This window comes from Marinomonas fungiae (assembly GCF_001418205.1).
Taxonomy (GTDB): Bacteria; Pseudomonadota; Gammaproteobacteria; order Pseudomonadales; family Marinomonadaceae; genus Marinomonas; species Marinomonas fungiae.
Genome location: NZ_LIQF01000002.1, coordinates 230,687 through 288,216, shown reverse-complemented (window position 1 = coordinate 288,216; position 57,530 = coordinate 230,687). Strand labels below are relative to the sequence as shown.

The 57,530-nt window shown below is 44.7% G+C and carries 59 protein-coding genes and 1 tRNA gene (2 of these 60 running past the window's edge); 22 read left to right on the top strand and 38 right to left on the bottom strand.

Features of this window, described 5'->3' with window-relative positions; translation table 11 throughout:
- From choW to betI, 3 genes are all read right to left on the bottom strand, one after another.
- Positions 1-758, bottom strand: partial view of a choline ABC transporter permease subunit gene (gene choW / locus ASC49_RS03805; RefSeq protein ID WP_055461890.1) — the 5' portion only. 88 nt of this gene lie to the left of the window's left edge; 758 of the gene's 846 nt are visible here — the first part of the coding sequence; its start codon is at positions 756-758; the stop codon falls past the left edge of the window.
- Positions 759-839: 81 nt separating this feature from the next.
- Positions 840-1,718 (bottom strand): choline ABC transporter substrate-binding protein, encoded by an 879-nt coding sequence (locus ASC49_RS03800; protein ID WP_245624639.1) that lies wholly within the window; start codon positions 1,716-1,718, stop codon positions 840-842.
- Between the two features lie 160 nt (positions 1,719-1,878).
- Positions 1,879-2,463, bottom strand: a complete 585-nt coding sequence (betI, locus tag ASC49_RS03795) for a transcriptional regulator BetI (protein ID WP_055461888.1) — start codon at positions 2,461-2,463, stop codon at positions 1,879-1,881.
- 327 nt (positions 2,464-2,790) lie between these two features.
- Here betI and ASC49_RS03790 point away from each other — a divergent pair, with 327 nt between their 5' ends.
- From ASC49_RS03790 to ASC49_RS03770, 5 genes are all read left to right on the top strand, one after another.
- Positions 2,791-3,936 carry a MalY/PatB family protein gene (locus tag ASC49_RS03790; RefSeq protein WP_055461887.1) on the top strand — a complete coding sequence of 382 codons (1,146 nt, stop codon included), beginning with the start codon at positions 2,791-2,793 and terminating at the stop codon, positions 3,934-3,936.
- Between the two features lie 68 nt (positions 3,937-4,004).
- A complete protein-coding gene (locus ASC49_RS03785; protein WP_055461886.1) occupies positions 4,005-4,388 on the top strand; it encodes a hypothetical protein in 384 nt (127 codons plus the stop codon).
- 46 nt (positions 4,389-4,434) lie between these two features.
- The gene (locus tag ASC49_RS03780) at positions 4,435-5,229 is read left to right on the top strand and encodes a sterol desaturase family protein (RefSeq protein WP_055461885.1); all 795 of its coding nucleotides are present in this window, start codon (positions 4,435-4,437) and stop codon (positions 5,227-5,229) included.
- A 9-nt stretch (positions 5,230-5,238) separates the two neighbouring features.
- Positions 5,239-5,892: a YceH family protein gene (locus ASC49_RS03775; protein ID WP_055461884.1), complete on the top strand. Its 654-nt coding sequence runs from the start codon at positions 5,239-5,241 to the stop codon at positions 5,890-5,892.
- A gap of 39 nt (positions 5,893-5,931) precedes the next feature.
- Positions 5,932-6,978 (top strand): Gfo/Idh/MocA family protein, encoded by a 1,047-nt coding sequence (locus ASC49_RS03770; protein WP_055461883.1) that lies wholly within the window; start codon positions 5,932-5,934, stop codon positions 6,976-6,978.
- A gap of 18 nt (positions 6,979-6,996) precedes the next feature.
- Here the strand turns inward: ASC49_RS03770 and ASC49_RS03765 are convergent, their stop codons facing one another.
- On the bottom strand, positions 6,997-7,923 hold the full coding sequence (locus ASC49_RS03765; protein ID WP_055461882.1) for an AEC family transporter: 927 nt from the start codon (positions 7,921-7,923) through the stop codon (positions 6,997-6,999).
- A gap of 164 nt (positions 7,924-8,087) precedes the next feature.
- Between ASC49_RS03765 and ASC49_RS03760 the strand changes: the two genes are divergently transcribed.
- The gene (locus ASC49_RS03760) at positions 8,088-8,783 is read left to right on the top strand and encodes a pirin family protein (protein WP_055461881.1); all 696 of its coding nucleotides are present in this window, start codon (positions 8,088-8,090) and stop codon (positions 8,781-8,783) included.
- A gap of 7 nt (positions 8,784-8,790) precedes the next feature.
- Here the strand turns inward: ASC49_RS03760 and ASC49_RS03755 are convergent, their stop codons facing one another.
- Positions 8,791-11,163, bottom strand: a complete 2,373-nt coding sequence (locus tag ASC49_RS03755) for an EAL domain-containing protein (RefSeq protein WP_055461880.1) — start codon at positions 11,161-11,163, stop codon at positions 8,791-8,793.
- Between the two features lie 337 nt (positions 11,164-11,500).
- Here ASC49_RS03755 and ASC49_RS03750 point away from each other — a divergent pair, with 337 nt between their 5' ends.
- Positions 11,501-12,184 carry an EAL domain-containing protein gene (locus tag ASC49_RS03750; RefSeq protein ID WP_245624625.1) on the top strand — a complete coding sequence of 228 codons (684 nt, stop codon included), beginning with the start codon at positions 11,501-11,503 and terminating at the stop codon, positions 12,182-12,184.
- A gap of 34 nt (positions 12,185-12,218) precedes the next feature.
- Here ASC49_RS03750 and trbK read toward each other — a convergent pair whose 3' ends face one another.
- Positions 12,219-12,413, bottom strand: a complete 195-nt coding sequence (trbK, locus tag ASC49_RS03745; RefSeq protein ID WP_055461878.1) for an entry exclusion lipoprotein TrbK — start codon at positions 12,411-12,413, stop codon at positions 12,219-12,221.
- A 177-nt stretch (positions 12,414-12,590) separates the two neighbouring features.
- A complete protein-coding gene (locus ASC49_RS03740; RefSeq protein ID WP_082443692.1) occupies positions 12,591-13,781 on the bottom strand; it encodes a methyltransferase in 1,191 nt (396 codons plus the stop codon).
- A gap of 140 nt (positions 13,782-13,921) precedes the next feature.
- Here ASC49_RS03740 and ASC49_RS03735 point away from each other — a divergent pair, with 140 nt between their 5' ends.
- A complete protein-coding gene (locus ASC49_RS03735) occupies positions 13,922-15,118 on the top strand; it encodes an amino acid aminotransferase (protein ID WP_055461877.1) in 1,197 nt (398 codons plus the stop codon).
- Positions 15,119-15,167: 49 nt separating this feature from the next.
- Here the strand turns inward: ASC49_RS03735 and ASC49_RS03730 are convergent, their stop codons facing one another.
- Both ASC49_RS03730 and ASC49_RS03725 read right to left on the bottom strand, forming a co-directional pair.
- On the bottom strand, positions 15,168-15,776 hold the full coding sequence (locus ASC49_RS03730) for a UPF0149 family protein (protein WP_055461876.1): 609 nt from the start codon (positions 15,774-15,776) through the stop codon (positions 15,168-15,170).
- A 143-nt stretch (positions 15,777-15,919) separates the two neighbouring features.
- Entirely contained in the window at positions 15,920-16,600 is a 681-nt protein-coding gene (locus ASC49_RS03725; RefSeq protein WP_055461875.1) for an OmpA family protein, read from the bottom strand.
- A 219-nt stretch (positions 16,601-16,819) separates the two neighbouring features.
- On the opposite strand from ASC49_RS03725, the gene ASC49_RS03720 reads away from it, so the two are divergent.
- Complete coding sequence (locus ASC49_RS03720; protein ID WP_055461874.1) at positions 16,820-16,999, top strand: DUF3012 domain-containing protein; 180 nt, start codon at positions 16,820-16,822, stop codon at positions 16,997-16,999.
- A 53-nt stretch (positions 17,000-17,052) separates the two neighbouring features.
- On the opposite strand, the gene parE is transcribed toward ASC49_RS03720, so the two are convergent.
- From parE to ASC49_RS03690, 6 genes are all read right to left on the bottom strand, one after another.
- Positions 17,053-18,951: a DNA topoisomerase IV subunit B gene (gene parE, locus ASC49_RS03715; RefSeq protein ID WP_055461873.1), complete on the bottom strand. Its 1,899-nt coding sequence runs from the start codon at positions 18,949-18,951 to the stop codon at positions 17,053-17,055.
- Positions 18,952-19,054: 103 nt separating this feature from the next.
- Entirely contained in the window at positions 19,055-19,645 is a 591-nt protein-coding gene (locus tag ASC49_RS03710) for a YqiA/YcfP family alpha/beta fold hydrolase (protein WP_055461872.1), read from the bottom strand.
- Positions 19,646-19,686: 41 nt separating this feature from the next.
- Entirely contained in the window at positions 19,687-20,139 is a 453-nt protein-coding gene (locus ASC49_RS03705; protein ID WP_055461871.1) for a DUF1249 domain-containing protein, read from the bottom strand.
- A 26-nt stretch (positions 20,140-20,165) separates the two neighbouring features.
- Complete coding sequence (locus ASC49_RS03700) at positions 20,166-21,119, bottom strand: acetyltransferase (protein WP_141656785.1); 954 nt, start codon at positions 21,117-21,119, stop codon at positions 20,166-20,168.
- A gap of 29 nt (positions 21,120-21,148) precedes the next feature.
- Positions 21,149-21,778 carry an NUDIX domain-containing protein gene (locus ASC49_RS03695; protein ID WP_055461869.1) on the bottom strand — a complete coding sequence of 210 codons (630 nt, stop codon included), beginning with the start codon at positions 21,776-21,778 and terminating at the stop codon, positions 21,149-21,151.
- Positions 21,775-22,578, bottom strand: a complete 804-nt coding sequence (locus ASC49_RS03690; protein ID WP_055461868.1) for an energy-coupling factor ABC transporter permease — start codon at positions 22,576-22,578, stop codon at positions 21,775-21,777. The genes ASC49_RS03695 and ASC49_RS03690 overlap by 4 nt, the downstream gene beginning before the upstream one ends.
- A 58-nt stretch (positions 22,579-22,636) precedes the next feature.
- On the opposite strand from ASC49_RS03690, the gene ASC49_RS03685 reads away from it, so the two are divergent.
- The 7 genes from ASC49_RS03685 to ASC49_RS03655 all read left to right on the top strand — a co-directional run bounded on the left by ASC49_RS03685 (position 22,637) and on the right by ASC49_RS03655 (position 29,285).
- Positions 22,637-23,191, top strand: a complete 555-nt coding sequence (locus tag ASC49_RS03685; protein ID WP_055461867.1) for a DNA-3-methyladenine glycosylase I — start codon at positions 22,637-22,639, stop codon at positions 23,189-23,191.
- 78 nt (positions 23,192-23,269) lie between these two features.
- Positions 23,270-24,262 (top strand): UDP-N-acetylglucosamine 4,6-dehydratase (inverting), encoded by a 993-nt coding sequence (pseB, locus tag ASC49_RS03680; RefSeq protein ID WP_055461866.1) that lies wholly within the window; start codon positions 23,270-23,272, stop codon positions 24,260-24,262.
- Positions 24,255-25,433, top strand: a complete 1,179-nt coding sequence (pseC, locus tag ASC49_RS03675; protein ID WP_055461865.1) for a UDP-4-amino-4,6-dideoxy-N-acetyl-beta-L-altrosamine transaminase — start codon at positions 24,255-24,257, stop codon at positions 25,431-25,433. Before pseB ends, pseC begins: the two co-directional genes overlap by 8 nt.
- Entirely contained in the window at positions 25,430-26,137 is a 708-nt protein-coding gene (pseF, locus tag ASC49_RS03670) for a pseudaminic acid cytidylyltransferase (protein WP_055461864.1), read from the top strand. Before pseC ends, pseF begins: the two co-directional genes overlap by 4 nt.
- Positions 26,121-27,608, top strand: a complete 1,488-nt coding sequence (pseG, locus tag ASC49_RS03665) for a UDP-2,4-diacetamido-2,4,6-trideoxy-beta-L-altropyranose hydrolase (protein WP_072242034.1) — start codon at positions 26,121-26,123, stop codon at positions 27,606-27,608. The genes pseF and pseG overlap by 17 nt, the downstream gene beginning before the upstream one ends.
- Entirely contained in the window at positions 27,605-28,660 is a 1,056-nt protein-coding gene (gene pseI, locus ASC49_RS03660) for a pseudaminic acid synthase (protein ID WP_055461862.1), read from the top strand. Before pseG ends, pseI begins: the two co-directional genes overlap by 4 nt.
- A 13-nt stretch (positions 28,661-28,673) precedes the next feature.
- A complete protein-coding gene (locus tag ASC49_RS03655; protein WP_055461861.1) occupies positions 28,674-29,285 on the top strand; it encodes a pseudaminic acid biosynthesis-associated methylase in 612 nt (203 codons plus the stop codon).
- Between the two features lie 42 nt (positions 29,286-29,327).
- Here the strand turns inward: ASC49_RS03655 and ASC49_RS03650 are convergent, their stop codons facing one another.
- The 6 genes from ASC49_RS03650 to ASC49_RS03625 form a co-directional block, all read right to left on the bottom strand.
- On the bottom strand, positions 29,328-32,231 hold the full coding sequence (locus ASC49_RS03650; RefSeq protein ID WP_055461860.1) for a 6-hydroxymethylpterin diphosphokinase MptE-like protein: 2,904 nt from the start codon (positions 32,229-32,231) through the stop codon (positions 29,328-29,330).
- 42 nt (positions 32,232-32,273) lie between these two features.
- On the bottom strand, positions 32,274-32,573 hold the full coding sequence (locus ASC49_RS03645; RefSeq protein WP_055461859.1) for a hypothetical protein: 300 nt from the start codon (positions 32,571-32,573) through the stop codon (positions 32,274-32,276).
- A gap of 21 nt (positions 32,574-32,594) precedes the next feature.
- Positions 32,595-34,055, bottom strand: coding sequence for a flagellar filament capping protein FliD (gene fliD / locus ASC49_RS03640; protein ID WP_055461858.1), 1,461 nt, complete (start codon positions 34,053-34,055; stop codon positions 32,595-32,597).
- A gap of 35 nt (positions 34,056-34,090) precedes the next feature.
- On the bottom strand, positions 34,091-34,498 hold the full coding sequence (locus ASC49_RS03635) for a flagellar protein FlaG (RefSeq protein WP_055461857.1): 408 nt from the start codon (positions 34,496-34,498) through the stop codon (positions 34,091-34,093).
- A gap of 78 nt (positions 34,499-34,576) precedes the next feature.
- Entirely contained in the window at positions 34,577-35,401 is an 825-nt protein-coding gene (locus ASC49_RS03630; RefSeq protein ID WP_055461856.1) for a flagellin domain-containing protein, read from the bottom strand.
- 421 nt (positions 35,402-35,822) lie between these two features.
- On the bottom strand, positions 35,823-36,650 hold the full coding sequence (locus tag ASC49_RS03625) for a flagellin domain-containing protein (protein ID WP_055461855.1): 828 nt from the start codon (positions 36,648-36,650) through the stop codon (positions 35,823-35,825).
- A 159-nt stretch (positions 36,651-36,809) separates the two neighbouring features.
- Here ASC49_RS03625 and ASC49_RS03620 point away from each other — a divergent pair, with 159 nt between their 5' ends.
- Positions 36,810-37,757 carry a hypothetical protein gene (locus tag ASC49_RS03620; protein ID WP_055461854.1) on the top strand — a complete coding sequence of 316 codons (948 nt, stop codon included), beginning with the start codon at positions 36,810-36,812 and terminating at the stop codon, positions 37,755-37,757.
- Here ASC49_RS03620 and fliS read toward each other — a convergent pair whose 3' ends face one another.
- The 15 genes from fliS to ASC49_RS03545 all read right to left on the bottom strand — a co-directional run bounded on the left by fliS (position 37,758) and on the right by ASC49_RS03545 (position 52,912).
- Entirely contained in the window at positions 37,758-38,195 is a 438-nt protein-coding gene (gene fliS, locus ASC49_RS03615; RefSeq protein ID WP_055461853.1) for a flagellar export chaperone FliS, read from the bottom strand.
- 74 nt (positions 38,196-38,269) lie between these two features.
- Complete coding sequence (locus tag ASC49_RS03610; protein WP_055461852.1) at positions 38,270-39,787, bottom strand: HD-GYP domain-containing protein; 1,518 nt, start codon at positions 39,785-39,787, stop codon at positions 38,270-38,272.
- A gap of 15 nt (positions 39,788-39,802) precedes the next feature.
- Positions 39,803-41,017: a flagellar hook-associated protein FlgL gene (gene flgL, locus ASC49_RS03605; RefSeq protein WP_055461851.1), complete on the bottom strand. Its 1,215-nt coding sequence runs from the start codon at positions 41,015-41,017 to the stop codon at positions 39,803-39,805.
- Positions 41,018-41,024: 7 nt separating this feature from the next.
- The gene (gene flgK / locus ASC49_RS03600) at positions 41,025-43,004 is read right to left on the bottom strand and encodes a flagellar hook-associated protein FlgK (protein ID WP_055461850.1); all 1,980 of its coding nucleotides are present in this window, start codon (positions 43,002-43,004) and stop codon (positions 41,025-41,027) included.
- 133 nt (positions 43,005-43,137) lie between these two features.
- Entirely contained in the window at positions 43,138-44,097 is a 960-nt protein-coding gene (flgJ, locus tag ASC49_RS03595; RefSeq protein ID WP_055461849.1) for a flagellar assembly peptidoglycan hydrolase FlgJ, read from the bottom strand.
- Between the two features lie 11 nt (positions 44,098-44,108).
- Positions 44,109-45,197, bottom strand: a complete 1,089-nt coding sequence (locus ASC49_RS03590) for a flagellar basal body P-ring protein FlgI (protein WP_055461848.1) — start codon at positions 45,195-45,197, stop codon at positions 44,109-44,111.
- Between the two features lie 19 nt (positions 45,198-45,216).
- Positions 45,217-45,876, bottom strand: coding sequence for a flagellar basal body L-ring protein FlgH (flgH, locus tag ASC49_RS03585; protein ID WP_055461847.1), 660 nt, complete (start codon positions 45,874-45,876; stop codon positions 45,217-45,219).
- 12 nt (positions 45,877-45,888) lie between these two features.
- Positions 45,889-46,674: a flagellar basal-body rod protein FlgG gene (gene flgG / locus ASC49_RS03580; RefSeq protein WP_055461846.1), complete on the bottom strand. Its 786-nt coding sequence runs from the start codon at positions 46,672-46,674 to the stop codon at positions 45,889-45,891.
- A gap of 34 nt (positions 46,675-46,708) precedes the next feature.
- A complete protein-coding gene (gene flgF, locus ASC49_RS03575) occupies positions 46,709-47,449 on the bottom strand; it encodes a flagellar basal-body rod protein FlgF (protein ID WP_055461845.1) in 741 nt (246 codons plus the stop codon).
- Positions 47,450-47,585: 136 nt separating this feature from the next.
- Entirely contained in the window at positions 47,586-49,328 is a 1,743-nt protein-coding gene (locus ASC49_RS03570) for a flagellar hook protein FlgE (protein ID WP_055461844.1), read from the bottom strand.
- A gap of 14 nt (positions 49,329-49,342) precedes the next feature.
- Positions 49,343-50,053, bottom strand: a complete 711-nt coding sequence (locus ASC49_RS03565) for a flagellar hook assembly protein FlgD (protein ID WP_055461843.1) — start codon at positions 50,051-50,053, stop codon at positions 49,343-49,345.
- Between the two features lie 11 nt (positions 50,054-50,064).
- On the bottom strand, positions 50,065-50,517 hold the full coding sequence (gene flgC / locus ASC49_RS03560; RefSeq protein WP_055461842.1) for a flagellar basal body rod protein FlgC: 453 nt from the start codon (positions 50,515-50,517) through the stop codon (positions 50,065-50,067).
- A 2-nt stretch (positions 50,518-50,519) separates the two neighbouring features.
- Positions 50,520-50,915, bottom strand: a complete 396-nt coding sequence (gene flgB / locus ASC49_RS03555; protein ID WP_055461841.1) for a flagellar basal body rod protein FlgB — start codon at positions 50,913-50,915, stop codon at positions 50,520-50,522.
- Between the two features lie 187 nt (positions 50,916-51,102).
- Complete coding sequence (locus ASC49_RS03550) at positions 51,103-51,936, bottom strand: CheR family methyltransferase (protein ID WP_055461840.1); 834 nt, start codon at positions 51,934-51,936, stop codon at positions 51,103-51,105.
- Between the two features lie 43 nt (positions 51,937-51,979).
- Positions 51,980-52,912 (bottom strand): chemotaxis protein CheV, encoded by a 933-nt coding sequence (locus ASC49_RS03545; protein ID WP_055461839.1) that lies wholly within the window; start codon positions 52,910-52,912, stop codon positions 51,980-51,982.
- A gap of 125 nt (positions 52,913-53,037) precedes the next feature.
- Between ASC49_RS03545 and flgA the strand changes: the two genes are divergently transcribed.
- From flgA to ASC49_RS03520, 5 genes are all read left to right on the top strand, one after another.
- Positions 53,038-53,727, top strand: coding sequence for a flagellar basal body P-ring formation chaperone FlgA (flgA, locus tag ASC49_RS03540; protein WP_055461838.1), 690 nt, complete (start codon positions 53,038-53,040; stop codon positions 53,725-53,727).
- A gap of 109 nt (positions 53,728-53,836) precedes the next feature.
- Positions 53,837-54,148: a flagellar biosynthesis anti-sigma factor FlgM gene (gene flgM / locus ASC49_RS03535; protein WP_055461837.1), complete on the top strand. Its 312-nt coding sequence runs from the start codon at positions 53,837-53,839 to the stop codon at positions 54,146-54,148.
- A 19-nt stretch (positions 54,149-54,167) separates the two neighbouring features.
- On the top strand, positions 54,168-54,644 hold the full coding sequence (locus ASC49_RS03530) for a flagella synthesis protein FlgN (RefSeq protein ID WP_055461836.1): 477 nt from the start codon (positions 54,168-54,170) through the stop codon (positions 54,642-54,644).
- An 89-nt stretch (positions 54,645-54,733) separates the two neighbouring features.
- Positions 54,734-54,809, top strand: a tRNA-Arg gene (locus ASC49_RS03525).
- A gap of 167 nt (positions 54,810-54,976) precedes the next feature.
- Positions 54,977-56,194 (top strand): TIGR03862 family flavoprotein, encoded by a 1,218-nt coding sequence (locus ASC49_RS03520; RefSeq protein WP_055461835.1) that lies wholly within the window; start codon positions 54,977-54,979, stop codon positions 56,192-56,194.
- A 5-nt stretch (positions 56,195-56,199) separates the two neighbouring features.
- Here ASC49_RS03520 and ASC49_RS03515 read toward each other — a convergent pair whose 3' ends face one another.
- Positions 56,200-57,123 (bottom strand): LysR family transcriptional regulator, encoded by a 924-nt coding sequence (locus ASC49_RS03515; protein WP_055461834.1) that lies wholly within the window; start codon positions 57,121-57,123, stop codon positions 56,200-56,202.
- On the bottom strand, positions 57,114-57,530 hold the 3' end of the coding sequence (locus tag ASC49_RS03510) for an ABC transporter ATP-binding protein (RefSeq protein ID WP_055461833.1). The gene runs 597 nt beyond the window's last position; 417 of the gene's 1,014 nt are visible here — the last part of the coding sequence; the start codon falls outside the window, past its right edge; the stop codon is at positions 57,114-57,116. Before ASC49_RS03510 ends, ASC49_RS03515 begins: the two co-directional genes overlap by 10 nt.

Genomic DNA, 57,530 nt, shown 5'->3' with positions numbered 1-57,530 from the left:
TGAGAGATGTTTACCGTGTTCAGTGCTCGTACCACAGGTTTACCTAGACCATCGGCGCCGACTAGGGCTGCAATAACCACCATGGATAGCGACAACATGATACATTGCGTGATACCCGCCATGATGCTTGGCATCGCTGCAGGTAACTCCACTTTGTAGAGCAGCTTGGCTTTGGTACAACCAAACGCTAGACCCGCTTCACGTAGCTCATTAGGTACTTTGCTAATACCTAAGTAAGTCAGACGAATCGGTGCGGCGATCGCGAAGATAATGGTCGAGATCAAACCTGGCACGTAACCTAGACCGAACAAAATCAATGTTGGGATCAGGTAAACGAAGGTTGGGATGGTTTGCATCAAGTCCAGAATAGGACGCAATATTGTGTAAAGCATTGGACGGTGCGCCGCGGCAATACCGATTGGCACGCCCACTAGGACACTGATCATGGTCGCCGTGATCACCAGTACCAGCGTTTGTACAGTTTCTTGCCAGTAACCCAAATTCATAATGAGCAAAAAGGCTGCAGCAACAAAAATCATCAGACCAAGGCTGCGGTGTAACCACCAAACCAGAGCAAGTACAACTGCCACGACGGCAAATGGGTTCATCCATTCTAAACCATCAACCATGGCAAAAATCAGAGTTTCTAAGGTGACAGAAATAAAATCGAAAAAGAATGAGGCAACATCAATCAACCAATTTACAAAGGTTTCCATGGTATCGCCGAGTGGAAGTTTGTGCTCTGTTAGCCAATTCATATACGGGTCTCCAAACAACTTACATCAAGCTATAAGTGCCGCCGCGCGGCACTTATTTTCATTTTCTAACGTGTAACTTGGTTACAGACCCAAAGAAGATTTCACAGCAGCAAGACCATTTTCGCCAGACGCTGCTTGAACGCCGTCTAACCATTTGTCTAGTACAGCAGGGTTAGCTTTTAACCACTTCTGCGCCGCAACTTCTGGTTTTTCACCGTCATCAAGGATAGAACCCATGACTTCGTTCTCCATTTGTAGAGAGAAGTTTAAGTTCGTTAGAAGCTTGCCCACGTTTGGACATTCTTGAATGTAGCCTTTACGTACGTTGGTATGAACGTTTGCACCACCGTAGTTTGGACCAAAGAAATCATCACCGCCTTCTAGGTACGCCATGTCAAAGTTGGCGTTCATTGGGTGTGGTTCCCAGCCTAGGAAAACGATCCACTTGTCACGGCGCGCGTTACGGCTTACCTGAGACAACATACCCGCTTCACTTGATTCCACTAATTGGAACTCGCCTAGACCGAAAGCGTTTTGATCGATCATGTCTTGGATAAGACGGTTACCGTCGTTACCCGGCTCGATACCGTAGATACGGCCGTTTAGCTCGCGTGCGTACTTGGCGATATCGGCAAAGCTTTTCAAACCACCATCAAAGGCGGCTTTGCTTACCGCTAAGGTGTATTTTGCACCCGTTAGGTTTGGACCAAGGTCTTCAACCGTACCCGCTTTTAAGTAAGGAGCGATGTCCGCTTCCATAGTTGGCATCCAGTTGCCTAAGAACACATCGATATCATTGTTAGCTAACGATGTGTAGGTCACAGGAACCGAGAGCAATTGCGTTTTTGTACTGTAGCCAAGCCCCTCTAGGACAGTAGACGTAATCGCTGTCGTAGCGGTAATGTCGGTCCAACCTACGTCAGAGAAACGAACCGTAGAGCAGTCTGCTGCAGCGGCCATTGAAGAGGCACCAGCAACGCATAAAGCAAGTGTAGCGTGTTTCAATTTCAACATAATCTATTCTCCTAATGGATGTATGGCTAGAGCGCGATGGCTCGTCTCTAAATTTCAAATCGGTTTTCACGCCCAACAAAGCCCCCCTTCCTTGGGGACTCACTCATTACGGTTTGTCTAACACTAACGAGATGTACTCGTTGATCATGTTAGCTGCATGTTGATTGTCGATGCCTCCGGCTAGGGATCCGCGAAGCCACATACCATCAATCATTGCTGCCACCGTGAAGGCAATCTCTCGTGCGCGCTCTTTACTAAAACGCTCACGAAACACAACCACTAAGCAACTTTGCAATCGGCGTGAATAAACTTTTTGTAACCGAAAAAGTGATGGTTTATGCATTGCCGAAGCCCAGAATCCCATCCACGTTTTCACGACTTGAGGTCGTGTCTGAGATTGGCTAATCGAAGCTCGTACAATCGCCATCGCTCTTTCATAAATGTCACCTTCACGAGCTAGATACAGCTCGCTGTGCAACACTTCAAAAAACTCTTTAATTAGGCTGCGCATGGTTTCTTCTAATAGGCCATCTTTGCCACCAAAATAGTGGTTGATAATGGCCGGAGAAACACCAGCTTTTTTGCTGATTACGCTTACCGTTGCGCCAGGAAAACCTAGTTCATCAATTGCTGAAATGGTTGCTTCAATCAGTTGAGGTTTTCGAATTTCTGGCATTCCAACTTTTGGCATTTGGATTCCTTTTTGTTAAACAACCATTTAATAAAAACTATAGTAGACACAACGTCTGGGAATGGTCAACCCTTAATAACTCTAAATAGTTAGCCTAAAACTTCTAAAAATTCGCGAAGTCTTGAAACATAAGGGATTGCGCAAGAAAAAATATTTTTAATTTTTTCCTTGATCCTAATCATAGGATTTGCAGCACTTGTACAATAACAACACAATTTATCTAAAAGCGTCATTGCGCTAAATATTCAGGTCTCTACCGAATCGAGCGTATGGCAGTATCAATTTTTCAAGGTGATTATCTGATCACCCGCCACACAAGGAGATTATATGAGTCAGGCGTCTTATTTCGACGAGATAATTGATCGTATCGACCATAATAGTGACAAATGGGGTAAATATTCGAGTGATGTCATACCAATGTGGATCGCTGACATGGATTTTGATGCACCTAAGTGTGTCAAAGAGGCATTGAGTGAACGGGTCAACGAAGGCGTTTATGGCTACAGCTACGCGCCAAAATCCCTTGTTCAAGCCATTCAAGAGCATTGCCTTCAGCGTTACCAGTGGTCGCCTTCAAGTGCTCACTTTATTCACCTGCCCGGCTTGGTCTGCGCACTACATTTGTGCGTGAGAGCACTCTCAGAGCCCAATGATCGTATCCTGGTACCCAGCCCCGTTTACTATCACTTAACCAAAGCACCCGAGATGTCTGATCGAAAGCTAGACAGAATTCCTTTCGTACTCAAAGGAAACCGTTGGTCAGTGGACTTAGACAGTTTGGAAGAATCATGCAAGAAAGCAGACGCCTCGATGCTACTTTTGTGCAATCCTCACAACCCAGGCGCGACGGTATATACACGAGAAGAATTGCTTGCTATTCATGAGCTTGCACAGCGTTATGATTTGCGTGTGGTATCAGATGAAATCCACTGTGACTTGATTCTATCGGCAGCACAACACATTCCTTTTGCTAGTTTGAATGACGATGCGGCGCAACGAACCGTGACCTTAATGGCCCCATCAAAGACCTTCAATATCGCAGGTTTAGGCTATGCCTTTGCCATCATCGCCAACAGCCAGTTGCGTCAACGCTTCAATCATGCGCGGGCAGGGTTGATCCCTGCACCAAACTTGTTCGCCCTCGTGGCGGCCGAAGCAGCTTATCGACATGGTCAAATCTGGCACCAAGAGTTACTACAATACTTGCGCGCTAACTGCGCCTACCTTCGCCAACGTATTTCAGGAACTCGGATTCACATGGCTGAGCATGAAGCCACTTATTTAGCGTGGCTAGATATTCGTGAATACCACCTCGAGAATCCCCATGATTTCTTCCTCGAAGCAGGTGTAGGCATTTCGGATGGGGCGGGATTTGGCGCACCGGGCTTTATTCGCCTAAACTTTGGTTGCCCGCGTTCACAATTAGAACAAGCCATGAACCGTATTTTGATTGCTTTGGATTCTCAGTCGTAGCCCTAAGTTTTAATCTGCTATACGAAAGTCGTCAACATACGTCATGTCTACCACCCTAGGAGGTGAGTATGTTGACGACCATTAAAGCGCTCGCGCTGAATAATCAAGACCCAACCCAAGATGTCACGACCGACATCGACACCTTGAGTGAGTTAATTTTCTCAATCGCCCCAAGTGCTCGACTAATTCGTGAAAAAGGCATCGATGTATTTTACCTACTGGAAGACTGGGCCTTTGCTCTGGTCCCACACAAACAAAACCTCAGCCTGTATCACGCCAGTGACATGGATATCTCTGGCTTTTACGAACGTCTACATCACGTGCATATGGGGGACCATTGCCTGTTGATTGATAGCTTAGACCATGTGAATCTTAACGTCTTAGTGGAACTTCTTGCCTTGTTAAAAGTCGATATGATGAGAAAATACCAGCTAGATCAATCACTCCATTGAAAAAAGTAGTGTAGACTAGCCCTATCTACCGCTAATACGGATAGGCATGATCGACTATCACTTGCGCATTTTATTGTTTCTGCTTTTTGTCTCAGTTCTCTTGAGCTGGCAGTATCTTTTGCCGCGCAAGCCACTTCAGCAGTGGCGCATCAGATGGCGGCACAATGTAAGTTTATTGGTGATAGATGCGTTACTGGTTCGCCTACTTCAGCCTTTATTGCTCACAGGCGTGGCATTACTGCCCTCCCCTTTTACTCCTCTTGCATCACTGCCGAACTTACTGGCGATCGCGTTCTCCCTAATACTGCTCGATTTCATCATCTACTGGCAGCATCGACTGTTTCATAAAATTCCTTGGTTGTGGCGTTTACATCGGGTTCACCACAGTGATCCTGAACTTGATACTACCTCAGCCGTTCGCTTTCATCCGATCGAAATATTGCTCTCGCTGGTGATTAAAGCCGTGGCAATTTGGCTATTCGGAATTACCGCCGCTGCGGTACTGATCTTTGATATCTTGCTTAATAGCCTAGCGATGTTTAATCACACCAACATTAATTTACCGAAGAGCATTGAACGACCATTGCGCTGGCTCATCGTCACCCCAGCTATGCATCGCATTCACCATTCCAGAATCCAAGAAGAAGCCAATCGCAATTTCGGCTTCTGCTTAAGCCTTTGGGATCGCTGCTGCAAAAGTTATTTGGCCGATAGCCAACACGGGGACAAGCAACTCAATATAGGTTTGCCTCAAACGACCGCATACGCACCGAAAAGTTTACTAGAACTGCTTAATATGCCCTTCTCATTACATATTAAGGGAAAGGGCCGCTCGTCATAGGAGAGAAACATGTCGTACTACACGTTAACTGCAATGGAAGCTCGCGTTATTGGCAGCTTGATAGAGAAATCAATCGTTACTCCAGATCATTATCCAATGAGCATCAATGCATTAACCAACGCCTGCAATCAGAAATCGAGTCGTGATCCTGTGGTGAGTTATACTGAGTTCGAAGTACAAGACACCATTGACGCACTCGTCGCTCGTAGTTTAGTGACCGAAGAGTTTTACTCTGGCAGCCGTGTTGCTAAGTACCAGCATCGCTTCTGCAATACAGAGTTCTCCGACCTACAGTTCAACGAAGGGGAAACGGCGGTGCTTTGTATGCTCTTGCTACGAGGCCCTCAAACGCCTGGAGAGCTTCGCTCACGCAGCGGCCGTTTATACGCATTCACGAGCATTCAAGAGGTGGAACAGGCGCTCACCAATCTAAAAGAAAAAACCGGTGGCCCATTTGTCGAGCAACTGCCACGCGAACCCGGCAAGCGTGAAGCCCGCTTCCAAGAGTTGTTTTGCAGTGAAAGCAATATTGATGTCAACGCAGAAGAATTGGTTCAGGAGTCCAGCCAAGAAGATTTATTGACGCGCATCGATAGTCTTGAGCAAACTGTAGCAGACTTAAGCGCACGCCTAGCTGCGCTAGAAGCCAACACTGGGCTATAATTGACATGTCTCTCACCTTCTTCCACCTAGGAGCCTCCCATGAATGAAGTACGCTGGGGAATCATCGGCACAGGAACCATTGCACAAGCGTTTGCGGCAGATTTCAAATATGCCAAGACAGGCGTTTTGCGTGCCGTCGCATCACGCAGTAAAGAATCCGCAGATGCTTTTGCAGAGCGGTTCGATATTGAGCTTGCGATGATGGACTATTTCTCGCTGATTAACAGTCACGAAGTGGATGTCATCTACATTGGTGTGCCTAATTCGCTGCACTTTGAACTCGCGAAAGCTTGTATTCAGGCTGGTAAACACGTGCTTTGTGAAAAGCCATTTACCCTGAACGAACAGCAAGCCGAAGAGCTTTTCGAATTGGCGAAAAAATACGAAGTCTTCGTTATGGAAGCCATGTGGACACGCTTTAATCCAGCTGTTGAGCAAGCTTTAGAGTGGGTTGAAGAAGGTGAAATTGGCCTGCTTCAAAGCATTCAAGCCAGCTTTTGTATTAATGGATCCCAAGACCCTGAGGGTCGCCTGCTAAGTAAAGAGCTGGGGGGCGGAGCCTTGTTAGATGTGGGTATTTATCCGATTTTCTTGGCGCAACTGTTCCTAGGCAAGCCTGACTTCATCCAGAACCAAGCAGTGGTTGGCGATACGGACGTAGATGTATTTGAACAGCTGCTACTAGGCTGGGACGCTGGGCAATTGGCAGCATTAGAGTCCTCGATTATCAGCCAACAGCCAAACCGAGCGGTGCTATCAGGCAGCGAAGGCTATATCGAGTTCGGTCAAAATTGGTACCAAAGCAAATCCCTTACGTTAGTGAAGGCTGATGGTGCAGAGCATTCTATCGAATTTGATGTACCGGGCGTCGGTTACCAATTTGAGATCGAAGAAGTGAACCGTTGCATTCAAGAAGGCCTACTACAAAGCCCAAACCACTCTTGGCAGAATACCTTAGACATCCTGTCTACGATGGATGAAGTTCGCCGAGATATTGGCGTCTTTTACCCGGGTGAACCCGAACCGTGTGACCATGACTGTGATATTGAGCACCATCATCACGAGCACGGTCATCACAAGCACTAAACCAGCAAGCTCCACGCACTAGCCCAGCCAACTATGGGCTAGTGTGATGCTTAATGGCACAGTCACCAATGACATGGCCGTCTGCAAGGTAATAAACGCTGCCATTCTATCTGCATCCCCACCTAATTGTTTGGCCAAGGCATAGGCGGATGTGGCCGTTGGCACTATGCCAAATAACAGTGCTACATAGGCAGCTAAACCTTGTATCCCGAGCAGGTAACAAGCCACTAGCACAACACTTGGAAAGATTACAAAGCGCCCGGTGGCCGAGAGCCAGAAAGTCGCCCCAACGGCTCTAATCGTGGTCCAGCGCACACCGGCACCAACCGCGAGCAGCACCAATGGCAGAGTTGCTTGCGACAACATTTGGGTCATATCAGATAGAATCGGAATCGGCGTCCACCCCAATGCATTCAAACCTAGACCCAGAGCAATCGCGACGATCAAAGGGTTTTTTAATAACTCTTTTGAAATCAGCTTAGTCAGTGGCTGCTGTGTTTGGCCATGCATAGATACCATGGTCACTACCAAAAAAATGTTCACTGAGGGGATCAATACCGCAGCTCCCAAAGCGGCAAACACTAATCCTTCAGCACCGTAAAGACGATCCGCTAACGCCAAAGTAATAAAGGTATTAAAACGTACCGCCGCTTGTAGCATAGACGTTGCGGTTGGATTTGATACGCTCAACAACCGCGCCATGAGCAACACCATAGCGGCCGTGACAGCTAAAGCACTGATTAATACCACGCCGTAACGCATCAGCATGGGATTGGAGAAATCAATCACACTGGTTTTCGTAAATAAGAGCGCTGGAAATAGGCACCAATACACTAACCTGTCGACACCTTGCCAAAAACCGTCAAAGGGAAAGCGCCAACGCTGCAGCAAACTGCCGACAATGATCAATAAAAACACTGGTAGTATTGCGATAAATAATGCCATTTTGTTTTTCCAGATTCCTTTTTTAGACAAGCGATGGGAGCATCGCAAAAAAAACATCAGAAAAGCTGATCCAAACCCTTCAAATATTGCGTTTTAAATTTACTTTTTCGATATATAAACTGAAATCATCTACTCATATCGAGTTCACTTACTTGGAGTACAGTATGATCACTTTACGACTTGCCACTGAACGGGGCCACGCAAATTTTGGCTGGCTAAACAGCTACCACACTTTTTCCTTTGGTCATTACTACGACCCTAAGCACATGGGATTTTCCGCCTTACGTGTTATCAACGATGATAGCGTGCATCCCCAAATGGGGTTTGAAACCCACGGTCATAAAGACATGGAAATCATTAGTTTAGTGACACAAGGAACCATTGCCCACAAAGACAGCGCCGGCAACATTCGTGAACTTCCTGCTGGAGAATACCAATTAATGTCCGCTGGTTCAGGTATTTTCCATAGCGAGTTTAATGCCTCTGATACCGAACACTTAAAATTTTTACAGATTTGGATTCAACCAAACAGTTTAGGTGGCGCACCTGGTTATCAGCAAAAGAGCTTTGGCGAAGCCGAGGGCTTTACCACCGTCATCACCCCAGACGGACGCGATGGGACATTGCAGATTAAACAAGATGCAGCGCTGATCCAGCTCGTCCTAGATCAGGAAAAAAGTGCCACTTGGACAGCCGATTCCAAGCGTCGTTACTATATTCATGTTGTAGCGGGCACATTGTTACTTGAAGATGAAATTGTGATGCAACAAGGGGATGGAGCAAAGATAGAGCATCTTAGTAGCATTCACTTTGAGAAGCAGTCAGATCACCTTAAAGTGATCCTTTTTGATCTGCCATAAGGACTATTTAAACCTGTTGAGCCATTAGTAAGGCCTCAGCATCTTGAGCCAGTAACGGTTTAGAATAAAGATACCCTTGCCCTAGATCGCAACCAAATTTTATCAAAATAGCGGCTTGGGCTTGGGTTTCGATTCCCTCCGCAACCACCTTCAGTTTCAGCTTATGAGCCATGCTAATGATGGCTTCACAGAGGTCTTTCTCCATGTGTTCTTCTGTCAACTCACTTACAAAAGAACGATCAATTTTAATGTAATCAATGTCTAAGCGGTTCAAATATGATAGGGCTGAATACCCAGTACCAAAATCGTCTAAAGCCACATTGATGCCTTCGTCACGAAAAGCCAATAGCTGCTTAGAAACGGCCTCAGTATGATGCATCAACATATTCTCGGTGATTTCTAAACTGACAGCATACCCCGGCACATGCTGATCATGAAGAAACTCAAACCAATCGGACATATACTTTTCAGGATTAGACAACTGATAAGGCGATATATTAATGCTCATCATGAGATCCATCGCAAACCGTCGACGCCAATCAGCCAGTTGACGGATAGACTCCTTAAACACATAGTCACCGATCTCGGCAATCAAACCAGACTCTTCCGCGATAGGTATAAATGCCTCAGGAGGAATCAGCCCACGATTTGGATGCTGCCAACGCAACAGGGTTTCAAATTTACGAATATGGCCAGTCTGCATATCAACAATCGGTTGGAATACCAAAAAGAGCTCATTATTTGATAACGCTTGACGCAAATCGTTGCTAATACTTTGGCGCTCAATGGCTTGTTGATGTAACTCGAAGCTAAAAAAGCACCATCGGCTACGTCCTGCGGATTTAGCCGCATACATGGCCTCATCTGCATATTGTAATAGCGCCGATGGCTCAGTGCTGTCTAATGGTGCCTGAGTAATACCAATGCTAGCTGAAATAAATATTTCATTCTGATACAGGCTATAAGGCTGTTCGAGTTCCGCTAAAATTGTTTTCGCAAGCTCAGCCAGCTTGCATTGACCATACTTGTAAGGCACCAAAATGGTAAATTCATCGCCCCCTATTCGCGCTAATTCAGCACCTTTAGGAATGCATTTTTGCAGCCGTTTAGCCACTTCACGGAGCAAATAATCGCCCCATTGATGACCATAAAGGTCATTCACTTCTTTAAAGCGGTCCAAATCTAAATACAGCAACGCAAAGGCCTTCCCTTCCTGCTCAGCAAACAATGCGAGTGTGTTCAGCTGCTGCTTAAAAAAACGTCGATTATGTAACTCTGTTAAAGGGTCTTGATTGGCTTGCTTTGCGACCAAATGACGCGCTTGATGACTTTCTTTTAAAGCCGCATCAAGGCGTTTATTCGTACGGACTACAAACAGAATAATCGACACCAGTAGCAATACGGCACAGCCTGCAATTACCAGCAAGATAATCACTTCACGCCAGTCTTTCACGACTACCGGGTGATACAACACAGCACCCACATCGAAGCCAGCATTAAGCTTGCCATTTTTTTGATAAGCCTTAGCAACTTCCAACCAGCGCGACTCATTAAGGTAACCCACCTCAATCAGACTGGGTTGAATCAGATCGTAAGTTTCTTTTGCTTCAAACTCTAGATAATCTCGATCATGAGAGCTTCTATAAACCGATAAAATCCAATCAATCACGATATCAGGATGCTTCAGAGCATAATCCCATCCTTTCAAGCTGGCATCACGAAAAGCGGCAACACGATCAGGATGATATTTAATTTCTTCTTCTGAGGTGAAGAGATTGTCACCGGAGAAATCAATTCCAGCAGATCTAGGAGAAAACACGCGATAAGGGAAATTTTGCTGCGCTAGAAAGTACGGCTCCACAGTACTGTTTGCGCTCATCACATCAACACGCTTATTAACTAAGTCCTTTGGATCAAAGCTATGACGAAGGAATTCAAGGTCGTACAGTTTGACCCCTTCTTGCTCTAAATACAGGATCAGTTCATCAGAGGAGCCCTCTAACATTACACGTTTGCCAAGCCAGTCATTGAAGCTAAGTAGTGTATCCTGCGTGACAAATATCATTGGAGAATGCTGAAATACCACAGCAAGAATAACAAACGGACGCCCGCGGCTGCGCTCAACAAGTAAGGAGCTGTTACCGACCCCATAATCAGCTTTTCCAGTGGCCACTTCGCTGTAAACATTAGTATTCGGCGCCCCTTCAATTAGCTCAACATCCAATCCAGCATCACGGTAATAACCAAGTTGCTCGGCCGCATAGTAACCAGCAAATGCAAAGCTATGTTGCCACTTAAGTTGCAAGCGAACTTTATCATCAGTGGCTAGCACCGATTGGCTGAATAGCAAAATGAAAAAGTAAACGTACGTCCGAATCACAATAGCCCTCTATCACTCTCAATGGGAAAGCTGCCATATTGAGTTGGGTATAAGCTGACACAACTGCGTTACAAAAATCCATTTCTCATGGTATTAGACTAAACCTTAATGTCGCTTATCTCTAGAACTTGAAGGTTATCATTATGTTAACGAAGCGAATCGTGATGACACACTCAAGGAAAATACGAAAACTGTTGTAGGTCACTTGTTTTATCACGTAAGCAAGATATGCTAAATGCATAAACAAGCTCAAAGGATTAAAATGCAACCTGTTGATTTTAGAGAGTTTAGCTGTAAAGAATGCGCTCAAGCTTGCGACCTAGGATTTGATTTTAGTATGGCTTTCCAGCCTATTGTCGATATTTCAAGTCGAACGGTTTTTGCAGTGGAAGCCTTGGTTCGCGGCACCAATGGCGAAGGGGCTGCTGATGTTTTTAAACACGTCAATGAGAGTAATCGCTATCGCTTTGATCAGAGCTGTCGAGTGAAAGCCATTCGCCTTGCGGCCTCGTTGGGAGTGCAATCCTTTCTCTGTATCAACTTTCTTCCTAATGCCATTTACAAACCAGAGCTGTGTATCCGCACAACCTTGGCCGCCGCTCAAACTTATGGTTTTGATCAGACTAAAATCATTTTTGAATTTACTGAAAACGAGCGCATATTCGATCAAGCTCACTTGCTTAATATCATCAATCATTATCAAGAAATTGGCTTTCAAACGGCGATTGACGATTTTGGATCGGGTTATAACGGCTTGGCTCAGCTAGCGGATTTGAAGACAAATTTTACTAAGATCGATATGGAGCTGATTCGCCATATTGATCAAGACTCCGCCCGCCAAACAATAGTACGTCACATGACTCGCATGTTAGAAGCATTAGGTCAGACTGTGATTGCAGAAGGGATCGAAACGGCAGCGGAATATGAAATGTTAAAAAGCATGGGGATCACGCTTTTTCAAGGCTATTTGTTTGCCAAACCAGCTTTTGAGAGCATTCCTGAAATCCATTGGCAAGACTGAAAGCCCGTTATCCTAACGGGCTTTGAGGAGCATATCAGCTATTTAGTTCGTAAATGCCTTCGCGTTGGCACTCACCGGACAGTTTCCACATCATGTGCTCGTCCGTGATTTGACGTAGATTTTCAGATTTGCAGTTTTCCACGTTGGCTTCAAAAGCATTCTCTGAATCAGGAGATAGGATAACAAACAGTGCGACAGCCAATACGCCTGCCATGTAAACGTATTTCATAACGAAAGTTCCTTACTAACAGCTTATTATCAAACGGTACATCTTTTAGATAACGGTTGAAATTATTACCTAAATCGTTGCTGCTTCTAAAGATTTATAATCCACCCTTTATAGATCAAAATCAACAAATGAAAACCACTTTTATTTAAATAAACTGTCAACACTCTTACTTAACGCTTAACGTTGCGCTCGAATTAGAAAATTCCGCGGTGTTAGCGTTTTATCGCAGAATTCTTCTACGCTTACATGGTAGTCCGCTTCCTGCAAGCGCAAAGCTCTATCCAAAACCAGCCACAATTCAAGGGGTCTACGAAAGTACTGACAAATGGCTTCGACCTTTGCAACCTGTAGGCTGCGTTGTCTTCCCATTTCTTCGAAGCCTTCTAGGCTATGAGACGTGATGTAGTTGGATAAGTTTTTCTGCTCTGCTGCCCATTCAGCAAACGCAACAAAGCCTTTCGCCAATAATGTTTTGGGGCAAGACGGCACCGTTAAATAGCCATCACTCCCCGTTACCATTCTCTGCCAAGCATCAAATCCCAAACGATAGATCAGCTCCAATTGCTTTAGGCGCTGCTCACGCAGCCCTGCCGTCGCGACTTCTTTCACCGCAAGCTTTAAGTTCTCTTGAGTTAAAGTCGTTCTAGCTTGCCTCCCCACTTGCGATAAGGGCTGATAATGTTTCGCGTGAGTAAGATGATAACAACAGGGAGACAGCGCAATATATTGCAACTGTGCCGCAATGCCTTGTTCAATCAGAGTCGTATGCAAATCACCACAAGCATGCAGCGCCAACGCGCTGTTCGCCTGTTGCAAAGGTGCCATGCCCTCACCTTTTAAAACATCAGCATGTATAAAGCGCTGCGCTAATTTGCGTTGATCCGAAGCCAATTGTCCTGCCTCGCAAAGACTCGCCTGCCACTCAATACTGACAACCTTAACTTGATGCTGAAATGCCACCAGCTTGCCAAGATGACCTTTACCTGCACACCATTCCAACACCGGAGAGGCAGGGGAAACCGCTTGTGAAAAAGCTTGGATTTGCTGCCATTTACGCCCTTTAATGCCCGCCGAAAAGTGACTGGAAGGCGCTGCTAAGGCTTTTTGCACAGACGTTTCCCAAGCCCATTTGAACACTTGAAAACCCGGTACAAACCGTGTGAGCGCGTGCTCTACTTGCACAGCATTCGGCTCGTTCTCACAGTTTTGTAACCACTCGCATAAAGCAGGTAAAGACTCGTGCCAAGGCCATTCTAAAGAATGAAAGGTTTGTACATCCCACAAAAGCTTATGCTGAGCCAGCCATTGATCTAAGCTGGTAAATAACTCTTTAAAAGAAAGGCAAGTCAGTCGCTTTGAAGTGTTCAATTTTTTGTACGATTTTTAGATGGTTAGTGAATATTAACGCTTGAATGAATTGTATTTTAGCGTCAAACGGGCAGAATATGGGAACCTTTTCAGTCCCTACCGACGGGAACTTTACGCAACCAGTTAGGAAAACACCTATTATGTTCAAGCACCTGAAAGCCGTTCCAGGCGATCCTTTGTTAGCGCTTATCGTTGCTCACCAACAAGACCCAAACCCGAAGAAAATCGACTTAGGCGTAGGTGTGTATAAAGATGATTTAGGCCGCACCCCCATTCTAGAGTCTGTTAAAAAAGCAGAAGCTCTAATGGTTGCCAACGAAGAAACTAAAGCATATTTAGGTGTTTACGGCGCAGCAGATTTTGCTCCGCTGATCCAAAACCTTTTGTTAGGTAAAGACAGCGATATCATCAAACAAGGTCGTATTCAATCTACTCAGACACCAGGTGGTACTGGCGCCCTGAAAGTAGCTGCGGACTTTATCAGCGCGAATCTAAAAGGCGCACGCCTGTTTGTGAGCGACCCGACTTGGGGTAACCATGTGTCGATCTTTAACTCAGCGGGCGTTGAAGTAATCGAATACCCTTACTACGACGCTGTCACCAACGATGTGCGCTTTGACGACATGATGGCATTCCTTGAAGCGGAAATGAAAGCAGGCGACGTGCTATTGCTTCACGCTTGCTGCCATAACCCAACTGGTGTGGATCTAAAAATTGAACACTGGCACACTCTCACCGACTTCGTTAATGCACGTAACGTACTACCATTAGTCGATGCAGCTTACCAAGGCTTTGGTGACGGTTTGGACGAAGATATGGCTGGTTTGCGCTACATGGCCGCCCACACGCCAAATATGTTGATCGCCAATTCTTTCTCGAAAAACTTTGGTATTTACCGTGATCGTTGCGGTGGTCTAAGTGTGATTGCCGAAACAGCAGAAGAAGCGAAAAATGCCTTCTCAATCATTGGTCAAGCCATTCGTGCTAACTACTCAATGCCACCAGCACATGGTGCAACCGTTGTGCACACCATTATGACGAATCCTGAGCTGTACGCGATGTGGCAGAACGAAGTAACGGAAATGCGTAATCGCATCAATGGTCTGCGTAACCAGCTGGTTCAAAAGCTTGCGGCCTCTGGCGTGAGCAAAGACTTTAGCTTCATCGAAAAACAACGTGGCATGTTCTCTTACTCTGGCTTAACCCTTGAGCAAGTACGTAAGCTACGCTCTGATTACTCTATTTACATTGCTGATACGGGTCGTATGAGCGTTGCCGGGGTGAGTGATAGCAACATTGACTACCTATGTGAGTCAATTGCCAAAGTAGTGGGCTAATCCTACTGATTCTTGAAAGGGCCATCTGGCCCTTTTTTATTGTCTATCGCTAATGCAGGATCGGCATGGAGCCGTCATTATCTTGGCTGATCTGAATCTCAGGGTGATTATGCTGTGCTAATCGTATTATCGATGGTTCTAAACTTTCCTGCCAAAAAGTCACTTCGGCATCGCTCATCGCATCCAGTTTTTCCCAACCAGCAGGTGTACCAAATAACCTGACACTGGCCAGCACATCATCGAGAAAATCACGCTCACCGGATTGGTTTAGCCCTGTGAGCCGCGCACCACGCATAAAACCCGCACACCAGTCTTCGATGATTACCGTCACATGACCTTTTTGGTCATCATGCTCTAAATAAATAGGGTTTAAAGCACCGTTAATCAAACCGTCCACGGCTTCTAAATGAAGCAACATGACCAGACCATAAAATTCGTCTTCTTCATCCTGCTCATTCCATTTTGGTTGATCATCTTGTACACCCCAAATGGCTGGTAACCATTCATTAGGTGCCAACAGATCTTTACTGCAGCCCACCGCCGTCACAAAACCATCGAGTTCAGATACCGTCATGATTGAACGCTCTGAGCCGTAATTTTGTAGGTAGTAATCTAAGCGTTCGTACATTGCCTCAATCGGCAAAGAGTCGTCTTGCATAGTACATCTCTACTTTTTAGGTTGTGCCTGTAAGTGTAATCGTTTTTGGCAAATTTCGCAGGTCAGAACACGAAGGAGAGGAAGGGAAGTATAACGCTGTTGGAGATCCCAACAGCGTTTGTTTAACAAAAATACGCGAGTGCTTAGTTACCTTTTGGGTAAATATTGATTTCAACGCGGCGGTTACAAGTGCGACCTTGACTGGTTGAGTTGTCACAAATAGGAGAGCTTTCCCCCATCCCCATTGTCGATAAACGGTTACCCGCTACACGTTGTCCTGCTAGGTAAGTTCGTACCGAATCGGCACGTTTTAGTGACAGCGTTTGGTTGTAGGATTCGCTACCAGTGCTGTCAGTGTGACCCGTGATCATCAAGACTGTATCTGGGTATTCCACCAAAATACGCGCCACACCGTTTAGGGTGTTGTAGATAGAAGACTCTAGCATGTAGGAGTCAGACGCAAAGCCAATACCGTTTTGCATCACCAGCACCAGTTGATCTTCGCCAACACGACGTACTTGGACACCTGAGTTTAGAAGCTCTTCACGCAACGCCGCTTCTTGACGGTCGAAGTAGTTACCGACCCCAGCACCGACTGCACCACCCGCTACCGCACCCGCTAGCGCACGGTTACGACGCTCTTTGGCATTATCCCCTGTCGCCAAGCCTACTAAAGCTCCAGAGACCGCGCCAACAATCGCACCGGTTGTGGTTGAATTGGTTTCTGTCTCACCTGTGGTGGCATTTTGACGCTGCATCGACTGACAGCCCCCTAGTAATGCTGCGATCGAGACAATTGCAATGGTGCTTTTAAGTTTAAACATGATAATTCCTACCCTATTTGTTGTGATCGTCCACAGAGGCAATAACCGAATATAACCTTAGTATAAATTGACTAGATTTGAACTAAAGCCTAAGCGTACATCTTTACCGCTTCTTTTTATATTCTAGGAAATCCTTTACAAAGAATTCTGCTCCGTTCCTTTACACTTTGGATTCCCTTAAGCTTACCTAAAAAGTATTGTTATATTTAGGAAATTAACATGAATAGCACGTTAAAAAAGATCTCTATAAGCCTGTCTGCCGTTATGACTATGCTGGTACTGCAAGGCTGCTCACCAGAAGTTGGTAGCCCCGAATGGTGCGTTGATATGAAGGAAAAACCTAAAGGTGACTGGACTGCAAACGAAGCCACAGAGTACGCCAAAAACTGTATTCTTTAACACTCCGAGGCTGACCCCAAAAGCGCTACACGGCGCTTTTGGAGTATCTTAAATCAATCCACTACCGCAAGGTTACCGTAGGTTTCTAGCCAAGTCTTACGGTCATTTGCTCGTTTCTTAGATAGTAATTTATCCAATACTTCGTCCGTCGACAGTGGGTCTTCCATGGTCAACTGAATTAATCGGCGCGTATCCGGCGCCATGGTCGTTTCCCGTAACTGCGCCGGGTTCATCTCACCCAAGCCTTTAAAGCGTTGCACGTTTGGTGTACCACGTTTATTTTCCGCTTGCAGCTTATGCAAGATGATGTCTTTTTCCTCATCGTCGAGTGCGTAATGCACCTCTTTTCCCATATCAATACGGTACAAAGGCGGCATCGCCACATAGACATGGCCATTCTTCACAAGGGCTGGGAAATGACGAACAAACAAAGCACACAAAAGCGTTGCGATATGCAAACCATCTGAGTCGGCATCGGCCAAAATACAGACCTTGCCATAACGTAGTCCAGATAAATCATCGTCCGCAGGATCAACCCCAAGAGCGACGGAGATATCGTGAATCTCTTGAGATCCAAGCACCTGTGTCGAGTCCACTTCCCAAGAATTTAGGATTTTCCCGCGCAGAGGCATAATAGCTTGGAAGTCTTTATCGCGGGCTTGTTTCGCAGAGCCCCCTGCTGAGTCCCCCTCGACCAAGAACAACTCACTGGTACGGCCATCTTGGCCAGCACAATCGGCTAATTTTCCGGGTAAGGCAGGACCTTGAGTCACTTTCTTACGAACCACTTTCTTGCTAGCACGTAGCCGTTTTTGCGCACTGCTGATAATCAGCTCGGCGATTTTCTTACCGTCTTCCACATGCTTATTGAGCCATAAGCTGAAAGCATCTTTTACCGTTGCAGAAATAAACGCCACGATCTGACGCGAAGACAAACGCTCTTTCGTCTGACCGGAGAATTGCGGCTCTTGTAGCTTGGCTGATAGCACATAACTACAGCGGTCCCAAACATCTTCTGCTGTCAACTTTACGCCACGTGGCAATAAGCTATGGAAGTCACAAAACTCACGAATGCCTTCTAGCAAGCCGGTGCGCAAGCCATTCACATGAGTGCCGCCTTGTGCGGTTGGGATCAGGTTAACATAGCTTTCGGTAACCAGTTCGCCGCCTTCTGGCAGCCATTGCACCGCCCAGTCAACACCTTGAGTGATTTCTGTCAGACCACCAATAAACGGTTCTTCTGGCATCAATTCAAAGCCTTCATTGGCTTTGAGCAAGTAATCTTTTAAGCCGTCTTCATAAAACCACTCTTCGCGTTCTTCTGCTGCGCCACTTTGGTCAATAAAAATCACATGTAAGCCGGAACACAGAACGGCTTTCGCTTTGAGCAAATGCTTAAGACGAGAAAGAGAGTACTTGGCACTGTCAAAGTATTTTGGGTCGGCCTTAAATTTCACCGTCGTGCCGGTATTTTTCTTGCCAACTGTTCCCACTTCTTTCAGTTCAGAAACCTTGTGTCCATCCGCGAAACCAATGTGGTATTGCACACCATCACGCTTGACCCACACCTCTAGAGAAGTCGATAAAGCGTTCACTACGCTAACTCCAACCCCGTGTAAACCGCCGGAGAACTGATAGTTATCACCCGAGAACTTACCACCGGCATGTAGTTTGGTTAGGATCAACTCAACCCCAGATACGCCTTCCTCAGGATGAATGTCGACTGGCATACCGCGGCCATTATCCTCGACACTTAAAGAGCTATCTTTATGCAAGGTCACAATAATACGATCGGCATGACCCGCTAAGGCTTCGTCAACCGAGTTATCAATAACTTCTTGCGCTAGGTGGTTGGGACGTGTGGTTTCCGTATACATCCCTGGACGTTTCTGTACAGGCTCTAGCCCGCTGAGAACTTCAATGGATCCAGCATTATATTCTTTTGCAGACATGGGTACTTCCAAGATTCGGGGCGCTAATGCGCCAAATAAAGCCATTTGGACAAGAGTCTATAACGCGGATGAAAGCTAGGCAAATCCGCATAAATACAATGGGTTATAAATCTACCTTAAACCCTACAAAGCGCAAGATGTCATCAATAAAGCGTTCAAAATCTATAAAGCTGTGATCACCACCCGGCTCACAAGTTAAGCGCGCCACTTCTGGAAAGCGCTCAAGGGCAGCTCGATAGTTTAGAACTTCATCTTCTTCCTGCAACATGAGCCAAAGATTTTTCGCAGCACAGACTGGCCGGTCTAAAGCTTCAAGTTCCCACATGTGCTCTTCAGCAAGCTCATACTGCTCAAACGTATAGGGATTGGTCTGAATACCAAGATAATCCCTTAACAGGGTTGGCGCTTCTACAGCGGGATTCACCAGCACGGCTTTAAGATCGTACTTAGCGCTCAAATAGGCTGAGTAAAAACCGCCCAGCGAGCTACCAATTAAGGCGACTGTTTGCTTAAGCGCCAACAGCTCTTCTATTTTCTGTTCCAATAGAATCACCGCTTTGTGCGGCTGCCATGGAAGTCGAGGGCAACTAAATTGTTCAGATTTTCCTAAGGCTTCTAGGCGAGCCTTGATCTGCTGAGACTTAAAAGAAAATTCTGAGCTATTGAAGCCATGAACATAAATAATATGGGGCATAGGAAAAAAGAGTCGATTCGATAATTCTATATCACCGCACTTTAAGCGAATTGGAAGTCAGGTAGATCATACATTCTGTGGCCGTGTTTCAAACACAGTTCCAGTAAATCAGCGAGCTGCTGGTTAAGGCGAAATTTTTCATCACGGTGATGCATGTCATCATTTGGATAAGGGTAAGCACCTTGATAATGGCGGTGACCATCGGTAATTTCAGCAATACCGACATCATGATACAAGCGCACCGTCATGGTTAACTCGCTGTTGAACGGCAGCTTAATGGTGATTTCTGGGGCAAACGTTAGTTTCACCTGAGCAGTAAAACGGCTTTCTTCCATCAGTTCTAGGGATAGACGACTCTGCTGCCCCATTGTATGAATGGTAAAATGCCAAGCAACATCGTCTTCGTAGCCACGCACAAGCTTCCCTAATCGACGATAATTTAATTCGCCGAGCAATTGTAGCTCTACTAAATTGGGCACATATGGGTGTGGCATGATGACATTCTCGATCGTTCAATTCGCTAATTTTGTAAACTATTTCCCTCGTTTATTGGTCCATTTCGCTTAATTTCAAGCTTAGAGCAGTATTGCAAGTCTGTCTCCATTGCTCTGTCTTTCATTTGCCAGTAAGCGTTGACCCAACAATAAAAAGCCTGTTTGTCCGTTTGCTCCGTCATACATTGGAACTCAGTTGGGATGCTCACCTGCCGTGTGATGACATAAGCATTCTGCACTCTACCGCAAAGCAAATCCCAAAATGAAGGGACTTTATCAGGGTAGACAACATTGAAGTCCGTTATCTCCTGAAACCGCCTAGGCATGGCTTGCAACACCATCCACAGACCACCCGCTTTAGGACGTAATAAATGCTGATAAGGTGAGTCCTGCTGCGCATGCTTTTTGCGGCTAAAACGTGTGCCCTCAGCAAAGGTCATGATACTACTGGGCGCGTCCATCAAAGGCTTACAGGCCTCTACGGTCGTACGCCGATCTTTTTGGGCAAGCTCAGGACGTTTCGTCAATTTGGCTTTGCTATAGCGTTTTACCTGAGGAAAATTCATCAGCTTAGTAGCACTTCCCACTAACGGCAACCAAAACAAGGTATCTTTCATAAAAATACGCGGTGGCGGCGTACGCCCTTGCACTTGTAGCAACACCACAAAAACATCCACCCAAGACTGATGGTTTGCCACCAATAGATGCCAGCGCTCAGGCTGCTGTTTCAAACCGTCATCCAATTGCCAGTTCATACCTAATACATAGCGAAACCAAACGCTACACATCACTACCCAAAGGCGGTAACACTTATCGCATGTTTTTCTTTGCCATGCTTGAGAACGATTCATCAACTTGGCAATTAGCGCAAGCAAATGAATTGCCACGCCACACAATAGGATGTTGGCACACAGGAATAAAAACGATAGCAGCCCAATCAAGGGCTGCATAAATGTCCAAGGGAATAACTTAAGTAACACGAATTTTGCTTCCGCTGATTAACGAGAACCTAGTTGTTAGTGGCTAACCATTTTTGCTTGAGCTTGGCGCCATGCAACGCAAACCACTGTAACGCCATGATAGCACTGGCATTGACGATTTCTTGTTCTAATAAGGACATGACATCACTGGTATCAAAAAGATGCAGTTTAATGTCTTCATGCTCTTCATCAAGCCCAAGCGTCGCCTCAAGATCCACGGCGCTCGCGTCAATTTCCCCTGCATACATACGCAGATGCTCCACTAATCCCCCAGGGGATGGCACAAAACGGAACATGTATTCTAAGCGTTTGATCTCCACCCCTGCTTCTTCAAAAGCTTCTCGACGAGCAACGTCCTCATCCGCCTCCCCTTCTTCGACCATGCCCGCCACGACTTCCAGCAGCCAAGGCGATTCATGCTCTGGTAAACAAGGTCGAAATTGCTCGATCATCAAAAGCTTGTCGAGCACAGGGTCAAACAAGAGCACGCAAATCGCGTCTGAACGCACCATCATTTCGCGGGTCATATACTCAGACCACTCACCATTGAACTTACGGTGTCTAAGCTCTCGCTTATGCATTTTAAAAAAGCCATCATAAACGACTTCGTCTTTTGTTACTTCCACATCGGAGTGGTGATAAGTTGGCTTATACTTCACGAATCTTTGTCCTTGTCATACCAGTCTTTTGGTGGTCGATAGCGGCTGTCGTCTTGCTCATCTTCTTCAGGCGCTTCGGTCTGCTCTAAATCTAAAGCCGGTTCAATGTATTCATCGAGGATCATTTCACGCTCAGATTGCTTGAAATAACGCGCCTCATTAAAAGCAACCACGGCATAAGGATGCAATATGGTGGTTGCGGAGATAAACATACCATTCACCACCGCTTCCGGAAAAACAAAAATCGGCAGATAACCAAGATAATCGGCCACACTCAATTTTAACTCGACCACTCCAAACAGCTTGAGAGAACCTAGCGCTGCCAAGGTAGTTAACGAGGTGCTGAACACACAGCCGAAAAAACCTGAACCTAGAATAAAGACAAAAGGATTTGTGGGCTTAAAGTGTTCAATTCGAATATGCACCCACCAAGAAGCCAATACAGGAATGACAACATTGAATAGCAGATTACAACCCACTACCGACCACGCTTGGCCATTCCATAAGGTATCTACCAGCTGAGCAATCACACCTGCTAAGATAGCCAAAGGCCAACCGAAAAATAACGTCAGCGTTGTCATCCCCATAAAATGGATGATCACACCGATGTTTAAATTGACGTTCATCTGCCACACAAATGCGATAACAACAAGGCAACCTAGAAAGCGATTTTGCAGTGAGGAGTCGTTATAAATCGTCACCCAAGGTGCTTTCCTCAACGCAAACAGACATACCAACATCGTGATGATCCAGCTAATCCACTCAAACCCTGCGCTAAATAGGCCTCCAGCGAAGTTCATTTGCACTCCCCCTCATTTGGTAATAGAGTCATATCAATTAAAAAAGGTGAATAAAATCATGGCTGAACAGCGTTGCGACTGGTGTTTAGGATCGTCCGAATACATTGCTTACCACGACAATGAATGGGGCAAACCAGTGACGGATGACCAAACCTTGTTTGAATTCATTGTACTGGAAAGCGCACAAGCGGGATTAAGCTGGATCACGATTTTGCGAAAACGTGAGGGTTATCGCCAAGCGTTTCACAATTTTGACCCCACTAAAGTTGCAGCAATGAGTGCCGATGATGTAGAGAGACTGACTCAGAATGCCGAAATTGTGCGTCACCGAGGGAAAATTGCGGCCACTATTAGCAATGCACAATGCTTTTTACGCATTGTTGAAGAGTTTGGTTCATTTTCAAATTATTACTGGGCCTTCAGTGATGGCAAAGTCATTAGCAATGCTCCGAAAACCATGGCGGATGTCCCAGCGGTAACACCGTTAGCTGAAACCATTGCCAAGGATATGAAAAAGCGCGGTTTTAAGTTTTTCGGGCCAACAATTTGTTATGCCTTTATGCAAGCAACCGGCATGGTGGATGATCACTTAGTTGACTGTGTGACGAAATAATTCATTGATAACTTAGGTTTTTTTAGCAATAACCGATAAACTAATTTGTCATTAGCTCTTTGAATAGTAAGGTAACGTATGTTCAACAACACAAGCATTTTGATCACCGGTGGCACAGGCTCTTTCGGCAAAAAGTATGTTGAAACCTTGCTTAAACGCTACCAGCCTGCCCGATTGATTATTTACTCACGCGATGAGCTTAAACAATATGAAATGCAGCAAGAGTTTGATGCGCCTTGCATGCGTTACTTTATTGGCGATGTACGTGACAAAGACCGCTTAACTCAAGCCATGCGTGATGTGGATTATGTCATTCATGCAGCCGCCTTAAAACAGGTGCCGGCCGCAGAATACAACCCGATGGAATGCATTAAAACCAACATCCACGGTGCAGAAAATGTTATTTCGGCCGCCATCGCTAACAATGTTAAGAAAGTCATCGCCCTGTCTACAGACAAAGCCGCGGCGCCAATCAATTTATACGGTGCCACCAAGCTTGCTTCTGACAAGTTATTCGTTGCCGCCAATAATACGGTCGGCAAGGGTGACACCCGCTTTGCTGTGGTGCGTTACGGCAATGTAGTTGGTTCACGCGGATCCGTCGTACCTTTATTCAAGAAGAAAGTGGCCGAGGGCGCAACAAGCATACCGATCACTCACCCAGATATGACACGATTTTGGATCACTTTACAGATGGGTGTTGATTTTGTTCTGAAGAATTTTGCTCGTATGCAAGGCGGTGAAATTTTTATCCCCAAGATCCCTTCTGTGCGTATCACAGATTTGGCTGCTGCTTATGCACCAGGAATTCCAGTAGAAGATATTGGCATTCGACCAGGGGAGAAACTGCATGAGGTGATGTGTCCTGCCGACGACTCGTATCATACCTTTGAATTCCACGACCACTTTGTGATTGCACCAAGCATTAAATTTTTTCATCAATCTTTAAGTTTTGATCAAAACGCGTTGCAAGAGAAAGGTGAGCTGGTTGAACCAGGATTTGAGTACCAATCGGGAAATAACCCTGAGTTCCTTTCTATCGATGGCATTTTGGCGTTTGAAAATGAGTAATCATTTCATTCCTTATGGTCGTCAATCCATCACCGCCTCTGATGTTGAAGCCGTATGTGAAGCCCTGACGTCTGACTTTTTGACACAGGGCCCGATAGTCACTCAGTTTGAGCAGGCGATTTCGGAACTAAGTGGCTGTAAATTTGGCATCGCTGCCAACAGTGCGACCTCTGCGCTACATGTGGCCTGCTTAGCTCTGGGTGTCACTAAGGGTGATCGGGTATGGACTACGCCCAACACGTTTATCGCCAGTGCGAATTGCGCTCGCTACTGTGATGCGCAAGTCGACTTCGTCGATATTGATCCGCAAACTTATAATTTGTGCCCAATTAAGTTAGCTGAAAAACTGGCTACTGCAGCACAGAACAATTGTCTTCCCAAAATAGTTATTCCAGTACACTTTGGCGGCCATCCCTGCGATATGCGGGCTATCTACGAGTTGTCTCAACAATATGGCTTTGCCATTATTGAAGATGCCTCTCACGCAATTGGTGCAAAATACAAAGGCACTCCTGTCGGCAACCGTTACTCTGATGTCTGTATCTTTAGTTTCCATCCCGTTAAAGTCATGACCTCCGCAGAAGGTGGTATGGCCGTTACCAATAATGAAGGTTTAGCAGAAACTATGCGCTTATTGGTTAACCAAGGAGTAACAAAAAACAAACGAGAATTTGACACGCGCTCACCAGGGGATTGGTACTACGAACAGCAAGTCTTAGGTTTTAATTATCGTATGACCGAGCTACAAGCGGCATTAGGGTTATCACAACTTAAGCGTCTAGGTCATTTTATAGAACGTCGACGAGAATTAGTGCAACGCTACTATCAGTTATTGCGTGGCTTACCTATTCAACTTCCAGGCGAGGCAGATTACGCCTATTCCAGCTGGCATTTATTTCCAATTGTCTTAAATGAAGCACTCACCGAGCAAAGAGCAGAGATATTTAAAAGTCTACGTGATCACAATATTGGAACTCAGGTGCATTATATTCCGGTTCATACGCAGCCGTATTATCAAGAACTAGGCTTTAGTTGGGGGCAGTTCCCTATCGCTGAAGACTATTATGCCAGAACCCTAAGCCTGCCTTTATTTCCGGATCTGACATATGAAGATCAAGAGTTCGTGGTCAAAACATTGAGCCAAGCCATCGATAAGGCCTTCATCCTATGAACGTAGCTATCATTCCTGCACGCGGCGGCTCCAAGCGCATTCCGCGTAAAAACATCAAGCCATTTCATGGCAAGCCGATTATTGCCTACGCCATAGAATGTGCTTTGGATTCAGGTTGCTTCGATCGTGTGGTGGTGTCGACGGATGATAGAGAAATAGCAGACATTGCGCAGCAGTATGGGGCGGAAGTGCCATTCTATAGACCCGATGAGTTAGCCGATGATTATGCGCCGACTATCGTCGTCATTAAGCACGCCATCACTGAACTCGAAAAGTCAGGGAAGCCAATCAATGCAGTCTGCTGTATTTACCCAGCGACGCCTTTATTAGATAGCCAGGACATAAAAACAGGGCTTTCTGCTCTTACTCAGCAAGAAGATGTCAGATATGTATTCAGTGCTGTTCAGTATGAATCACCAATACAACGGGCATTGAAACTAAACAGTCACGGTGAAGTCGCCATGTTTTCACCAGAATATGAAATGACTCGTTCGCAAGATTTAGAGAAAGCATACCACGATGCAGGGCAATTCTATTGGGGACGCAAAGAAGCCTTTCTCAATGAAGAGAAGATCTACGCAGCCCACTCACGCATTATGGAAATCCCCTATATTCGGGCTATAGATATTGATACCCCTGAAGATTGGCAATTGGCAGAAGGCTTGTACAGCTTTCAAAAGCAACACCATGAAGATAGTTTTTAGAGTAGACGCATCACTGCAGATAGGCAGTGGCCATGTCATGCGTTGCCTCTCAATTGCCAACGTTCTCAAAGCAAAAAAGCACACCATCCATTTCTTATGTTTGGACCTACCGGGCAACTTCATCGCATTTATAAAGGAGTCCGGATACCCTGTAACCTCTCTCCCCTACATCGAGTCGCATACTGGCTCACAAGAATACTCCCGTTGGCTTACTCGACCTGAAGAGATTGATGCTCAGCAATTCTTGTTGCATTGCGATGAAGCCAGTTTGGTTATTGTGGATCACTATGGAATCGGCAGCCGCTGGGAGAGCCTTGTTAGAGAAACATTACAATGCCCGATAATCGCCATTGACGATTTAGTTCGTGATCATGAGGCAGATCTGATTATTGATCAAACACTCGCACGTCAGCCGGAGGAATATACCTCACGCGCGCAGATCCTTAGCGGTCAAGAATACGCGATCCTAGCGCCGACATTTTGTTTGCACCGTGAACAAGCCTTGGAAAGGTCAGGCTATACTATGCCCCCTAGGATTCTAGTGTCATTTGGTGGGATCGATGAACACAACATGACGCTTAAGGCTCTTGAGCAGCTTTCTCAGCACTCGTTCCAAGTTACCGTGTTGCTGTCAGAACGCTCTCCTCACTACCAAACCATTAGCCGTTTCGCTGAACGATATGAGCACATTACACATATCACTTTTTGCTCAAAGATGGCTGAGCTGATGTTACAACATGACATTGCGATCGGAGCACCTGGAACCACCTCATGGGAAAGAGCGTGCTTAGGATTGCCTAGCATTATCGTCCCCATCGCTAACAATCAGCAGACTATGTGCCAAAAGCTCGCACAGCACGGCATTGCTTTAGCCATCGAGCCAAACGATATAGATCGGCTGACTGACCACATCGAGCAACTACTGCATCAATGGCACACACTCCATCGAAATAGCTTGGCTGTATGCGATGGACTAGGAGCCTTCAGGGTGGCAAGCGCTATTAATCAATTCGCCATTCCAGAAAAGCGCATTTCACTGCGTCGAGCTACGTTAAGTGATGCACAGCTAACCTTTCAATGGCAGCAGCACCCAGATACTCGACGCTATGCACTCACGAAGAAGACTCCTTCTTGGGAAGAGCATTTAGCTTGGTTTACCAATAAACTAAAGAGCTATACCGATTATTTTTACCTGATAGTGAAAGATGGGGTAAATGTTGGCGTGGTTCGTCTGGATCGACAAAAGGCCCATCATTACCTTGTTTCAATCTACATCGATCCGAACTGCTATGGCCAAGGGTTAGCCATAGCAGCACTCTCTAACCTCGATACAATTCATCCCCATATACACATTCATGCTACGGTATTGGTTGAAAATGTTGCGTCTCAAGCATTATTTAAGCGTGCTAATTATCAGCAAGTTTCAGCAACTAGCTTTATTCGCTCACCTATTTTGGAAGAAGCCCTATGAATAGTTTTATCACTATTAATGGTCGACGAATCGGACCAGATTACCCGCCCTATATCATTGCAGAACTGTCGGCGAACCATAATGGGAAATTGGAAAATGCATTAGAGCTTATCGAAATTGCCAAAGCTTCTGGGGCAGATGCTGTAAAACTACAAACCTATACGCCTGACACTATTACTATAGACTGCGACAATGAGGATTTTCAGATCCATGGAGGCCTCTGGGCAGGCAACTCACTCTATAAGCTATATCAACAAGCCTATACGCCATGGGAATGGCACAAAGCGCTGTTTCAAAAAGCAAAAGACCTAGATATCACCATCTTTAGCTCACCATTTGATACAACCGCCATTGATCTACTTGAAGAGTTAGATGCTCCAGCCTACAAAATCGCCTCCTTTGAGGCCATCGACTTACCGCTTATTGAAGCCGCTGCTCGAACAGGAAAGCCTTTGATTATTTCAACTGGCATGGCCAATGAAGAAGAGATTCAAGAAGCGATCGATACAGCTCGTAAAGTGGGTTGTAACGAGTTAGCAATTTTGCATTGTGTTAGTGGTTACCCAACGCCTGCCGAGCAATATAATTTACGTACAGTAAAGGACATGCAAACACGCTTTGATTGCATCGTTGGCCTATCTGATCATACCATTGACAATGTCACTGCAATAACATCTGTGGCGATGGGAGCCGCCATTATTGAAAAGCATTTTACTCTAGACCGTGATGGCGGAGGCCCTGACGACTCATTTTCATTGGAGCCCGATGAGTTAACGGCCTTATGCCGTGATAGTGAAATTGCTTGGCAAGCACTAGGCCAAGTGAATTACAGTCTAACTGAAGCAGAAAAGCCTAATATCAAGTTTCGACGTTCACTGTATATTGTAAAAGATATTAAAGCCGGAGAAACGATCACATCAGAGCATGTTAGAAGCATTCGTCCTGGGTATGGGTTGGCCCCAAAACATCTTTATCAAATACTCGGTACTACTGCACTTTGCGATATTAAGAGGGGAACTGCTCTAGATTGGAACCTTATTACTCAAGATTAGAAGGGGAATAAACATGAATAGGAAAACAGAACAAGAAGAGTTTTGGTCTGGCGAGTTCGGAGATGAGTACGTTGATAGAAATAAATCTGACGCATTGCTTACTTCTAAAATTTGCATGTTCTCAACCATGCTGCGCTCAACAAACAAATTAAGCTCTGTGAGAGAGCTAGGATGCAACATAGGTCTTAACTTGGTCGCCTTGAACAAATTAAAACCTAGCTTTGAATTAAGTGGTTACGAAATTAACAAAAAGGCAGCAGATAAAGCTGCAAGTTTGAATATCGCCGACATATTCAACACATCAATCCTAGAAGACATCAGTGGAACTCCTGTTGATCTTACTTTTACCTGTGGTGTACTGATCCATATAGACCCAGATCATCTGGACAAAGTTTATCAAAACCTAGTGAATTCTAGTAAACGATACGTACTCGTCGCAGAGTATTACAACCCAAGCCCTGTAAGCATTAGCTACCGAGGGCATCAAAACAAGCTATTCAAAAGAGACTTTGCAGGAGAGTTGATCGATAAATATGGGCTAAAGCTTGTAGATTATGGTTTCTTTTATCATAGAGATGAGCTAAAACCACAAGACGATATTAGCTGGTTCTTATTAGAGAAGTAAGCAAACTCCTAGCTAACTTTCTAGCTAGGAGCTTCTAACAGATTAGTTGAAGTTTTTATTTTCAACGCCAGTTTGGTCTAAAGCATCAGGATTATTGTAGTAATCATAAAATACTTCTTCTACATGCTCAACCCAGTAACTCCAAGCCTTTGATAATCGCTCTTCGTATCCGGAGTCTTTCTCTGTATAAGCAAGTTTAAGTATAAGCGCAGAGTAATAGTTCATACTCCCCCAAAATAAATAAAAGAATACAGAAGAGTTTCCGGTCACTGATTCATAGAAGAAATCCCTTTGATCAGTAAGAACCTTCTCCATTTCTTTTTCATTTTTAGGATTAATATCCCTAATCCATTTCAGGAAGCGTTCAACATCACCTTTCAGAACATCAAGATCTAATCCACTATTGAAGTCCCTCGACAAACGAACAACTTCATCGGTGGAAAGACATAGCTCTTCAATCAAAGCCTCTTGGAAATCACTCGGTAGATATTTGCTTTCTCTTAACTCAATATCTTCTACTAGCAAAGGTATTGAGCCGTTTATCTTGGCGCCATCACTACAGTTAAAGCAAGAGGTCTCTTTATAGACTTCTAGTACCCTTTCAATGATCTGGGCTGACATTTTAAATTCACGCTTTGTGAAGACATTTTTTTCAAAATTTCCTGGCACTGTCATCACGCCATTCATTTGGGCATAATTATAGCCTAAAGAAGAGGCCTTATCTAAATCGGGCTCAGATTCATCATTTCTTTTATAATAATCTGATTTTTTGGAATGATGGTACTCTAAATCTTTATAACCTAAATCAACACCAAAAAGATAAATCTCCTTCATACCTAAGAAACACATCATAGATATAACTAAGTTTGAAACTGTTGGATATGAGTACTCTAATTCCGGATAGTCTCTCAATCTTTCAACAATTGTTGAATAAACCCTAACTGCCGCCTCCCCGGATTTAAAAATAAGAACCGTTTTCTTGAATAAGGAAGCGGTATCTGGGTGCACACCATGTACACTCAGCAAACTGATATCTTTTAAAAATTCCTTGTCTGCTGCATTACTTACCCAATGATAATTTGATCTATTCTGCTCCACTTCAGCATGGAAATCTGGTTTAATTCCGTAATTATATAATGCTCTGAGTGCTGTACCACATGATATTAAGATAACTTTTTTTCTATTTTCTTTTATATACGTATAAGAGTTATCAATTGATGGACCATTGCCCACAATAAATACAGGAAGATCAAGCAGGTCTTTATTAGGCATTTCTACATGATGAACTAAATGAGAATTTCCTGATGCAAAAACCGAATTCATATGAGATACGCCATAACGCACATGCTCAAAGTATTCACCTAACGATACAACACACTCTAGTTCTTGCTTAAGCTCATATACAGACTGCTGAATTTTAGAGTGGTGGTATAGAGGGTAAATATAAGTTGATACGACATTATAGTTACCTACTGTATTAAATATCCTAGGTATATCTTGTGCAGCATGAGAGCCATCGTCACCTAAATTGAGATGCAATCGTCCCTTTTGTCTATCCATTTTCTCTAAGATAAAAGCCCAATCTAGAACATATAAAGAGGCGTAGAAGTAATCAAAGTTTGGCTCATAAACAAACAGATTGTTTATCATTTTATCTTCCAGCAACTCACCTAACTGGAAGCCCAAACCTAGACCAAAAAATATCAACCCATTAATTTCAGAAGAAAAGCCTCCAATGTCAAAACTGGACTCTTTGAAAAGGTCCTTAATAATGGCCGACTTTGAATAGTGCTGATAGTATGCAAGCTTTCCGCCATTAACATTAAGCATAGGGTCATCTTTTAGTGGATTCTTTTCAAATCTTTTAAGATCTGACAAAGCCTCCGCTTTTGATTCTTCACCATAGAAGAAAGCCCCTCTCTCCAAATGTAGCAAATTCCACTGACCACTTTCAGAAAGAACAAGATGCCACTTTTCTGGCGTAAAATCTAAAAAAATACTAGCTATATCAGGATAGTACTGCTGAAAAATCTTAATATTATATAAATATCGATGTTTCGCTTCAGACCAATATAACTTAGAGGACTCTGACTCCATTAATTCTACTTTTGGACGGATAGGTAAAACTTCATCACAAAAATCAGTAAAAGGCATCAAGGTGACCTGATCCCCCAATAGATCTTGCCATGAAAACAATGCCGACGTTAAATACTGATATAAAGAGTCCATCTCAGGATGGTGGTAGTGACGATATAAGTACGCTTCAGAAAGATCTGTTTCTGATTTTATAAACTCAATATCTTCAACAATCGTCGATGCATTATTTCCAATCTGCAAATAGACCTGCTGATCATTTTTCACTCGCCCCTCTAGCCAAGAGGCCCAATCGAAAGCATCAACACTAGCCTTAAAAACTTCTATTGATGGCTCGTAGACCAACCAATTATCTATTTCAACTAAATTTGAAACTTCTTTTAATACGCTACCAACTCCAAGCCCAAACTGAATCCATAGTGGAATTTTTGAGTTTTTGACATCAGCTTTGACACCTTGCGTGGAAACTAAGGACTCAGGTGAAATGAAAGGAGTACCCTCGACATAATGAATAGGAGGTAAAGAATTATCCCCGCCAGCCGTCAATGAAAGCTTAGAAATTTGAGAGATCTCTTTATGAAGCGCCTCTTTTATTTGTACTTCAGGGTCATCTCCATACCAACATTGTCCTGTTGAATAATCAACAATATTGGCTTTACCTTTACTAGTACAAAATATTGAAAGAGTATCATCCCCATTAATCTCCAAAAACTCTAATAAATATGGGGCGTATAAGTGAAAGGCTTGAATGTTTTTTTGCTTCGTTAACTTAACAGTTTCAGCTAAATTTTTCTCAAGCTTCTGCTGTTCTATTTCGTCAGATAGAGTGAGCTGGCTTATATTGTTATTCATAAGAAATTTCCATGACTGGAGATGGGATACATCATGCGTAACCTAACGCCGATATTTTTGAATTGCTTTTTGATTTCTTGTTGAGGAGAGAAGGTCTTTACCAAGTTTATCACTGTAAGTTCTAATCTTAGCTAACCAATCATTGGTGAGCGATAATTCATCGCTTAGAATAGTGCTGTGCTCAATTAATGAGTCTCTATCCTTGCATAAAGTTCTAAGTAGCTGGTCACGTTCAGACCAAAGATCCAGTAACGATTCGATTTCTGAGACTTCTTCACCTGATAAGAGATGATCAACCTCATCTCTTATCGTTAATAGCCTATCAACAATTATCTGATTCATTTAACTCCTAGACTTTTATAATTACGAGCCGCTTGAGCCAAAACCTGGTAAAGATGAAAGCTGGCTCATTAAATAGGATGATGTTTGATACATCTGCGCTACAACGGAGTCTAATGCTGCATATCGCTTTCTTAAGGTTTCTTCATATCCAGAAATATATTGATCCAAATCCTCTCGTCTTTGAGTGATAGACTCTAGCTGAGATTTAAGCACCTCCTCCTGAGAGTCAAAAAGACCTTTAGACTGAGTGTAATACTCTAAAGAAGACTCCATTCTTGTCGCTATACCACTATCCCCTGAGAATAGTGAAGATATCTTATCAAAAGAGCCATCTAATGCGGCGTTTAAGCGATCTTCACCAGTTGGGCCACCGTAGGCATTAGTACTGGAAATTTCCATTTTCCCATCTTCATCAATAGAAATACCTAAAGCAAACAAGGTATTCAATGTAGGATCTGCTGTCCCCACTGAACCAATGATGTCACTCGCCATTTGATCTCTCAGGCCGCGAATCATACTATTGCCATTTAGAGCGCCGCCGCCACTAAAGGTTTCACCGTCATCAGACAAAGTGCCGGATTTCGTTTCATCTTCGATGGCTGACATTAGCTTGTTATAATTTTCGATAAAATCATCGATATAACCTCGGACTGTTTCTTTATCTGTAGAAACATCCAAGGTAGCAGCCGTGCCATTAGTAACACTCTTCAAGTCCAAAGAGACATTTTGAATAACATTTTCCATGGTGTTCGAGTCGGAGTACGCATCCACACCATCAATTTTGATATGGGCTTGCTGAGCGCTAACAGTCGACATCGCTGCTCCGCCACCAGATGCGACCGTGGACACGGTATCTAATTCAGCATTGTTATTGGTGATGCTCAACTCTTTTGTTGCAGGGTCACCAGTAATCGAAGAGGTAATCACCAGTTTCGATCCTACTGCAGGATCTCCTGTATTAATAATGTTGGCAGATACACCAAAATTATCTGATTTCGAGTTAATCGCTTCACGTAGTTGCGATAAGGTCATACCAGCAGTGACCTCAACATCAAAGCTATTACCGTCCGCTCCAAACGTTAAAATACCATCAGTAGTTGAAACGACAGAATCTGAACCAGCAAATGAACCGTCAACTGAGGTTGCACGAGTACCTGAAGCTAGCGCTTCCACGGTAATATTATAGCTCCCAGCACTGGCTGCACCGGATGTGGTTACATCAAAAGGAGTGAGATCGTCTGGATGCGAAACCGTCGCAGCACGCTGCATCAACTTATCCGCTGACTTTAGAATGTCTAGAGAGCCTTGAAACTCCCCTAAAGCTGATCGAATTTTACTCAATGCCGATAGCGATACATCTACAGTTCTTTTCTGACTATCTAACTGGCTTGCTTTCGGGGTGCGCTCAGCCGAAACTAGCTGAGTAACAAGATCCTCTAGAGCCAATCCTGAAGCAACTCCTAATGTTCCGCCTATAGACATTTTCAGCCCCCTTCTAGCAAACGCTTTTGATCATTTTAAACACGGCTGTCTACAAGCAAGCCTGTAGCCATACCTATTTCACTTTGTAAATCTTGAATTCTGGCGGCTAAACGACGTACTTCTTCGGAAGGAATCTCCCGAATAACATCCTCGCTTTCCGAATCTAAAACTGTAATTACGGGTTTACCACTTGAATCATCGACCGAAAAGCGCAATTGCCTATTCTTTGATTCAACCATGGCATTGATATCTTCCACAGCTTTCTGCAACACAACCGAGCTGTCTTCTAATGAATTGACATTTTCTTGTTCAGCCGTCTGAGTAACTTCAGATGTTGATTCTGAATTCTTCGCTTGACCAACATCTATACTTTGCGTCGAAGCAAGCGTACTGCCCTCAAAACCCACCGTCATCATTCTGCTGTCGATACTGTTCAAAGACATATCCTCTTCCTCCAAAAAGATAAAGCTAACAGAGCTAAACCACTCTTGAGTTTAGCTCATATTAGCTTGGGATATCCCTTAGCCTAGCAAAGATAGCGCTGTTTGTGGACGCTGATTTGCCTGACTCAAGATAGAAGTACTTGCTTGCTGAAGAATCTGGTTACGAGTCAATTCAGCAGTTTCTGTTGCGAAGTCAGTATCCTTGATACGTGAACGAGCAGCAGTTACGTTTTCACTAATATTACTTAGGTTACGGATAGTAGAGCTAAAACGGTTTTGAATCGCACCTAGGTCAGCACGCTTACCATCTACTGCTTTAAGCGCCGAGTCAACCAAAGCAAGGGCAGTAGAAGCCCCACCTGCACTTGATACAGATAAAGCAGCAATACCAAGGCCTGTAGCACCAAAGCCATTAGCTCGAGAAATGTTAACGCTAATTGTCTGGCCAGCGTTTGCACCCACTAGGAATTTAGCAGAGTAACCACCACTTAGCAGGTTAACACCACCAAATTGGGTAGTTTGTGCAATACGGCTCATCTCTATTTTAAGAGCTGATACTTCTTTTTGTAGAGCAGTACGGTCAGCACTAGAGTTGATACCGTTCTGAGACTGTACCGCCAATTGACGAATACGGTGCAGTGCAGTAGTAGATTCTTCCAATGCACCTTCGGCTACCTGAGCAACAGAAATACCGTCGTTCGCATTACGAATACCCTGATTCAAGCCTTGAATCTGAGATGTCATACGGTTACTGATTTGCAAGCCTGCTGCGTCATCTTTCGCACTGTTAATACGAAAACCTGAAGACAAGCGCTCAAACGAAGTGCCCAAGGCATTTCCTGAACCCAATAGCTGACGCTGTGCATTCAACGATGAAACGTTTGTATTTACATATAAAGCCATAACGACCTCCTAAATGGGCACATTAATGCCCAGCCTTAATAACCACCTAGGTGGGAGATATGGAACCCCACCTCTAGAGTTCCAGACCTTTTACATCTTACCTAATCAGCTTATCGGGCTTATGGAGGCAAACTTTAGCCTTTTTTTTTGTTTTTTTTTCATGCTTTGGCAAAAACTTGCCAAAGCCTTTCGACACACGCAAAAAAAGCTATACAGATCAACACATTAATTATATGGCACAGAAAATGCTTTACATTATGAGCTGGGACTACCTCCCCCAGCAAAACCTGTAAAAAGGGCAAAAAAAAGCCAAGCATTAAGCTTGGCTAATATAGTTAGAATGAGAAACTCTAATTATTCCCGTTGGTGGTTGGATGCCAAATCTTACCTCGACCTCCTAATCCACCCCAACGGGTTATTTTTAACCTCCCAACAAAGATAACGCTGCTTGTGGACGTTGGTTAGCCTGCGCAAGAATTGTGTTACTTGCCTGTTGTAGAATCTGGTTACGAGTCAATTCAGCAGTTTCTGTCGCGAAATCAGTATCTTTGATACGTGAGCGAGCAGCTGTTACGTTCTCACTGATATTACTCAAGTTACGAATAGTTGAACTAAAACGGTTTTGGATCGCACCCAAATCAGCACGTTTGTTATCTACCGCAGTGATTGCAGAGTCAACCAAAGCTAGCGCAGCTGAAGCGCCACCTTGACTAGATACAGACAAAGCTGCAATGCCTAGACCTAAAGCACCATAGCCGTTAGCTCGAGAAATGTTTACGCTAATTGTCTGCCCAGCATTTGCCCCCACTAGGAATTTAGCAGAGTACGAACCACTTAGAAGGTTAACACCACCAAACTGAGTTGTTTGTGCAATACGGCTCATTTCAACTTTAAGCGCCGAAACTTCTTTTTGCAGAGCCAAACGATCTGCACTAGAGTTGATACCGTTTTGAGACTGAACCGCTAGCTGACGAATACGGTGTAGAGCATTTGTACTCTCTTGTAGTGCACCTTCTGCCACCTGTGCAACAGAGATACCGTCATTTGCATTTCGAACAGCTTGATTCAGACCTTGAATCTGAGATGTCATACGGTTACTGATCTGAAGACCTGCCGCGTCATCTTTCGCACTATTGATACGAAAACCTGAAGACAAACGCTCAAACGAAGTAGTTAAGGCATTGCCCGAACCCATTAGTTGGCGCTGAGCATTCAAAGAAGAAACGTTTGTATTTACATATAGAGCCATGATTTTATCTCCACTCAATTCTAACTTATTCGGCGATACATATTGTTTGTATCTCTTATGATTTAGTTATCGTCACCCTCTGTTTTTACTTTAGGAATTTCTTCAATTTTTTTTCGTAACACGTAAGATCTAGCAATACGAAGCTAAAGGCAGCTAGAGATGCGAGAAATCAAGCGACAAACTGTATGGCAAAAGTCAGAACACAATGCATTCACAGACCTAATCCGATTCCAAGATGCTTGGTGGTGTACTTTTAGAGAAGCAAGCACCCATACCTCAGAAAATGGCATCATCAGAATCCTAAAATCAATTGATGGTACAATCTGGCTAGACATGGGCACTATCAGAATACAAGAGGCTGATTTACGTGACCCTAAGTTGAGTATCTCGCCGACCAATACACTTGTATTACTTGCAACAGCCCTTTACACAAAAGCTCCGTTAAAATACTACCAAACCTTCGCTTGGAGCCAATACAGCAACCATAACTGGTCCAATCCCACGGCGGTAGCCGAACCCAACCACTGGCTATGGCGCATTACCTGGCAGAACGGCAAGGCCTACGGCATTGCTTATGGAACCCCTCCTAAAGAAGGATTGTACTGGTACGAGTTTTCTTCATTGACACATTACAAAAGTTATCAAATTGAGAAGTTCGATGACGAGTATGCAAACGAGCACGATCTAGCGTTTGATGAACAAGGTAATGTTTATTGCTTACTTAGAAGAGACATCACGCCAGCAGAGCTTTCGACAGGATTACTTGGCAAATCTAAGCCTCCCTATAAACAATGGGAGTGGTTCGATTTGGGCTTTAGAATCGGAGGACCAGCATTGGCATGGGCACCTAACAAGAAGACATTGTTAGCTGGCTACCGCCGTCATCAAGACCCTAACCAATGGCTACCGCAATGGACTGAAATCGCAGAGCTATCTTTGGATGGAAAGGTTCTGAAGTCAATTGACTTAGAGTCCGGCGGTGATTGTAGTTACCCCGGACTGGCTTTGGAAGGGACCACTTTAAAAGCGGTCTATTATTCTAGCCATGAAGGCCAGACCAAGATCTACAGCTCAGATATCGAGCTTAATCATCCATCTAGGAAATGATTATTCTGAGACAGCTACTTGATGCTCTTGGCGCATTTGCTCAGACAGTAGCTTATCTTCTTCGCTGATTTGATCCCATGCTGATTTGACTGTCAGCATCAGCTGAATAACTTCATCTAACTTTTCTACTTTCATGGTAACGCTTGCCTCGGCAATTAAACCAATCATATAGTCATAAAGTGATTCTAAGTTATCACATAACTCTGGATTAAACTCTCGATCTAAAGAGCCTCGCAGAGCATTAATGATCGCAGATGCCTTTGATAGGGCCTCAGCTTTACCTTCAATGTCACGACGCTCGATAAAGCCTTTACCCTGTGCAGTTTTTTCTAATACACCCTGCATCAGAAGCTGAATCACTCGGTGAGGAGTCGCTTCCGCTAGGTCCGCACTGATCGAGTCACGCTTATACGCTTGAATGCCTTTTTTTGCATACATAAAAACCACCTACTAAAAAATAAAGCTCTCAGAGGTTATCGGCCGCCTTAGAGAAAGTTTAGAACAAATTACGATTAAATATATAAGTGGCGGCCAAACGTTAGGCCAAAGTCCGATGGCAATACGATGTTAACGATCCAGATATCACTATTTTGGTTGATCGCCAAATCAATGGGAGCAATAAAACTTTTAGAAGAAAGACTGTATACCTGACGAACCAAGGCAGGCTGCAACTGACTATTCAGAGTCAAAACAAACCCTAACCGTCCATTATTCAGTTGAACACAAGAGCCAACCGGAACCGAACCTAAACTTTTCTTAAATAAGGAGAATAATTTCTGATCAAATGCCAACCCAGATTCCCTAAACATTTTTTCCAGCGCATCAACAGGGGTCAGCGGCGCTTTATAAGGTTGCTCAGAAGTCAAGGAATCATAGGCGTCCACAATGGCCCCAATTGAGCCGTAGACACTAATCTCATCCTCAGTTTTACCTTGTGGATAACCTGCTCCATCGGGTCGCTCATGATGCTCCCAAAGCATTTGATAAATCACTTTAGGCACATTCTCAGCACTAGCGAGAATCGTTTCACCAAAGTTCAAATGCCGACGGGTTAACTGGAACTCGGCTTCGGTTAACTTTCCCGACTTTTTCGTCATGGCTTCAGGCAGCTTGAATCGCCCTAAATCGAACAACAGCGCCCCCATTGATATGACCTGCACATAACGAGGCTCTAATTGCAAAGCCTTAGCCAAATGACAAGCAAGTATGGCGCATGCTACACAGTGTTGCGCAACATATTGATCACTGTTCTGGATATGCCTCACAGCCAATAAGGCATAGGGATTACGATCATAGGAATCACTTAACTTCTGACAAAAGCCAGCGACCTTAGTGAGATTGAATGCTTTACCCTTCAGTGCGTCACCAACCTCCTCCCTAATTAGCTGCACACCCTGATTCATAAGCAACAAAGCCGTTTCTACTTCTTTTGCAAAAGGTACACCTTCAATTTTTGGGGTGTCTATCAACTTCGGCGATGTAACTGCTTGTGCAGACTCTTGCCGCTCCATGTCTGAAGGCGATTCGCTACGGGCGTCAAGCTTGCCTTCTTTATAGCTCAGGACATAATCTCGAGTATTGTCATTCAGAATCTGTCGGAAATATTGATACAGGCTTTTGCCTTTAACAAAAAACTCTCGCGGAAACTTTGCTAACTCTTCCGTATTTTTAAGATGCTTAATACTGACAATTGACTTCCCTAACGCCAATGAAAAACAGATCAAAAGAAACTTGTCCTCTGCTTCATAACGACGCTCGTTATCAGTTTGCCCAAAACTAAGCTCTTGAAAAGAGCTGTCATAAGAAAGGAATTTACTATCTAAAAAAGGTTTCAATTCGTAGAGAGCAACCTGACGGATAGCAATACTCACAATGCGATGTTTACGGCCATGCTTTTTAACCAAACTGGCCACTCGATCACTTTTAAGCACGATATCTTTAAGACTGAGCACATCTAGTAGCTCAAAAATATTGAAATAGGCAAAGTCGACATTGACTCCATACAAGGCCAAAACATCGAACTTTGCCATGTGCTTCCCTTAATGCTAAAGCGAATTGAATAAGGATAAGGAGCTCAAACGCTGGAACAATAATTGCGAAGCCTCCAGCGCACTCTCACTCAACTTCAGCTCCGTTGTCGCTTTATAGACATTCAAACCACCAATATTTTCTTGGGCTTCTTTATTGAAGATTTCTTTAGAAGCACCATAGTCCGTTCGATTATCAATGGTATTTAAACGAGCCCCAACAGAGGACGAAGCTGTCGACATATTAGCTTGGGTATTCTTAATACTGGTAAAAGCATCCAGTATCGCCTCTTCGCGCTGTCCTGATGATAAGCTGGGATTACGAAGTGCATCAATCGCCGATTGCACCTGATTAAGCACATTATCACGTGTCGGCACATCAAAGCTAAAATCAACCGTGCTGCCAGCAGCCCCAGTCAAAGTAAACTCCATACCATTAAAGGTAAATGGCTCCCCCGGCTGATAGTTACCCGTTGCAATCACTCCTGAGCTGTCTGAAATCTCGAATTGGCCTGCTCCTGGAGACTCGGTCACTAACTGAAAGTTATTCAACGCTGGGTTTACCGCACTGTAGTTTTTTTTCAGAAATGCATCATAAGCATCTTGGTCAGCCACCCTTGAGCTCAAGGTAGCTGAACCAGCACTCGTCACCGCAGTGAAGTTATTTCGCGTCCAAGTGTCTTCAAAGATCTTTTTGCCCGAATCATTCGTAGCAATGGTAATATTATCGCCAATCTGAGCATTACGCTGAGCCTCGTCACCGTCGTACTGGTAGCGGCCATCTACGTTTTTGATAAAGGCAGGGGAACCTGCATTCGTACCCGCAAAAATATACTTACCATTTGAATCTTGCGAGTTCATCAAATCGGCCATGGAGTGCAGAAAATTCTCAATTTCTTCTGCCATGGTATCGTAATCGTCTTGAGAGTATGCCCCGTTTTGACTTTGTATCATTAACACATTGATCGAATTTAACGTAGTGTTCATACTTTCCAAGGCAACCGACTCATACTTCAAAGAGTTGGTGGCGAGCGTCATATTATCTTTGTACTGCTTCATAAGCTTACTGTCAGCTTCGTAACGAAGCAGCTGACCAGCGCCATTTGGGTCGTCACTCGGGCGAACAATCTCTGTATTTTGAGCGATCTTCTCCTGAACTTTTAGATAACGTTCATTCGCCTTAGCCATTGACAATGCAGATTGATTGTAAATTAAATTAGAAGTTACTCGCATGATTCACCTACCTCAACGCACCGATCAGCGTCGCGAATGTATTTTGTGCCGCAGACAATACTTGGGCGGATGCAGTATAGGATTGCTGATAACGCAACAGGTTAACCGCCTCCTCATCCAAGCTCACAGCAGATACCTGATCCCGAGCAGCTACTGACTGATTCATCACGACTTCACTAGCACTCGAGTTTGTCTTTAGCGACGCAGTAACACTACCGATTTCCGTCACCAACGATGTAAATGCTTCCGAATAAGATCGCGAACCACCTACTGTTGCCTGATTCTGCAGGTCTGCCAACTTCAGACCATTATAGTTGTCCGATTCGCCTGTCGCATTAAACCCTATACTGAATGCATCACCAGGCTGAGGCGCTCCATCCAAACTGATGTCGTAACCAGCAAACTCCGCAATTCCCAACTCAGCAAAAATGTCAGTGTAATCCGTAAGCGTAACGGGGCCTATGGCCGTATTAGGCGTTGTCTGTGCATCGTAATAAACCGTCACATCCCCATTAATATCAAACTCTAATCGAGTGGGTGCATTTGGCTTTAGACCTTCACTTTGTGTAAAACTTGAGCGAGTCGGATCCAAGCTTGTGATTGATGATATGGAAATGTTTGCATCAGACAGATTAGCAGAATCCCCTGATACAGATAGCGGCGAGGCCATTGCAAAATCATCACCTGACCGAGCACTTATACGCAATGACGATGCAGCATCTTTAGTCGGCGCAAACTGAAAGCGATCACCAGCACTGTAGTCCGCTAGTGCCCCGACTTGAATATCTACACCAAACCCCGGAACCGTAAAGTAATCCCCAGCACTGGAAGCAGAAATATCCACTACATCGGATTCATTGGTAATACGACCATCCAAATCATAAGTAATCAACTGAAAAGAAGAAGCAGATGTCATGACAACCTCATAGGTATCGGTCAACACCTCACTCGATGCGCCAGGCGTGACACGAACACCAATATCAGCATTCTCATTACCATTGTTAGGATTCGAAACTGTTTTAATAGGAGTGGTAGAGAAAAGATTAATGCCATAATCAAGATTGACATCTAAACCCAGTTTGTTCTGCTCATTCATGGTGTCAGCCAACACTAATGCCTGCTGCCCTAACATACGCTCAGCCGTGGTCACAAACTCGTTACGAAAAGCAATCAAACCGCCCATAGAGCCACCAAGCTCATCAGTCGGAATATTCACCTCATAGCGCCCAAAGCTTAATTCAATCCCCACCAACCCATCCGGATTTTTAGGATTACTGGTCAATGCCAATTCGTTGTTATTACCTTGCAAAACCAAAGGCTGACCTGAAGCCAAGTTTACCGTCATCAATTTATGATCGTCGTACTTAACTTTAACATCGAGATATGCTGATAACTCTTTTACCAGCTGCTCTTGCTGATCTCGTAGCTCATTAGCAGGGCTTTTGGATGTTGATTCCAACTTAAAGATTTGCTCATTCAAAGAAGCAATTTGGTCCGTGATGTTATTGATTTCCTCAACATTATTGCTGATTTCATCGCTCGCCAATTCACGTTGATTGGTCACATAATCAGCCAACTCGTTATACTGCGACGCAAGCTCTTGAAAAGTAGAGTAAGCATGAGCGCGGGCAGCACTATCAGTTGGATCACTGTTTACGTTCTGTAGAGAGCTAAAAGCCGTATCCAAATAACTGCTCAGGGATACACTTTTATCCCCCATTACAGCATCAAATGACGTCATCATTGAGTGGTAACTGTCGTAAAAATTATATTTAGACGTATCGCTCCACACTTGCTGGTTGACGTACTGATTGATGATACGGCTGGTATCCTGAACTAGCACACCACCGCCAGCACGGCTTACTGTCGCAGTATTTTGTCGACTGTAGCCTTCTGTATCAACGTTTGCTGTATTTTGACCAGTCGTCGTAATACGCGCCGTACTCGACTGCAAACCCGACAAACCAATGGAATAAAGACTAGCCATGCGATCAACCTCTCAGATACCAAAACGCGAATGCGTATACCTTTATATCGTCAGTTGATGCAATTACTTTACCAAAAAGAAGTTTTTCTCAATATGATTGCATGAGATGTATTAAATTTATTTCAAGGCGTTGTTATAGAAGGGTTTTAAACCATTTACTAGAAAGGATATTAGAGATCTTATCGGCATAATTTGGATCCGTTGCATACCCCCCCTTCTGCAGATAAGCGGCAAACATTGCCGCATCATCACCAGCCTGCAAGGCATTTTGATACCGTTCACTGGTTTGTAAGAAGTTAGCATAGTCGTCAAAGCTTTGCTCAAACGAGTCATAAGCACGAAACGCAGCACGCTCTTTTTGCGCAACCCCATCACGAAACTCTAAAGTATTAACCAAAGCACGATCGCCAGACCAACGCTGGTCCGCTTTAATCCCAAACAAATTATAGCTCGGCGAGCCATCATGCTTGGCCATAGGATGTTTTCCCCACCCAGTCTCTAGAGCCGCTTGCGCTAGAATGGCTCGTGGATCCACCCCTAGTTTTTCGCCAGCTTTCTGGGCATGGGGCCACAACCTTTCAACAAAGCTATCTGGTGTCTCAAAGACCACATCCTTAGCGGATATATTCGAATTTTCAGCCATCCGTTTTGTGCTTTCCGCAAGATCTTGAGCAGCTCTTTGCGCTACTCCTCTTACTTGCTCCAAATCTAGCGCTGAAAGACGACTTAAAAACGCCTGCTCTGAACCATCACTTTTCTCCTCACCAGAGTTCACTGCAGCCCCCATCCCTTTGCCTTGTAATTGGCGTGTTAAGGACTCAGCAAGACCAATCCCCCCAGCGTTGGCTAATGATTGAGCCATCTGGGTATCCATCATCTCGGTATATTGTTTGGTCTGTGTACTATCAAACAAGCCGCCGCCAATGTTCTCATTGGCTTGGCGCATATTCTTGAACATCATATTAATAAAAATGGCTTCAAATTCTTGGGCCACTTTTTTAAGCGCTGCATCAGGATCTTTTTGGGCTTGGCGTTTCAAATCCGCTAAAGAATTAAAATCCGCAAAAAAGGCATTATTATCAATCCGACTCATAATTCCCCCACTTAGATCACTACCAGATCAGCATTTAAAGCGCCTGCTTGCTTTAAGCCTTCTAAAATTGCCATGACATCACCTGGCGCAGCGCCAACCTGATTCACAGCACGCACGATATCGTTTAATGAAGCACCTTGCGTAAAGACAAACATATGACCACTTTCCTCATCCGTCTCTATCTCTTGACGAGGCGCTAACTCTTGTCCTGCCCCCGGTAGGATATCAGGCTGACCGATTTCAGGATTCGATTTAATCGTTACCGTCAGACTACCGTGAGTAACCGCTGCCGGAGATACCGTGACATCCTGACCAATAATGATAGTGCCTGTCCGAGAATTGACCACAATTTTAGCGCGCTCACGACCAAGCTCCACCTCTAGATTTTCGAGAATGGATAAAAAAGTAACTCGTTGAGAAGGGTCTCGAGGTGCCGTTACCCGTATAGACGTTGCATCAAGTGACTGCGCCACCCCAGGTCCCAACAAGCCATTAATCTTATCAGCGACCTGCTTTGCCGTGGTGAAGTCTGGGCGATTCAAGTTAAAGGTTAACGTATCGCCACGATTGAAACTGCTGGGAACCGCTTTCTCTACACTCGCGCCATTTGGAATGCGTGCCACCGTGGGAATAGCAATAGCTTGTCTAGAGCCATCAGCCCCACCAGCGCCCAAACCACCTACCACCAAATTACCTTGGGCAATCGCATAAACTTGACCATCAGCACCTTTTAGAGCCGAAAGAAGTAAGGTGCCACCACGCAGTGAACTGGCATTACCTAAAGAGGAGACCGTCACATCGATATTTTGACCCGGTTTTGAAAAAGGAGGCAGCGTTGCCGTCAGCGATACCGCCGCTACGTTATCGGCATCCGTTGAGGCACCATCCGGCAAGTTAATGCCAAACTGGTTCAACATACTGATAAAGCTTTGATTGGTGAAATCCGTATCATCACCGGTGCCGTTAAGACCAATCACTAAACCATAACCGAACAGTTGGTTATCACGCACGCCTTCCACGCTAGCAATATCTTTTAGGCGCTCAGCCGAAGCCAGACTGCTAAAAAAGATGAATAAGAGCGCTATGCAAAAGGTTTTCATGGTCGAGACTCTCTAAAAATTAAAACGGCCACCAGCTGGTATTCAGTGCTCGAGTCAGCCAACCTTGCTCACTACCCGAAGCGAGTTCCCCAGTACCGGAGTAAGCAATACGAGCATCGGCCAATCGAGTGGATTCAACGGTATTGTCTGAGCTTATATCCTCTGCCCGAACAAGACCAGATAAACGAATGTATTCCTGACCTCGATTCAAGGTAATCCACTTTTCACCACGAACGGCCAAAAGTCCGTTTGGGTACACTTCGTATACTGTCACTGTAATGCTGCCGCTTAAGCTGTTACTTTGGTTAGCGTTGGCATTGCCTGTAAAGTTACTATTCATCCCCGGCAGATCCGTATCCAAACCAATAGGAATGCCTAATAAAGTAGGATTCTGAATGGTTGCCGCTGAGGACTTCGAGACCGATGCCGCATTGGTTTTAGTTGAGGTCGTATTTTCTGCTAGGGTGATCGTCAGTATATCCCCAACTTGGCGAGCTTTCTTATCACCGAAAAACACATCTCCCATGCCTGCTTGATAGATACTGCCATCACTGCTTTGTGTATATTGCACCGCTGGCTGAATCACAGGAGCATAATAGGGATCATCCGAGACAGGCGCTGGCTCAACCGCCGCACATCCCACCAAAACCAAAGGAAACAATGCTAATAAGTAACGCATAAACACTACTCTTTATAATTGTTGGTTAACGAAGCTCAACATACCATCGGCAGCGGAGATCACTTTCGAGTTCATCTCATAAGCGCGCTGTGTCGTGATCATATTGACCAACTCTTCGATGGAATTTACGTTAGAGGATTCCAACATCCCCTGGCTTAAATAACCCAGACCATCCTGCCCCGGAACCCCAACAATCGGCGCACCACTGGCAGTGGTCTCACCGTATAGGTTACTTCCCATAAAATGCAGACCTGTCGGGTTAATAAAGTTAGCAATAGTTAAGGCTCCCACCTCTTCCATATCCGTTTGACCACCACGAAGCACAGACACCACACCATCTTCGGCAATATTGATTTGAACGACATCTGAGTCAATCGTAATACCAGGATCGAGCAGCAAACCACTAGAGTCTACCAAATCCCCTTGACTGTTTAACTGAAACTGACCATCTCGAGTATAGGCAGTGGTGCCATCAGGCTGAATGACTTGAAAAAAGCCGGCACCTTGAATCGCCACATCCAACTGTCGATCGGTTACATTATAATCGCCAGATTCAAAGTTCTTTTGCGTGCCAGTGACACGGACACCCGCCCCCATCTGCAAACCAGATGGTAGCTCAGTATTTTGTGAAGATAAGCCACCTGGCGCACGTAATGTTTGGTACATCAAGTTTTCAAATACGGCACGGTCCTTTTTAAAGGCCGTCGTAGAAACGTTAGCTAAGTTGTTTGAGATAGTGGACAGTTGCTTGTCCATTGCCGACAAACCTGTTTTTGCAACCCATAGAGCTGAATGCATATCTACTCCTAATCTCTTTCAGTCAGCGTGTTTCTTAACTACGCTGTAAAATTCGTGCCGATGCATTTTCATTTTCACGCACCGTATTCATGACTTTAATATTCATCTCGAAGCGGCGAGACAACTCCATAATATTGGTCATCTCTTCGACAGCATTGACATTACTACCTTCTAAGAAGCCTGAAATCACCTGAACATTATTGTCAGCCACCAACAGCTCACCACTCTTAGTACGCAGCAAACCATCTTCACCTTTAGTTAAACTCTCGGGCTCAGCTGACACCAACTTAATACGGTTCAAGGCGGTTATTTGCGTGCCATCTCCGCCGCGCGGCACGATCGAAATAGTGCCGTCATCCGCAATCGTCAACTCATCAAGAGGTGGCAAAAAGATAGGGCCAGCAGAGCCAACGATAGGTAACCCTGAACCTGTGACCAATTGCCCAGCAACAGTCAACTGCAAATCACCAGCGCGGGTATAAACCTCTTGCCCAGTACCGTCCAGCGCCGCAATAAAGCCTTTTCCTTGTACAGCAATATCCATATCACGGCCGGTTTGCTGTAAAGGCCCTTGTTCAAAGCTGGTACCAGGATTTTCAGTCATGGCGTAAACACGGGAAGGATAGTAGTCCCCGTTGACTTGCATTGAGCGAGCTTGTTCGAAATCTGAGCGGAAACCAGTTGTCGCAACGTTAGCAAGATTGTTCGCATGAATGGCTTGGGCATTCATAACTTGCGTTCCACCACTCATGGCTAAATAAAGCGCTCTATCCATACATGAACCTCATTGGCAAACTTATTAAACTGTTATTAGAGATTGTGTAACAAATAGCGTGCCAAGTTCACATTTATAAATTTTAGACATAAAAAAAGCCCAGCTAAAGAGCTGGGCTTTTCGTCTAACCATTCACTTAACGAAGGTTAATAATGGTCTGCGTTACAGTGTTTTCAGTCTCTAAGGTCTTAGAGTTGGCCTGATAGTTACGCTGCGCTTCTATTAAGGCGACCAGCTCTTCCGTCAAATCCACATTTGATTCTTCTAAAGCCCCACCTTGAATACTACCGAAAGTACCGGTATTCGGTCTGCCGATATTTGCCGCCCCCGAGTCAGAACTTGCCACCCAAGCGGTATCTCCAGCTGGCGTTAAACCATCTACGTTATCAAAATTCGCCAAGGCAATCTGACCTAAAACCGCAGTCTGCTGGTTAGTGTAACTTGCGATCAACAAACCATCCTCATCAAAGCTTACACCTTGAAGCTCACCTGCCGCATAGCCATCTTGTCTAAAGGTGTCAGAACTAGACAGCGCGTATTGAGTTGAATCCCCTAGATCAATCTCTAGCACAGCATTTGAGTCAGTTGGATCCCAGCCAGTGATACTCAGTTGAGTAGGACTTGGTACCGTATAGGGCTCATAACCTGTATAAGCACCGATTAAATTACCTTCATTATCAAAACGTACAACCGTATCTTCCGGTAAATAAGGGACTATTTGAGTTTGTGGCAAACCTGTTACCGGATCAATCGCTTGCAACCCGGTCAAAGGATCAATCACTGGCTGAGGAACTGGATTGTTAATCTCCCCATCGACTGTGACTTTCATTTCCCAAGTATTGTTTTCACCTTGCTTTATGAAATAGTAGCCAATGGTATGCTCTTCGCCTAAAGCGTCATAAATAGTATTGGTATTACTGTAAGTGTAAGATTTCGGATCGGCTGGATCAAAAGTCGGACGTGCAAAGTTATCCGGCGTCGCGATCTCGGGCTGCGCTCCATCGAAATCGAAGGTCAAGCCTGCAACCGTAATACCTGTTACCGCCGCAGGATCACCTAGCGTAACGTTTGTACCATCACCTACGTAGATTGGTGCAAAAGGCGTCTGACCACTAGCGGTGGTTGTTGAAAAAGAGCCATCCGCATCATCAAAAACCACATAAGTCTCAGACAAATAGGGCAACCCTGTAGTAGGATCATTCTGCTCACCATCAACCGTTGCATAAACCTGATAAGTATTTGGTGCATCTGACTTTGCATAATACAAGGTTACTGCTTGAGGCGTCGCTGGTGGAGCAGGAGAAGTATTTGCTGTTTGAGTAAACGTGTAGGTATCAGGGTCACCTGGATCAAAAGAAGCCTCAATAAAAGGAGGTACATCATCCAAACGAGAATCCAAATTAAACTCTAACTCGACCGCTGTAGATGCCTCAGGAGCAATACGCTCTGTAGGCACCTGAAGATCTTCTAAGGCACCACCGATGATACCATTAACCGCATTGTAACCCTGCACATAGGCGCCATCATTCGTAACCAGATAACCTTCTTCATTAAGCTTAAAGTCACCTGCTCGCGTATAGGCCTGCGTGCCCCCCACATCCAGAACGAAAAAGCCTGTACCATCAATTGCAAGATCTAAATTATTGTCTGTGTAGGAAATATTGCCCGCAGAAAACTCTTGCGCAATATTGTTAACCGCTACACCGCTACCAATCGTATTACTACTGCCAGCACCAATAACGTTAGTGTTATACAAGTCACCAAACTCGACACGTGATTTTTTAAAACCCGTTGTATCTGAGTTGGCGATGTTATTACCTGTTGTGCTGAGAAAGTCAGCGGATGCTTTGATACCTGAAAGTGCTGTATTAAAACCCATAATATTCTCTCCCGCTAACCTACAATATCCAGTTCATCAGATAAAGGTAGCTTGCCGTAGTTGGCTACATTAAGTGTGGAACCTTCGCTACCATTAATAGTAACACCGTTAATCCTCGCTGGCGTTTGGATACCTAGCTGAGTCACTTCACCTTCGGCATTCGTTGAAGTAGCCTTGAAAGTATACATGCCACTCGGTACAAAATTACCATCGCCATCTGTACCATCCCACTGAAACTCTTCATCTGTCAAAGCAAACTTATCAACTATTTGACCTGCGCTATTAATAATCTGCAGCTCATTTTTCACTGCATCATCAGCAAAGGACGTTTTCAGCATAGTTGGATTACCCTCTGCGACCGGCGCAGTGTCCTGATCCACGTAGACATATCGACCCACCAGTGTAGACGCAGTCAATGCCTGACTAGATATCAAAGACTGCGACAAATTTTCCATTTCATCAGCCATCTTTGTTAGACGCTCAAGGGAACTAAATTGAGCCATCTGTGACACCATGTCTCCAGAGTCTTGTGGTTTGGTCGGATCTTGGTTCTTGAGCTGCTCAATATAAAGACGCATAAACACGTCCTGATTAGCCAAACCATCAGCACTTTCTGTGCTGGCGCCCGCCGTATTGTTACCAACCCCAGTTTTTGCTTTCGCTTCTTGTGTGCCGTACTGGGCAATCAAGCCAGACAGCGCAGTATTTGTATTGATATCAGCCATCACTCACCCCCTTAGGCTTGCCCTAGGGTCAACATTTTCTGCATCATACTTTTAGCAGAATTCATAATTTCAACGTTGGTTTGAAACGAGCGCGATGCAGACATCATATCGGCCATTTCTTCTACTGGATTCACATTAGGATAAAACACATACCCTTCTTCATTGGCCATCGGGCTATTTGGTTCATAGCGTGGTTGAAGAGGCGCATCCGATTCCACAATGCCCGCAACGTGCACACCAAGACCAGAACTCGCTTCTAGGCCATCGTCTGAGGCATTCCAGCCACGTTCACGCATAGCCTCTGTCATCATTTGTTCAAACACAGGCTTGCGCGCGCGATAAGTTTGATCAGCCGAACTCGCCACACTTTCCGCATTGGCGATGTTCGAGGCAACGGTATTGAGGCGCACCGTTTGGGCACTTAGGGCTGACCCGGATATGGCAAAAATATTATTCAATGACATTATTATTGTCCTCCAGCCAGCGCTTTCTTCATACCACTGATCTTTCTATTTAAAAACAAAAAACTGGTGTCGAATTGCAAGGAGTTTTGAGCAAATTCAGCTTGTTCACGCTGCATGTCTACCGTATTACCATCCAAAGAAGGCTGACTAGGATTGCGATAGAGCATGCCATCATCCGCAGCAAATGAACTCTCGGCATGAATATGTTGATCATCGTTACCAGCAAGTACCAAACGCTCTCTTTCAGTGGCAAGCATAGACTCAAATGAGATATCTCGTGCCTTATAATTTGGTGTATCCGCATTGGCGATGTTATTTGCTAACACAGAAGCGCGCGAGGTACGAAACATCAACATTTGATCATGCCCAGCAAACGCATCTTTGAAAGAAATCGACATACTACCCTCATTTACAACCGAACAGTTTTTATTCGACATACATCAAGCAAATACAATGCCAAATAAAAAACACTATATTTTTCAATATGTTAAAAATGACGAAGCACTTAAGCGGCAATAGGCGGCAAATAAAAAAAACGGCAACTTAATTTAAGTTGCCGTTTTTATGGATCTCGAACAATCAGGGTTATTTTGCTTTATAAACAATCCCTGGGTGACACTGAACAATCTCAAACATAGAGGATAATCCACTCAATGCTTCAGAGCCGCCAAGAAACAGATAACCACCGGGATTTAGCGCCGCATGCATACGCTTCAAAATATCTAACTTCATCTCAGCAGTGAAGTAGATCAGTACATTGCGGCAAAAAATCACATCAAACTTACCTAATGATGAAAACGAATCAATCAGATTCAAGTGTCGAAACTCAACTCGAGAGGCAATACTGGGTTTCACCTTCCAAGTGGTTGCACTTAGCTTATCAAAATACCGATTCTGATTTTCAAGACTTAAACCGCGGGCAATGGCCAAGCTATCGTATTCTGCTTGTTTGGCATGTTTGAGGATATTGGTACAAATATCCGTCGCAACAATTTTTTCACCAGGCTTAAGTTTACCCGGCTTAGATTGCTTAAACTCATCCAACACCATACTGATGGAATATGGCTCTTGACCCGTAGACGATGCAGCAGACCAAATTCGAATCGGTCGCTGGTCATATTGCGGAAGAATCATATCCTTCAGAATTTTAAAAGGATGAGCATCCCGAAACCACAACGTCTCGTTAGTGGTCATGGCATTGATCACTTCTTCCCTTAGTTTAGAAGTACGACCACCTCGTTCCAACGCATCAACAAGCTCTTCAATCTTTAAGAACTTTTCACGCTCTAGCAGCTTCCCAAGGCGACTAGCAACAAGATATTGCTTATTGTCACTCAGGGAGATACCACTTTCTTTTTCAAGATACTTTCGAAATCGATCGTACCCTTGAGGCGAGATAGTATTCGAACTACTCAGCATTCATGCTCCTTAGCGCAGCCATTCACATACTAGCTTAATAAAACTAAGCTTCTTCTGTTGCTGCAACCGTCTCAATTGCGATTCGCGCCAATTCATCAGGCTGGAATTTCGCCAAGAACCCGTCCGCACCAACCTTCTTAACCATCGCTTCGTTAAATACTCCACTTAGAGAAGTATGAAGCAGAATAAATAAGTCTTGTAGACGACTATCATTACGTATCGCTGTTGTTAACGTATAACCATCCATTTCAGGCATTTCAATGTCAGAAATCACCATAGAGAAATGCTCTGTCACATCCACGCCATCAGCTACTAAATTCTGTAGATATGTCAGCGCTTCTCTACCGTCACACAAAACAGTTGTCGCAAAGCCCACATCCTCCATACAACGCTTAATCTGCTTACGGGCAACAGATGAGTCATCGACGATCAGAATATGGTGCTCTTTCGCATTTGTTTGAATGTCCTCTGTGACAATACCTGCAGAAATATTTTGACGCATTGGCGCCACTTCAGACAGGATTTGCTCAACATCAATGATTTCAACCATCTCCTTGTCTACTTGACATACCGCAGTAAGGTAGTTGTCATTTGATAGACCTTTTGGTGGCGGCTGAATGTCGCTCCAGTTCATGTTGACAATACGCTCTACTCCGCGCACCAAGAAACCTTGAATACGTCGGTTGTACTCCGTGATAATTACGAAGCAGTGCTGAATGTTTTCGATCGGGCTAGCCCCTGTCGCCAACCCCAAATCTAAAATAGGAATGGTGCCACCGCGAATATGAGCAACGCCTCGCACTACAGGGCTACTGTGAGGCATAGTTGTAAGCTTAGGGCACTGCAACACTTCTTTCACTTTAAAAACGTTGATACCGTATATCTGCTTACCATTTAACCGAAAAAGCAATAATTCAAGACGGTTTTCTCCGACGAGTTGGGTTCGTTGGTTTACGCTCTCGAGAACTCCGGCCATAAAAGCCTCCTAAAATATGCGCTCTAAATAACAGGGAATACCTATTATTATGAAAATCCCTCATCAAATGATAGAGTGATTCCGTTGTTTTTACTAACCCAAGTCGACATCCTTGGAGATTTACGATGGGTCGCGTCAAGCTTCTGACCATATTACTCTTTTTTCTTTGCAGTTGGAGTAGTGCGTCACAATTAGAAACTCAAATCGAACAATTCATTCAACAAATAGAATACAAACGATTACAAAGCATTTATCCCAATGCTCGAATTAGCATAACAGTACAGAATAAAGTCGCACTGGATTACCTTCCTGATTGCAATCATCCCATTTCGATTGACAACCAGCGCCCCGAAGCGGTTAACCGAACGACCTATGCCATCAGCTGCGAAAACCCTGTATGGAAGTCCTATGTACCAGTCGAACAAAGCATCTTAATTGAAGGCATAAAAGCCATCGCCCCCATCTCTCGAGGAGAGCGTATTACCACACAGAATACCGATATCGGTGAAATTGATCTAGCAACCTTAAGAGGACACTTATACACCAGTGCCAACCCTCCTTACGGATTGGTAGCATCGCGCAATATCCGTATCAATAACTTTATAACGGATCAAGTTACCGAACTGCCAGACCTCATTAAGAAAGGCAGTAACATACTTATTACAGCCCAAAGTAACAGTATAGTGGTTAGAATGAACGGTGTCGCTTTGGAGGATGGCGTAAAAGGCCAGCAGATTCGCGTTCAAAACGTCAGTTCTGGTCGAATTGTGTACGGAAAAGTTGTCAGTGATGGTGAGGTTTTAGTAAACTACTAGTTAGTAGCGACTTGCTATCTTCAGTTAAAAATTGTTGAAAATAATTTCTAAAGTTTCAACGTGCTCGACCGATAACTGAGTTAGCGGACTAATTCTGGAGGCAAGCATCATGGCAATGAACATTTCGGGCGTTGGTACACCACCAACACTCTCATCGACCAAAAACGATCGTGTTAAGAATGACGAAACCAATACCACGTCTTCTGGCACAAACGTTAATAGTAAAGAAGGCCTTTCTGACGATACTGTACAACTAAGCAGTGTTGCTCAGTCTCTACAAGTCAAAAGCTCTGACTCTGAAGCGAGTGTGGACATGGATAAAGTAGAACAAATCAAACAAGCCATTGCTGCAGGTGAGTACAAGATCGATACTCAAAAACTTGCCAGCAATATGATGGCAATGGACGAGCTGTTTAGTTAACTAAACTCTCGCCCTCATTATGATCCCGCTTGCCCCCCTCTTTACTCAGATCAAAGAGAACCTCGAACAGCTGTTTGAGGTTCTTATCAGAGAGCGCTCAGCTTTAGCCATCGCTACGCCTGATGATATCCTGCAACTTGCATCCGAGAAAAAGGTATTGCTCGATAATATCGATAGCGCGAATGCAAAACGTCAAAGCATGCTCATCAAATTTGGCATCCTCAATCCAAAGAAACCATCCGACGAAGACTTCCTCAACTGGCTCAACAACCAAGAAGGCCTTGACGACATCAAGCAACTGGTTGCTGACTGCAATGCTTTATTAGACCGCTGCAAACAAGCAAACAACACCAATGCACAGATCCTAGGCACACTGCAGAAGCGCAATAAAGACATGTTTGAAATGTTGCAGGGACATAACCGTAAAAATAAAGTTTACACAGCGTCCGGTGGCACTCGCCCGATTAGTAGCAAACACACCATTGGCAGAGCCTAAGTTTTCGCCAACAACTCTATATAAAACAGTAAGCTAGCTAAACACCCTCTTGGTATCCAAGACTCAAATTGATATACTTCACGGGTTGTGTCTCCATAGGTAAACGGGATATACCTGCTGCCTCCTAAGCGGCCATTCCAGGTTCGAGTCCTGGTGGAGACGCCATAGTTTATCTAAGTAGCGCTTTTTCGCCCCTAAAACCAAGTTTTAGAGCACACCTAACCAAACCGCACACAGTTATCCCCATTTTGCTCACGAAACGACCATAAGGGTGGTAGTTTTAGCGTAATTCGCTATCATGCCGCTTTTGTGTTTGAAATAGAGACCATTGCGTGAAACAAGTCATTGTTATAGGTGCAGGACCAGCCGGTTTGATGGCCGCAGAAGTCATTCAGGCTGCGGGACATCAAGTACATGTCTACGATGCTATGCCAAGTGCTTGCCGTAAGTTTTTGCTTGCTGGCATTGGCGGCATGAATATTACACACTCCGAGCCCTACGAAGACTTTATTACGCGCTACTACGACAAGGCCAAATGGCTCGAACCAACGATCAAAGCTTTTGACGCTGATGCGCTACGCCAATGGATTCACGATTTGGGGATTGAGACGTTTGTGGGCACTTCTGGTCGAGTATTTCCAGAAAAAATGAAGGCTGCCCCGCTGTTACGTAATTGGCTCAAACGCCTCAAAGACGCAGGCGTTGAATTTCATATGCGCCATAAATTAATTGCCTTAGAAGGCCTGCAGGCTACCTTTAATTACGAAGGTTTAGACAAAACCAAGAGCGCTGATGCCATTGTCTTAGCATTAGGCGGGGCCAGCTGGCCAAAACTTGGCTCTGATGGTAAATGGGTCGGCTTTTTATCACGTCAAGGCGTCGAGATTACCCCTCTTGAAAGCACTAATTGTGGCTTTTATAGCAATTGGAGTGAACACTTACAAACCAAGCTTGCCGGCGCTCCTTTGAAAGGCGTTAGCTTTACGATGAAGCTACCTAGTGGAGAAACAATGGAGCGCAAAGGCGAATGCATCGTCACACGTGACGGCATGGAAGGCAGCCTAATTTACGCTTTCTCAAAGTATCTACGTGACGCGATTAATCTACGCGGCGAAGGTAAACTCACCATTGATTTACTACCGGATCTGAGCCGTGATCAACTGGTGCAGAAACTTAGCAATATCAAACCAAAAGAATCTCTGGCTAAATACCTTAAGCGTACCATTAAGTTAGATAGCATTAAGTCGGCACTACTGTATGAAGCGTACCAGAAAGAAGCCTTTGATACGCCAGAGAAACTTGCCCGCTGTCTGAAATCCATTCCGATCTCATTTTACAAAACTAAGCCCTTAGACGAAGTTATTTCCTCCGCTGGCGGTATCAGTCAAAACAGTGTTAACCAATACTTTATGCTAAAGAAAATACCAGGGGTTTTCTGTGCCGGAGAAATGCTAGATTGGGAAGCGCCCACAGGTGGTTACTTGCTGACGGCCTGTTTCGCCACTGGGCGCATGGTGGGGGAAGGCGTTACGCGTCTTTTGGCGGATTAACGCCCTTAGGATAAGGCATTGTCCTTAAGCGCTTGCCAAAACTGCAGCACATTGGGGTTGATGTTATTGCGTGCTCGATAGACGCGAATTTCTAACGGCACGTTCCAATTCACCGCTCCGGCAAGTGTTAATGTGCCATAATTCAACGAATCTGCCACCAAACGCTTGGGTAACCAACCGATACCAAAACCTTCTTTCACCATGGCCTTAATGCTGGCTGCATGGATATTACTGGCCAGTATCTGTAGTTGAGGCACTTCGTGTTGGCGCTGTAAATGATGCTGCACCGCAGGAGCAAGAAAGGTAGCGTCATCGTAGGCGATATAAGGAATCGGTTGTTTACGACTGCCGGGCAATTCAAAGCTAGGTCGTCCCTGCTTGTCGGTTGCTACGCAAGGAACGAGAATCTCACGGCCGATGGTGACACTGTCGAAGTTTTCCTCATCTAGCTCCTTTAAGAACCCCATCGCAGGATGCCAGAAACACAGCATTAAATCGGACTCATTGGCCGTCATTGCATTAATAAAATCGGCTCCAGCCCAAGAACTCGACTTCATATTCACATCAATACGTAGCTCTAAACGCTGACACAGCGGCTCAACAAATTCACGGTAATAGCCTAAAAACAGGGACTGTGTCGTGATAAAGCGGATCTGCGATTGCTCTTGCTCTTTAATTTCCAGACAACGAGCTTTCGCATCACGTAACTGACGTGTGATCAACTCTGCACTTTGCAAGAAGATCTCACCTGCAGGCGTAAGCGACAGTGGTAACGTGTTGCGATCAATCAAAGTCACTTTCATTTCTTCTTCGAGCAGCTTGATTCGTCGACTAAAGGTCGGCTGTGTCACATTCTGTTCATCCGCAGCCCTAGAGAAATGGCGCGTCTTAGCTAAGGCAATAAAGTCTTCCAACCACCTTATTTCCATGAACGCCCCTCCGCCACCGCATGACACGCGACTTGGCTGCCATCGGCTTGCAGTTCAAGCATAGGAATCTGTTCGTAGCAGCGCTGATTAGCCAAGGGGCAACGTCCACAGAAACTACAACCCACAGGCTTTTCTAGGGGCGTCGGCACTTCACCAGAAAGATGAATCGGCTCCAAGGTCAGATTATCAAGCCGTGGAATTGAGGATAATAGAGCTTGGGTATAAGGGTGTTTAGGGGCTTTAAATAGGGTCTCTCGAATGGCGACTTCACACACTCGACCGAGGTACATTACCGCCACCCGTGTTGCGAAATGTTCAACCACCGCAAGATCATGGGTAATAAAGAGATAGGTCAAGCCGAGCTCTTGCTGTTTATCCATCATCAAATTCAGCACTTGGGCTTGCAC

What these genes read in the sequence shown, in the direction of transcription:
- ASC49_RS03800 (WP_245624639.1), bottom strand. Translation starts at nt 1,718, where the DNA reads ATGGCCGCTGCAGCAGACTGCTCTACGGTTCGTTTCTCTGACGTAGGT.
- betI (WP_055461888.1), bottom strand. Translation starts at nt 2,463, where the DNA reads ATGCCAAAAGTTGGAATGCCAGAAATTCGAAAACCTCAACTGATTGAA.
- ASC49_RS03790 (WP_055461887.1), top strand. Translation starts at nt 2,791, where the DNA reads ATGAGTCAGGCGTCTTATTTCGACGAGATAATTGATCGTATCGACCAT.
- ASC49_RS03785 (WP_055461886.1), top strand. Translation starts at nt 4,005, where the DNA reads ATGTTGACGACCATTAAAGCGCTCGCGCTGAATAATCAAGACCCAACC.
- ASC49_RS03780 (WP_055461885.1), top strand. Translation starts at nt 4,435, where the DNA reads ATGATCGACTATCACTTGCGCATTTTATTGTTTCTGCTTTTTGTCTCA.
- ASC49_RS03775 (WP_055461884.1), top strand. Translation starts at nt 5,239, where the DNA reads ATGTCGTACTACACGTTAACTGCAATGGAAGCTCGCGTTATTGGCAGC.
- ASC49_RS03770 (WP_055461883.1), top strand. Translation starts at nt 5,932, where the DNA reads ATGAATGAAGTACGCTGGGGAATCATCGGCACAGGAACCATTGCACAA.
- ASC49_RS03765 (WP_055461882.1), bottom strand. Translation starts at nt 7,923, where the DNA reads ATGGCATTATTTATCGCAATACTACCAGTGTTTTTATTGATCATTGTC.
- ASC49_RS03760 (WP_055461881.1), top strand. Translation starts at nt 8,088, where the DNA reads ATGATCACTTTACGACTTGCCACTGAACGGGGCCACGCAAATTTTGGC.
- ASC49_RS03750 (WP_245624625.1), top strand. Translation starts at nt 11,501, where the DNA reads ATGGCTTTCCAGCCTATTGTCGATATTTCAAGTCGAACGGTTTTTGCA.
- trbK (WP_055461878.1), bottom strand. Translation starts at nt 12,413, where the DNA reads ATGAAATACGTTTACATGGCAGGCGTATTGGCTGTCGCACTGTTTGTT.
- ASC49_RS03735 (WP_055461877.1), top strand. Translation starts at nt 13,922, where the DNA reads ATGTTCAAGCACCTGAAAGCCGTTCCAGGCGATCCTTTGTTAGCGCTT.
- ASC49_RS03730 (WP_055461876.1), bottom strand. Translation starts at nt 15,776, where the DNA reads ATGCAAGACGACTCTTTGCCGATTGAGGCAATGTACGAACGCTTAGAT.
- ASC49_RS03725 (WP_055461875.1), bottom strand. Translation starts at nt 16,600, where the DNA reads ATGTTTAAACTTAAAAGCACCATTGCAATTGTCTCGATCGCAGCATTA.
- ASC49_RS03720 (WP_055461874.1), top strand. Translation starts at nt 16,820, where the DNA reads ATGAATAGCACGTTAAAAAAGATCTCTATAAGCCTGTCTGCCGTTATG.
- parE (WP_055461873.1), bottom strand. Translation starts at nt 18,951, where the DNA reads ATGTCTGCAAAAGAATATAATGCTGGATCCATTGAAGTTCTCAGCGGG.
- ASC49_RS03710 (WP_055461872.1), bottom strand. Translation starts at nt 19,645, where the DNA reads ATGCCCCATATTATTTATGTTCATGGCTTCAATAGCTCAGAATTTTCT.
- ASC49_RS03705 (WP_055461871.1), bottom strand. Translation starts at nt 20,139, where the DNA reads ATGCCACACCCATATGTGCCCAATTTAGTAGAGCTACAATTGCTCGGC.
- ASC49_RS03690 (WP_055461868.1), bottom strand. Translation starts at nt 22,578, where the DNA reads ATGAACTTCGCTGGAGGCCTATTTAGCGCAGGGTTTGAGTGGATTAGC.
- ASC49_RS03685 (WP_055461867.1), top strand. Translation starts at nt 22,637, where the DNA reads ATGGCTGAACAGCGTTGCGACTGGTGTTTAGGATCGTCCGAATACATT.
- pseB (WP_055461866.1), top strand. Translation starts at nt 23,270, where the DNA reads ATGTTCAACAACACAAGCATTTTGATCACCGGTGGCACAGGCTCTTTC.
- pseC (WP_055461865.1), top strand. Translation starts at nt 24,255, where the DNA reads ATGAGTAATCATTTCATTCCTTATGGTCGTCAATCCATCACCGCCTCT.
- pseF (WP_055461864.1), top strand. Translation starts at nt 25,430, where the DNA reads ATGAACGTAGCTATCATTCCTGCACGCGGCGGCTCCAAGCGCATTCCG.
- pseG (WP_072242034.1), top strand. Translation starts at nt 26,121, where the DNA reads ATGAAGATAGTTTTTAGAGTAGACGCATCACTGCAGATAGGCAGTGGC.
- pseI (WP_055461862.1), top strand. Translation starts at nt 27,605, where the DNA reads ATGAATAGTTTTATCACTATTAATGGTCGACGAATCGGACCAGATTAC.
- ASC49_RS03655 (WP_055461861.1), top strand. Translation starts at nt 28,674, where the DNA reads ATGAATAGGAAAACAGAACAAGAAGAGTTTTGGTCTGGCGAGTTCGGA.
- ASC49_RS03650 (WP_055461860.1), bottom strand. Translation starts at nt 32,231, where the DNA reads ATGAATAACAATATAAGCCAGCTCACTCTATCTGACGAAATAGAACAG.
- ASC49_RS03645 (WP_055461859.1), bottom strand. Translation starts at nt 32,573, where the DNA reads ATGAATCAGATAATTGTTGATAGGCTATTAACGATAAGAGATGAGGTT.
- fliD (WP_055461858.1), bottom strand. Translation starts at nt 34,055, where the DNA reads ATGTCTATAGGCGGAACATTAGGAGTTGCTTCAGGATTGGCTCTAGAG.
- ASC49_RS03635 (WP_055461857.1), bottom strand. Translation starts at nt 34,498, where the DNA reads ATGTCTTTGAACAGTATCGACAGCAGAATGATGACGGTGGGTTTTGAG.
- ASC49_RS03630 (WP_055461856.1), bottom strand. Translation starts at nt 35,401, where the DNA reads ATGGCTTTATATGTAAATACAAACGTTTCATCGTTGAATGCACAGCGT.
- ASC49_RS03625 (WP_055461855.1), bottom strand. Translation starts at nt 36,650, where the DNA reads ATGGCTCTATATGTAAATACAAACGTTTCTTCTTTGAATGCTCAGCGC.
- ASC49_RS03620 (WP_055461854.1), top strand. Translation starts at nt 36,810, where the DNA reads ATGCGAGAAATCAAGCGACAAACTGTATGGCAAAAGTCAGAACACAAT.
- fliS (WP_055461853.1), bottom strand. Translation starts at nt 38,195, where the DNA reads ATGTATGCAAAAAAAGGCATTCAAGCGTATAAGCGTGACTCGATCAGT.
- ASC49_RS03610 (WP_055461852.1), bottom strand. Translation starts at nt 39,787, where the DNA reads ATGGCAAAGTTCGATGTTTTGGCCTTGTATGGAGTCAATGTCGACTTT.
- flgL (WP_055461851.1), bottom strand. Translation starts at nt 41,017, where the DNA reads ATGCGAGTAACTTCTAATTTAATTTACAATCAATCTGCATTGTCAATG.
- flgK (WP_055461850.1), bottom strand. Translation starts at nt 43,004, where the DNA reads ATGGCTAGTCTTTATTCCATTGGTTTGTCGGGTTTGCAGTCGAGTACG.
- flgJ (WP_055461849.1), bottom strand. Translation starts at nt 44,097, where the DNA reads ATGAGTCGGATTGATAATAATGCCTTTTTTGCGGATTTTAATTCTTTA.
- ASC49_RS03590 (WP_055461848.1), bottom strand. Translation starts at nt 45,197, where the DNA reads ATGAAAACCTTTTGCATAGCGCTCTTATTCATCTTTTTTAGCAGTCTG.
- flgH (WP_055461847.1), bottom strand. Translation starts at nt 45,876, where the DNA reads ATGCGTTACTTATTAGCATTGTTTCCTTTGGTTTTGGTGGGATGTGCG.
- flgG (WP_055461846.1), bottom strand. Translation starts at nt 46,674, where the DNA reads ATGCATTCAGCTCTATGGGTTGCAAAAACAGGTTTGTCGGCAATGGAC.
- flgF (WP_055461845.1), bottom strand. Translation starts at nt 47,449, where the DNA reads ATGGATAGAGCGCTTTATTTAGCCATGAGTGGTGGAACGCAAGTTATG.
- ASC49_RS03570 (WP_055461844.1), bottom strand. Translation starts at nt 49,328, where the DNA reads ATGGGTTTTAATACAGCACTTTCAGGTATCAAAGCATCCGCTGACTTT.
- ASC49_RS03565 (WP_055461843.1), bottom strand. Translation starts at nt 50,053, where the DNA reads ATGGCTGATATCAATACAAATACTGCGCTGTCTGGCTTGATTGCCCAG.
- flgC (WP_055461842.1), bottom strand. Translation starts at nt 50,517, where the DNA reads ATGTCATTGAATAATATTTTTGCCATATCCGGGTCAGCCCTAAGTGCC.
- flgB (WP_055461841.1), bottom strand. Translation starts at nt 50,915, where the DNA reads ATGTCGATTTCTTTCAAAGATGCGTTTGCTGGGCATGATCAAATGTTG.
- ASC49_RS03550 (WP_055461840.1), bottom strand. Translation starts at nt 51,936, where the DNA reads ATGCTGAGTAGTTCGAATACTATCTCGCCTCAAGGGTACGATCGATTT.
- ASC49_RS03545 (WP_055461839.1), bottom strand. Translation starts at nt 52,912, where the DNA reads ATGGCCGGAGTTCTCGAGAGCGTAAACCAACGAACCCAACTCGTCGGA.
- flgA (WP_055461838.1), top strand. Translation starts at nt 53,038, where the DNA reads ATGGGTCGCGTCAAGCTTCTGACCATATTACTCTTTTTTCTTTGCAGT.
- flgM (WP_055461837.1), top strand. Translation starts at nt 53,837, where the DNA reads ATGGCAATGAACATTTCGGGCGTTGGTACACCACCAACACTCTCATCG.
- ASC49_RS03530 (WP_055461836.1), top strand. Translation starts at nt 54,168, where the DNA reads ATGATCCCGCTTGCCCCCCTCTTTACTCAGATCAAAGAGAACCTCGAA.
- ASC49_RS03515 (WP_055461834.1), bottom strand. Translation starts at nt 57,123, where the DNA reads ATGGAAATAAGGTGGTTGGAAGACTTTATTGCCTTAGCTAAGACGCGC.